The organism is Streptomyces hygroscopicus subsp. hygroscopicus, from assembly GCF_030269125.1.
In the GTDB taxonomy this organism is placed as follows: Bacteria; Actinomycetota; Actinomycetes; order Streptomycetales; family Streptomycetaceae; genus Streptomyces; species Streptomyces hygroscopicus_C.
The window spans coordinates 1-54,403 of the sequence record NZ_BSSM01000002.1; the positions used below are offsets into that span (position 1 = coordinate 1).

Annotated in this window: 57 protein-coding genes, 1 rRNA gene and 1 riboswitch (1 of these 59 cut by a window edge); of the genes, 26 read left to right on the plus strand and 32 right to left on the minus strand. The window is 72.4% G+C overall.

What is annotated here, in order from left to right; translation table 11 throughout:
- Positions 1 to 120: ribosomal RNA gene (locus QSK45_RS04425) — 16S ribosomal RNA — on the minus strand; the annotation flags it as partial.
- 528 nt (positions 121 to 648) lie between these two features.
- Positions 649 to 1,299: a DNA-3-methyladenine glycosylase gene (locus tag QSK45_RS04430; protein ID WP_285553418.1), complete on the minus strand. Its 651-nt coding sequence runs from the start codon at positions 1,297 to 1,299 to the stop codon at positions 649 to 651.
- A 112-nt stretch (positions 1,300 to 1,411) separates the two neighbouring features.
- Between QSK45_RS04430 and QSK45_RS04435 the strand changes: the two genes are divergently transcribed.
- From QSK45_RS04435 to QSK45_RS04445, 3 genes are all read left to right on the plus strand, one after another.
- On the plus strand, positions 1,412 to 2,194 hold the full coding sequence (locus tag QSK45_RS04435; RefSeq protein WP_285553421.1) for a sporulation protein: 783 nt from the start codon (positions 1,412 to 1,414) through the stop codon (positions 2,192 to 2,194).
- A 44-nt stretch (positions 2,195 to 2,238) separates the two neighbouring features.
- Complete coding sequence (locus tag QSK45_RS04440) at positions 2,239 to 2,778, plus strand: YbhB/YbcL family Raf kinase inhibitor-like protein (RefSeq protein WP_285553423.1); 540 nt, start codon at positions 2,239 to 2,241, stop codon at positions 2,776 to 2,778.
- A gap of 168 nt (positions 2,779 to 2,946) precedes the next feature.
- Positions 2,947 to 3,453 (plus strand): HNH endonuclease, encoded by a 507-nt coding sequence (locus QSK45_RS04445; protein WP_285553425.1) that lies wholly within the window; start codon positions 2,947 to 2,949, stop codon positions 3,451 to 3,453.
- Positions 3,454 to 3,587: 134 nt separating this feature from the next.
- Here the strand turns inward: QSK45_RS04445 and QSK45_RS04450 are convergent, their stop codons facing one another.
- The 3 genes from QSK45_RS04450 to QSK45_RS04460 all read right to left on the minus strand — a co-directional run bounded on the left by QSK45_RS04450 (position 3,588) and on the right by QSK45_RS04460 (position 6,029).
- Positions 3,588 to 4,559, minus strand: coding sequence for an SPFH domain-containing protein (locus tag QSK45_RS04450; RefSeq protein ID WP_285553426.1), 972 nt, complete (start codon positions 4,557 to 4,559; stop codon positions 3,588 to 3,590).
- A 126-nt stretch (positions 4,560 to 4,685) separates the two neighbouring features.
- Positions 4,686 to 5,117 (minus strand): NfeD family protein, encoded by a 432-nt coding sequence (locus QSK45_RS04455; protein WP_285553427.1) that lies wholly within the window; start codon positions 5,115 to 5,117, stop codon positions 4,686 to 4,688.
- A 114-nt stretch (positions 5,118 to 5,231) separates the two neighbouring features.
- Positions 5,232 to 6,029, minus strand: coding sequence for an ABC transporter ATP-binding protein (locus tag QSK45_RS04460; RefSeq protein WP_285553428.1), 798 nt, complete (start codon positions 6,027 to 6,029; stop codon positions 5,232 to 5,234).
- A 150-nt stretch (positions 6,030 to 6,179) separates the two neighbouring features.
- Here QSK45_RS04460 and QSK45_RS04465 point away from each other — a divergent pair, with 150 nt between their 5' ends.
- Entirely contained in the window at positions 6,180 to 6,968 is a 789-nt protein-coding gene (locus QSK45_RS04465) for an Rv1486c family protein (RefSeq protein ID WP_285553430.1), read from the plus strand.
- A 79-nt stretch (positions 6,969 to 7,047) separates the two neighbouring features.
- Here the strand turns inward: QSK45_RS04465 and QSK45_RS04470 are convergent, their stop codons facing one another.
- From QSK45_RS04470 to QSK45_RS04480, 3 genes are all read right to left on the minus strand, one after another.
- Positions 7,048 to 7,287, minus strand: coding sequence for a chaplin (locus tag QSK45_RS04470; RefSeq protein WP_285553432.1), 240 nt, complete (start codon positions 7,285 to 7,287; stop codon positions 7,048 to 7,050).
- Positions 7,288 to 7,456: 169 nt separating this feature from the next.
- On the minus strand, positions 7,457 to 8,098 hold the full coding sequence (locus tag QSK45_RS04475; RefSeq protein WP_285553434.1) for a response regulator: 642 nt from the start codon (positions 8,096 to 8,098) through the stop codon (positions 7,457 to 7,459).
- The gene (locus QSK45_RS04480) at positions 8,091 to 9,236 is read right to left on the minus strand and encodes a GAF domain-containing sensor histidine kinase (protein WP_285553437.1); all 1,146 of its coding nucleotides are present in this window, start codon (positions 9,234 to 9,236) and stop codon (positions 8,091 to 8,093) included. The genes QSK45_RS04475 and QSK45_RS04480 overlap by 8 nt, the downstream gene beginning before the upstream one ends.
- A gap of 256 nt (positions 9,237 to 9,492) precedes the next feature.
- Between QSK45_RS04480 and QSK45_RS04485 the strand changes: the two genes are divergently transcribed.
- The 3 genes from QSK45_RS04485 to QSK45_RS04495 all read left to right on the plus strand — a co-directional run bounded on the left by QSK45_RS04485 (position 9,493) and on the right by QSK45_RS04495 (position 12,335).
- Entirely contained in the window at positions 9,493 to 10,188 is a 696-nt protein-coding gene (locus QSK45_RS04485; RefSeq protein ID WP_285553439.1) for an SDR family NAD(P)-dependent oxidoreductase, read from the plus strand.
- Entirely contained in the window at positions 10,185 to 11,243 is a 1,059-nt protein-coding gene (locus tag QSK45_RS04490; RefSeq protein WP_285553441.1) for an S-adenosylmethionine:tRNA ribosyltransferase-isomerase, read from the plus strand. Before QSK45_RS04485 ends, QSK45_RS04490 begins: the two co-directional genes overlap by 4 nt.
- Positions 11,244 to 11,576: 333 nt before the next feature.
- The gene (locus QSK45_RS04495) at positions 11,577 to 12,335 is read left to right on the plus strand and encodes a transglycosylase SLT domain-containing protein (RefSeq protein ID WP_285553444.1); all 759 of its coding nucleotides are present in this window, start codon (positions 11,577 to 11,579) and stop codon (positions 12,333 to 12,335) included.
- 79 nt (positions 12,336 to 12,414) lie between these two features.
- On the opposite strand, the gene QSK45_RS04500 is transcribed toward QSK45_RS04495, so the two are convergent.
- Positions 12,415 to 14,979, minus strand: coding sequence for an ABC transporter ATP-binding protein/permease (locus tag QSK45_RS04500; protein ID WP_285553446.1), 2,565 nt, complete (start codon positions 14,977 to 14,979; stop codon positions 12,415 to 12,417).
- Between the two features lie 1,133 nt (positions 14,980 to 16,112).
- Here QSK45_RS04500 and serB point away from each other — a divergent pair.
- Positions 16,113 to 17,321 carry a phosphoserine phosphatase SerB gene (gene serB / locus QSK45_RS04505; protein ID WP_285553448.1) on the plus strand — a complete coding sequence of 403 codons (1,209 nt, stop codon included), beginning with the start codon at positions 16,113 to 16,115 and terminating at the stop codon, positions 17,319 to 17,321.
- 102 nt (positions 17,322 to 17,423) lie between these two features.
- Here serB and QSK45_RS04510 read toward each other — a convergent pair whose 3' ends face one another.
- From QSK45_RS04510 to QSK45_RS04525, 4 genes are all read right to left on the minus strand, one after another.
- A complete protein-coding gene (locus QSK45_RS04510) occupies positions 17,424 to 17,942 on the minus strand; it encodes a SixA phosphatase family protein (RefSeq protein ID WP_285553450.1) in 519 nt (172 codons plus the stop codon).
- Positions 17,943 to 18,020: 78 nt separating this feature from the next.
- Positions 18,021 to 18,227: a hypothetical protein gene (locus tag QSK45_RS04515; RefSeq protein WP_285553451.1), complete on the minus strand. Its 207-nt coding sequence runs from the start codon at positions 18,225 to 18,227 to the stop codon at positions 18,021 to 18,023.
- 192 nt (positions 18,228 to 18,419) lie between these two features.
- Positions 18,420 to 18,539 (minus strand): SGM_5486 family transporter-associated protein, encoded by a 120-nt coding sequence (locus QSK45_RS04520; protein ID WP_285553453.1) that lies wholly within the window; start codon positions 18,537 to 18,539, stop codon positions 18,420 to 18,422.
- A 44-nt stretch (positions 18,540 to 18,583) separates the two neighbouring features.
- Entirely contained in the window at positions 18,584 to 20,038 is a 1,455-nt protein-coding gene (locus QSK45_RS04525; protein WP_490993507.1) for a CynX/NimT family MFS transporter, read from the minus strand.
- A 91-nt stretch (positions 20,039 to 20,129) separates the two neighbouring features.
- Here QSK45_RS04525 and QSK45_RS04530 point away from each other — a divergent pair, with 91 nt between their 5' ends.
- Complete coding sequence (locus QSK45_RS04530) at positions 20,130 to 20,813, plus strand: FadR/GntR family transcriptional regulator (protein WP_285553457.1); 684 nt, start codon at positions 20,130 to 20,132, stop codon at positions 20,811 to 20,813.
- Positions 20,814 to 20,822: 9 nt separating this feature from the next.
- Here QSK45_RS04530 and QSK45_RS04535 read toward each other — a convergent pair whose 3' ends face one another.
- From QSK45_RS04535 to fabG, 3 genes are all read right to left on the minus strand, one after another.
- Positions 20,823 to 21,170 carry a hypothetical protein gene (locus tag QSK45_RS04535; RefSeq protein WP_285553459.1) on the minus strand — a complete coding sequence of 116 codons (348 nt, stop codon included), beginning with the start codon at positions 21,168 to 21,170 and terminating at the stop codon, positions 20,823 to 20,825.
- Positions 21,171 to 21,411: 241 nt separating this feature from the next.
- Complete coding sequence (gene fabI, locus QSK45_RS04540; RefSeq protein ID WP_285553461.1) at positions 21,412 to 22,179, minus strand: enoyl-ACP reductase FabI; 768 nt, start codon at positions 22,177 to 22,179, stop codon at positions 21,412 to 21,414.
- 5 nt (positions 22,180 to 22,184) lie between these two features.
- Positions 22,185 to 22,889: a 3-oxoacyl-[acyl-carrier-protein] reductase gene (fabG, locus tag QSK45_RS04545; protein WP_285553462.1), complete on the minus strand. Its 705-nt coding sequence runs from the start codon at positions 22,887 to 22,889 to the stop codon at positions 22,185 to 22,187.
- A 251-nt stretch (positions 22,890 to 23,140) separates the two neighbouring features.
- On the opposite strand from fabG, the gene QSK45_RS04550 reads away from it, so the two are divergent.
- The 3 genes from QSK45_RS04550 to tyrS are packed head-to-tail and all read left to right on the plus strand — an operon-like array spanning position 23,141 to position 27,410.
- Positions 23,141 to 24,697 carry a TldD/PmbA family protein gene (locus tag QSK45_RS04550; RefSeq protein ID WP_285553464.1) on the plus strand — a complete coding sequence of 519 codons (1,557 nt, stop codon included), beginning with the start codon at positions 23,141 to 23,143 and terminating at the stop codon, positions 24,695 to 24,697.
- On the plus strand, positions 24,694 to 26,085 hold the full coding sequence (locus tag QSK45_RS04555; RefSeq protein ID WP_285553466.1) for a TldD/PmbA family protein: 1,392 nt from the start codon (positions 24,694 to 24,696) through the stop codon (positions 26,083 to 26,085). The genes QSK45_RS04550 and QSK45_RS04555 overlap by 4 nt, the downstream gene beginning before the upstream one ends.
- A 56-nt stretch (positions 26,086 to 26,141) precedes the next feature.
- Entirely contained in the window at positions 26,142 to 27,410 is a 1,269-nt protein-coding gene (gene tyrS / locus QSK45_RS04560; RefSeq protein WP_285553467.1) for a tyrosine--tRNA ligase, read from the plus strand.
- A 66-nt stretch (positions 27,411 to 27,476) separates the two neighbouring features.
- On the opposite strand, the gene QSK45_RS04565 is transcribed toward tyrS, so the two are convergent.
- Entirely contained in the window at positions 27,477 to 27,758 is a 282-nt protein-coding gene (locus tag QSK45_RS04565; protein ID WP_285553469.1) for a GlsB/YeaQ/YmgE family stress response membrane protein, read from the minus strand.
- 234 nt (positions 27,759 to 27,992) lie between these two features.
- Between QSK45_RS04565 and QSK45_RS04570 the strand changes: the two genes are divergently transcribed.
- Together QSK45_RS04570 and QSK45_RS04575 are read left to right on the plus strand one after the other, a co-directional pair.
- Positions 27,993 to 28,334 (plus strand): DUF3099 domain-containing protein, encoded by a 342-nt coding sequence (locus tag QSK45_RS04570; protein WP_285553470.1) that lies wholly within the window; start codon positions 27,993 to 27,995, stop codon positions 28,332 to 28,334.
- 208 nt (positions 28,335 to 28,542) lie between these two features.
- On the plus strand, positions 28,543 to 28,758 hold the full coding sequence (locus tag QSK45_RS04575; RefSeq protein ID WP_285553471.1) for a hypothetical protein: 216 nt from the start codon (positions 28,543 to 28,545) through the stop codon (positions 28,756 to 28,758).
- 33 nt (positions 28,759 to 28,791) lie between these two features.
- Here QSK45_RS04575 and moaA read toward each other — a convergent pair whose 3' ends face one another.
- From moaA to QSK45_RS04590, 3 genes are all read right to left on the minus strand, one after another.
- Positions 28,792 to 29,781, minus strand: a complete 990-nt coding sequence (moaA, locus tag QSK45_RS04580; protein ID WP_285553473.1) for a GTP 3',8-cyclase MoaA — start codon at positions 29,779 to 29,781, stop codon at positions 28,792 to 28,794.
- A gap of 176 nt (positions 29,782 to 29,957) precedes the next feature.
- Complete coding sequence (locus tag QSK45_RS04585) at positions 29,958 to 31,586, minus strand: monocarboxylic acid transporter (protein WP_285553474.1); 1,629 nt, start codon at positions 31,584 to 31,586, stop codon at positions 29,958 to 29,960.
- Positions 31,583 to 31,939 (minus strand): DUF485 domain-containing protein, encoded by a 357-nt coding sequence (locus tag QSK45_RS04590; protein ID WP_285553475.1) that lies wholly within the window; start codon positions 31,937 to 31,939, stop codon positions 31,583 to 31,585. The genes QSK45_RS04585 and QSK45_RS04590 overlap by 4 nt, the downstream gene beginning before the upstream one ends.
- A 261-nt stretch (positions 31,940 to 32,200) precedes the next feature.
- Here QSK45_RS04590 and QSK45_RS04595 point away from each other — a divergent pair, with 261 nt between their 5' ends.
- Both QSK45_RS04595 and QSK45_RS04600 read left to right on the plus strand, forming a co-directional pair.
- Positions 32,201 to 33,769 carry a S8 family peptidase gene (locus tag QSK45_RS04595; RefSeq protein ID WP_285553479.1) on the plus strand — a complete coding sequence of 523 codons (1,569 nt, stop codon included), beginning with the start codon at positions 32,201 to 32,203 and terminating at the stop codon, positions 33,767 to 33,769.
- Positions 33,770 to 33,993: 224 nt separating this feature from the next.
- Positions 33,994 to 35,385, plus strand: coding sequence for a CoA transferase (locus QSK45_RS04600; protein ID WP_285553481.1), 1,392 nt, complete (start codon positions 33,994 to 33,996; stop codon positions 35,383 to 35,385).
- Positions 35,386 to 35,392: 7 nt separating this feature from the next.
- On the opposite strand, the gene QSK45_RS04605 is transcribed toward QSK45_RS04600, so the two are convergent.
- A complete protein-coding gene (locus tag QSK45_RS04605) occupies positions 35,393 to 36,103 on the minus strand; it encodes a VIT1/CCC1 transporter family protein (RefSeq protein WP_285553482.1) in 711 nt (236 codons plus the stop codon).
- 191 nt (positions 36,104 to 36,294) lie between these two features.
- Between QSK45_RS04605 and QSK45_RS04610 the strand changes: the two genes are divergently transcribed.
- From QSK45_RS04610 to QSK45_RS04630, 5 genes are all read left to right on the plus strand, one after another.
- Positions 36,295 to 37,287: a DEDDh family exonuclease gene (locus tag QSK45_RS04610; protein WP_285553483.1), complete on the plus strand. Its 993-nt coding sequence runs from the start codon at positions 36,295 to 36,297 to the stop codon at positions 37,285 to 37,287.
- A gap of 146 nt (positions 37,288 to 37,433) precedes the next feature.
- On the plus strand, positions 37,434 to 37,667 hold the full coding sequence (locus QSK45_RS04615) for a hypothetical protein (RefSeq protein WP_020939201.1): 234 nt from the start codon (positions 37,434 to 37,436) through the stop codon (positions 37,665 to 37,667).
- Positions 37,668 to 37,727: 60 nt separating this feature from the next.
- Complete coding sequence (locus QSK45_RS04620; RefSeq protein WP_490993508.1) at positions 37,728 to 38,540, plus strand: SURF1 family cytochrome oxidase biogenesis protein; 813 nt, start codon at positions 37,728 to 37,730, stop codon at positions 38,538 to 38,540.
- Between the two features lie 115 nt (positions 38,541 to 38,655).
- Entirely contained in the window at positions 38,656 to 40,461 is a 1,806-nt protein-coding gene (locus QSK45_RS04625; protein WP_285553488.1) for a glycoside hydrolase family 15 protein, read from the plus strand.
- Between the two features lie 4 nt (positions 40,462 to 40,465).
- Entirely contained in the window at positions 40,466 to 41,221 is a 756-nt protein-coding gene (locus tag QSK45_RS04630; RefSeq protein ID WP_285553489.1) for an SDR family oxidoreductase, read from the plus strand.
- A gap of 41 nt (positions 41,222 to 41,262) precedes the next feature.
- Here the strand turns inward: QSK45_RS04630 and amaP are convergent, their stop codons facing one another.
- The 5 genes from amaP to QSK45_RS04655 are packed head-to-tail and all read right to left on the minus strand — an operon-like array spanning position 41,263 to position 43,545.
- Positions 41,263 to 41,844 carry an alkaline shock response membrane anchor protein AmaP gene (gene amaP / locus QSK45_RS04635; RefSeq protein WP_285553491.1) on the minus strand — a complete coding sequence of 194 codons (582 nt, stop codon included), beginning with the start codon at positions 41,842 to 41,844 and terminating at the stop codon, positions 41,263 to 41,265.
- Between the two features lie 9 nt (positions 41,845 to 41,853).
- Positions 41,854 to 42,456 (minus strand): DUF6286 domain-containing protein, encoded by a 603-nt coding sequence (locus QSK45_RS04640; protein WP_285553493.1) that lies wholly within the window; start codon positions 42,454 to 42,456, stop codon positions 41,854 to 41,856.
- Positions 42,453 to 42,827: an Asp23/Gls24 family envelope stress response protein gene (locus tag QSK45_RS04645; protein ID WP_285553494.1), complete on the minus strand. Its 375-nt coding sequence runs from the start codon at positions 42,825 to 42,827 to the stop codon at positions 42,453 to 42,455. Before QSK45_RS04645 ends, QSK45_RS04640 begins: the two co-directional genes overlap by 4 nt.
- Positions 42,824 to 43,018 (minus strand): hypothetical protein, encoded by a 195-nt coding sequence (locus tag QSK45_RS04650; RefSeq protein WP_285553495.1) that lies wholly within the window; start codon positions 43,016 to 43,018, stop codon positions 42,824 to 42,826. Before QSK45_RS04650 ends, QSK45_RS04645 begins: the two co-directional genes overlap by 4 nt.
- Positions 43,019 to 43,074: 56 nt before the next feature.
- Positions 43,075 to 43,545, minus strand: a complete 471-nt coding sequence (locus QSK45_RS04655) for an Asp23/Gls24 family envelope stress response protein (protein WP_285553496.1) — start codon at positions 43,543 to 43,545, stop codon at positions 43,075 to 43,077.
- Between the two features lie 87 nt (positions 43,546 to 43,632).
- Between QSK45_RS04655 and QSK45_RS04660 the strand changes: the two genes are divergently transcribed.
- Positions 43,633 to 44,355, plus strand: a complete 723-nt coding sequence (locus tag QSK45_RS04660; protein WP_285553497.1) for a nucleopolyhedrovirus P10 family protein — start codon at positions 43,633 to 43,635, stop codon at positions 44,353 to 44,355.
- Here QSK45_RS04660 and QSK45_RS04665 read toward each other — a convergent pair whose 3' ends face one another.
- The 3 genes from QSK45_RS04665 to QSK45_RS04675 form a co-directional block, all read right to left on the minus strand.
- Positions 44,356 to 45,159: an enoyl-CoA hydratase/isomerase family protein gene (locus tag QSK45_RS04665; RefSeq protein WP_285553498.1), complete on the minus strand. Its 804-nt coding sequence runs from the start codon at positions 45,157 to 45,159 to the stop codon at positions 44,356 to 44,358. It abuts the gene before it with no gap.
- A 116-nt stretch (positions 45,160 to 45,275) separates the two neighbouring features.
- Positions 45,276 to 45,497 carry a helix-turn-helix domain-containing protein gene (locus tag QSK45_RS04670; protein WP_004002281.1) on the minus strand — a complete coding sequence of 74 codons (222 nt, stop codon included), beginning with the start codon at positions 45,495 to 45,497 and terminating at the stop codon, positions 45,276 to 45,278.
- Positions 45,498 to 45,832: 335 nt separating this feature from the next.
- A complete protein-coding gene (locus QSK45_RS04675; RefSeq protein ID WP_285553520.1) occupies positions 45,833 to 47,431 on the minus strand; it encodes an ABC-F family ATP-binding cassette domain-containing protein in 1,599 nt (532 codons plus the stop codon).
- A 189-nt stretch (positions 47,432 to 47,620) separates the two neighbouring features.
- On the opposite strand from QSK45_RS04675, the gene QSK45_RS04680 reads away from it, so the two are divergent.
- Positions 47,621 to 48,034 carry a VOC family protein gene (locus tag QSK45_RS04680; RefSeq protein WP_285553521.1) on the plus strand — a complete coding sequence of 138 codons (414 nt, stop codon included), beginning with the start codon at positions 47,621 to 47,623 and terminating at the stop codon, positions 48,032 to 48,034.
- A 24-nt stretch (positions 48,035 to 48,058) separates the two neighbouring features.
- Here QSK45_RS04680 and QSK45_RS04685 read toward each other — a convergent pair whose 3' ends face one another.
- The 3 genes from QSK45_RS04685 to QSK45_RS04695 form a co-directional block, all read right to left on the minus strand.
- Positions 48,059 to 49,327, minus strand: a complete 1,269-nt coding sequence (locus QSK45_RS04685) for a hypothetical protein (RefSeq protein WP_285553522.1) — start codon at positions 49,325 to 49,327, stop codon at positions 48,059 to 48,061.
- Between the two features lie 330 nt (positions 49,328 to 49,657).
- On the minus strand, positions 49,658 to 50,785 hold the full coding sequence (locus tag QSK45_RS04690; protein ID WP_285553523.1) for an alpha/beta hydrolase: 1,128 nt from the start codon (positions 50,783 to 50,785) through the stop codon (positions 49,658 to 49,660).
- A 129-nt stretch (positions 50,786 to 50,914) separates the two neighbouring features.
- Complete coding sequence (locus QSK45_RS04695; RefSeq protein ID WP_285553524.1) at positions 50,915 to 51,595, minus strand: class II aldolase/adducin family protein; 681 nt, start codon at positions 51,593 to 51,595, stop codon at positions 50,915 to 50,917.
- A gap of 196 nt (positions 51,596 to 51,791) precedes the next feature.
- Here QSK45_RS04695 and QSK45_RS04700 point away from each other — a divergent pair, with 196 nt between their 5' ends.
- From QSK45_RS04700 to QSK45_RS04710, 3 genes are all read left to right on the plus strand, one after another.
- Positions 51,792 to 52,547 (plus strand): lysozyme, encoded by a 756-nt coding sequence (locus tag QSK45_RS04700; protein WP_285553525.1) that lies wholly within the window; start codon positions 51,792 to 51,794, stop codon positions 52,545 to 52,547.
- A 154-nt stretch (positions 52,548 to 52,701) separates the two neighbouring features.
- Complete coding sequence (locus QSK45_RS04705; protein ID WP_285553526.1) at positions 52,702 to 53,967, plus strand: inorganic phosphate transporter; 1,266 nt, start codon at positions 52,702 to 52,704, stop codon at positions 53,965 to 53,967.
- Between the two features lie 32 nt (positions 53,968 to 53,999).
- The gene (locus tag QSK45_RS04710; RefSeq protein ID WP_145489193.1) at positions 54,000 to 54,227 is read left to right on the plus strand and encodes a hypothetical protein; all 228 of its coding nucleotides are present in this window, start codon (positions 54,000 to 54,002) and stop codon (positions 54,225 to 54,227) included.
- Between the two features lie 142 nt (positions 54,228 to 54,369).
- Positions 54,370 to 54,403, plus strand: a riboswitch (cobalamin riboswitch) (it continues 109 nt past the right edge of the window).

Sequence of the window (54,403 nt, forward strand, 5' to 3'; positions counted from 1 at the left end):
TGCCCACGTGTTACTCACCCGTTCGCCACTAATCCACCCCGAAGGGCTTCATCGTTCGACTTGCATGTGTTAAGCACGCCGCCAGCGTTCGTCCTGAGCCAGGATCAAACTCTCCGTGAATGTTTACTCGGCCGAAAAACAATTCAGCCGGTGACACACTCTGAAGAGCGGAACGACCGGAGGAATAGTCCGATCGTTCACAGCGTCCTCGCTGTGTTTTTTCAAAGGAACCTCGACCATCGGTGATCCGATGGACGGGGTATCAACATATCTGGCGTTGACTTTTGGCACGCTGTTGAGTTCTCAAGGAACGGTCGCTTCCTTTGTACTCACCCTCTCGGGCTTTCCTCCGGGCTTCCCTTCGGTGTTTCCGACTCTATCAGATCCTTTCGGCTCCGATTCCCGGTCGGCGGGTTTGTCTCGGGGTTTTCGGCTTTCGCCGTGGCCCTTTCGACATTCACTACGTTAGCTCATTCCCTCTGGGGCTCATAATCGAGTCCCTCGGGTTCGAATTTGGGCGCGTGAAAGCGTCGAAAACGACCCCGGTGAAGGGGTGAGTCTGGGTAGTGGGTTGGCCGCTCCGGCTGCAGGCGATCGCCGTACCCGGTTCAGCGGCTCGGGATACATTACGCACCTTCGGGGGCCGAGTCAACTTCGCCTGCGCCTCGGCACGTGGGCCCGGTAGGGGCTCACCGTCGGGTCGTCGGCCACCCAGTAGCGCCAGGGGTGGACGTCGCCGTTCCCTCCCTCGCCCGCGACCCCGGTGCGCGGACCGCTCCGCACCTGCTCGGCGGGGACGGGGGTGCCGGTCAGTATCCGCAGCGGGGTCTCGCCCGCGGTGCAGGCGTCCGTGCCGTCCAGGGAGCGGTCGACCTCCAGCGCGGTGGCCAGGCGGGCCGGGCCTTTGGCCAGTTCCTTGTCGTCGCGGGCCGTGGGCCGGCGCTCGCGGGCCAGCTCCGCGCCTTCGACGACCTCGCCCGCCCGCAGGAGTACGGCGCTCGCCCTGCCCTCGGGTCCGCAGACGAGGTTCATGCAGTGCCACATGCCGTAGGTGAAGTAGACGTACACATGTCCGGGCTCGCCGAACATCACCGCGTTGCGGGCGGTGCGGCCGCGGTAGGCGTGGGAACCGGGGTCGTTCGGGCCGTCGTACGCCTCGACCTCCGTGAGGCGCAGCGCGATCGGGCCGTCGGACGTCGTGCGCACCAGGACGCGGCCGAGGAGGTCGGGTGCGACGTCGAGGACCGGGCGGTCGAAGAAGCTCCGAGGCAGTGGCATACGGTCCGGGGGCGCGATCATGCCGTCCGAGGGTAGTCCACGGGGATGGTCCGGACGGGTCGCGGCCGGGGCGGAACCGGCCACGGACGGATCGCGTTTGTAGGGGCGAGGTCCGTTCGTAAAGGGAGAGTCAATGGCGTTCAAGAAGCTGCTCGCGAGCCTCGGGGCCGGCGGTGCCTCGGTCGAGACGGTGCTGACCGAGGTGAATGTCGTACCGGGCGGCGTGGTCCAGGGCGAGGTGCGGATCCAGGGAGGTTCCGTGGCCCAGGCCATCGAGGGGCTGTCCGTCGGCCTTCAGGCGCGGGTCGAGGTCGAGAGCGGCGACCAGGAGTACAAGCAGGACGTCGAGTTCACCAAGGTGCGGCTCGGCGGTGCCTTCGAGCTCCAGGCCGGTGCGGTGCACGCGGTGCCGTTCGGGCTGGAGATCCCCTGGGAGACGCCGGTGACCATGATCGACGGCCAGGCGCTGCGCGGGATGCACATCGGGGTGACGACCGAACTGGCGATCGCCCGTGCCGTGGACTCCGGCGACCTGGACCCGATCAACGTGCACCCGCTGCCGGCGCAGCAGGCGATCCTGGACGCGTTCATCCAGCTCGGCTTCCGCTTCAAGAACGCCGACCTGGAGCGCGGCCACATCCGGGGTACCCGGCAGCGGCTGCCGTTCTACCAGGAGATCGAGTTCTACCCGCCGTCCCAGTACCGGGGCCTGAACCAGGTCGAGCTGAGCTTCGTGGCGGACGAGCACGCCATGGACGTCGTACTGGAGATGGACAAGAAGGCGGGGCTGTTCAGCGAGGGCTCGGACACCTACCGGTCCTTCCAGGTGGGTCACCACGACTGGCAGGGGACCGATTGGGCGGCGTACCTCAACCAGTGGCTGTCCGAGGTCGGCAGCAAGCGCAACTGGCTCTAGGCTTCGCTCTGTTCTTTCCAGATCATCGATCAGGAGGTACCAAGGTGACCGAGCTCAAGCGGCGGCCGCTCCCCCATGACTTCCATCCGCCGGTGCCGTCGTTCACGGTGACGAGCGCGGACGTCCAGGAGGGCGCGACGCTGAAGGGCGCTCAGGTCTATGCGGACGGGAACACCTCGCCGCACCTGCGGTGGGAGGGTTTCCCGCCGGAGACCAAGAGCTTCGCCGTGACCTGCTACGACCCCGACGCGCCCACCGGCAGCGGGTTCTGGCACTGGGTTCTGTTCGACATCCCGGCCTCGGTGACGGAGCTGCCCGCGGGTGCGGCGAGCGGCAAGTTCGAGGGCCTGCCCGAGGGCGCCGTGCACGCGCGCAACGACTACGGGACGCGGGACTTCGGCGGCGCCGCTCCGCCGCCCGGTGACGGCCCGCACCGTTATGTGTTCACGGTGTACGCGGTGGACCAGGAGAAGCTGGGTCCTGACGCGGACGCCTCGCCGGCCTTCGTCGGGTTCAACCTGCGGTTCCACGCGATCGCGCGGGCGCAGCTCATCGGCGAGTACGAGAACACCGAGCAGGGCTGAGCGCCCCGCTCGGATTGAGCCAAGCGTTCATTGAACGTTTGCCCGCCTCCGGTCCTGGAAGAGATCGGAGGCGGGCATTTTTTATTGCGTTGTCCATCTCGGCGCGCCCGTCCAGAGTTGAGCCAAGCCCGCCGGGGGGTGGGCAGGTGCGCACGGGAGGTGGGCTGGATGCGGGACACGCTGGTGCTGAACGCGAGCTTCGAGCCGCTGTCTACGGTGACTCTGAACCGAGCCGTCGTTCTGGTGCTCCAGGACAAGGCGGTGGTCGAGCAGGCCCATCCCGAGCTGCGGATGCGCGGGGCCGACGTGGACATACCCGCGCCCCGGGTGATCAGGCTGTGCAGGTACGTACGGGTGCCGTTCCGAAGACAAGCCCCCTGGTCGCGGCGGGGGGTGCTGGTGCGGGACCGGCACCGGTGCGTGTACTGCGGGCGGCGCGCGACGACGGTGGACCACGTGGTGCCGCGGGCGCAGGGCGGCCAGGACACGTGGCTGAACACGGTGGCGGCGTGCGCGGAGGACAATCACCGCAAGGCGGACCGGACTCCGGAGGAGGCCGGGATGACGTTGCTGCGGACGCCCTTCGAGCCGACGCCCGCGGACGCGATGCTCTTGGCTCTGGGGCAGGACGACCTGGCCGGGCTTCCCGAGTGGCTCGGGAAGGACGCGGCCTGAGTCAGCCGGGTTCTGTCCGCCGGCGGCCGCGGGATCGTGTCCGCTTGACCGGGCGCCCGCGCCGCGCAGCCGCACGGGTACGGCCCCGCGCCCCTTTCGGGGCGCGGGCGGGAACCGGTGTCCAGTGGTGACCCCTAGTCGATGCTCGGCTTTTCGCGGCGTTCCGTCGCCGGGCCGTTGTTCTGGGCCGGGAGGGTGGCGCCGCCGTTGCCGTTGCCGCCGTTGCCGCCCAGGGGGCCGAAGTTGCCCATGGCGCCGGACAGGCCCTTGAGGGCGTCGCCGATCTCGCTGGGGACGATCCAGAGCTTGTTGGCGTCGCCCTCGGCGATCTTCGGGAGCATCTGGAGGTACTGGTAGGACAGCAGCTTCTGGTCGGGGTCGCCGGCGTGGATGGCCTCGAAGACCGTGCGGACGGCCTGGGCCTCGCCCTCGGCGCGCAGGGCGGCCGCCTTGGCCTCGCCCTCGGCGCGCAGGATCTGGGACTGCTTCTCGCCCTCGGCCGTGAGGATCGCCGCCTGCCGGGTGCCTTCCGCGGTGAGGATGGCGGCGCGCTTGTCACGGTCGGCGCGCATCTGCTTCTCCATCGAGTCCTGGATGGAGGTCGGCGGCTCGATGGCCTTCAGTTCCACGCGGTTGACGCGGATGCCCCACTTGCCCGTGGCCTCGTCCAGGACGCCGCGCAGGGCGGCGTTGATCTCCTCGCGGGAGGTCAGGGTGCGCTCCAGGTCCATGCCGCCGATGATGTTGCGCAGCGTGGTGACGGTGAGCTGCTCGATCGCCTGGATGTAGCTGGCGACCTCGTAGGTGGCCGCGCGGGCGTCCGTCACCTGGTAGTAGATGACCGTGTCGATGTTGACGACCAGGTTGTCCTGGGTGATCACCGGCTGGGGCGGGAACGGTACGACCTGTTCCCGCAGGTCGATCCGGTTGCGGATGGTGTCGATGAACGGGACCACGATGTTCAGGCCCGCGTTCAGGGTCCGCGTGTAGCGGCCGAAGCGCTCGACGATGGCGGCGCTGGCCTGTGGGATGACCTGGATGGTCTTGATCAGGGCGATGAAGACCAACACCACCAGAATGATCAGGACGATGATGACCGGTTCCATCGTTTTCCCCGTACCCCTCTCCGCCTGGACGCCTTCGGACGATCTCGTGTCCGTCGCGCGTGCCTGTTCAAAGGATCTTGCCCGTCGAGTCTGACAGACTACGGCCCAACTCGCAGGCAGGATGGCTCAGATGACGACCGCGGTGGCTCCTTCGATGTCCACGACGTCCACCTCCTGGCCCGCCTCGTAGGCCCGGTCGGCGTCCAGGGAGCGGGCCGACCAGATCTCTCCGGCGAGCTTGATGCGTCCACCGGAGCCGTCGACCCGTTCCAGTACGACGGCCTGCCTGCCCTTCAACGCCTCGATGCCGGTGGCCAGTCGGGGGCTCTGCCGGCTGTGCCGGTTCGCGATCGGTCGCACGACGGCGATGAGGGCGACGGAGACGACGAGGAACGCGATCACCTGGACGACGACGCCGAGGCCGAGCGCGGCGACGACCGCGGCCGCGACGGCGCCCACCGCGAGCATGCCGAACTCGGGCATGGCGGTGACGACGAGCGGGATACCGAGCGCCGCCGCGCCGACGAGCCACCACACCCATGCGTCGATGTCGTTCACGTGGTCATCGTAGGGCCACGACCGGGCGGCGGACAGGGCGCGTTGAGGGCCCCGGCCGGTTTGCGCGGGGGTCCGGTCGGGGTGGGGCAGGAGGGTGGCGCGGGGGGCGCGGGGTCAGGACAGGGGCAGGCCGTGGGCGGTCCAGCGGTCGCCGACCTGCTCGACCACCAGCGGGAGGCCGAAGCAGCGGGAGAGGTTGCGGGAGGTCAGCTCCAGCTCGATCGGGCCTGCGGTGAGGACCTTGCCCTGACGGATCATCAGGACGTGGGTGAAGCCGGGGGCGATCTCCTCGACGTGGTGGGTGACCATGATCATCGAGGGCGCGATGGGGTCGCGGGCGAGCCGGCCGAGGCGGCGGACGAGGTCCTCGCGGCCGCCGAGGTCGAGGCCGGCGGCGGGCTCGTCCAGGAGGAGCAGCTCGGGGTCGCTCATCAGGGCGCGGGCGATGAGGGTGCGCTTGCGCTCGCCCTCGGAGAGGGTGCCGAAGCGGCGGTCGAGGTAGTCGCTCATGCCCAGGCGGTCGAGGAAGGCGCGGGCGCGCTCCTCGTCCACGTCCTCGTACTCCTCGTGCCAGGCGGCGGTCATGCCGTAGGCGGCGGTGAGGACCGTCTGGAGGACGGTCTGGCGCTTGGGGAGCTTCTCGGCGAGGGCGATGCCGGCCACGCCGACGCGCGGGCGCAGCTCGAAGACGTCGGTGCCGGCCTTGCCCAGGGTCTCGCCGAGGATGGTGACGGAGCCCTTGGTGGGGTAGAGGTAGCTGGAGGCGACGTTCAGGAGGGTGGTCTTGCCGGCGCCGTTCGGGCCGAGGATGACCCAGCGCTCGCCCTCCTTCACCGACCAGGAGACCTGGTCCACCAGAGCCCGGCCCTCGCGGACCACGGATACGTCCTGAAGCTCCAGAACATCGCTCATGAGCGCGTTGTCTCCCCTTGCAGTGTGGCCGGTCTCGGCTGTCGCGTACGCCTGTGGCGCGGTCCGCCGCGCCGGTGGGCACGGCCCATATGAAATCTACGCCACCAGCGCGCCGGTCCATTCCATCGGTCCGGTCCTTAGGGTGGGGGCATGCTCACGGAACCGCGTTCAGGACGCCTCGCCGCTTGGGGAAACGCCCTCTTGGCCGGACTTGTCTCTCCGGATGACGCCGCGCTCGCCATTGTGGGTGAGGACACGGTCCACCGGGTGGCGGGGCTGCCCGGGGAGACCGCGCCGGTGGGGCTCACGCTCGCGCTGGGGCGGCTGCGGGCGCTGGGCGCGACGGGGCTGCGGGTGGCGCTGCCGGCGCCCGGTCATCCGCTGGGGCTCAGCGGGCCGCCGGAGTTCAACGCGCGGGCGCTGGAGGCGGAGGAGGCGGTGATCTGCTTCGGCGCCGCGTTCGGGCTGGTCCCGGAGGTGTACGAGGCCGGACCCGCGGGTGATGTGCACGCCGAGGTCGTCTGGCACGCCCTGCCGGTCCGGGAGGCCCCGCCCGCGGACGTGCCCTCCCTGGGCGAGGCGGAGCGCGAACTGGCGGAGGCCCTGCGCGAGGCGACGGCGGTGCTGGCCCGGCTGGACGTCGCCGCCTCCGGGCCGGCGGCCGAGGCCGCGATCGACGCGTACCGGGCGAGGGCGGAGGCCGGCCGGGAGGTCCTGGCCCCGGGCTACCCGCCCCGCGCGGCCCGCGTCCTGGAGCTGGCCCAGCGCATCGCCCTGCTGATCTCGCTGGCCCACGACCACGGCCACGGTGCCGCGGTGACGGCCTCCGAGATGGCCGCACGCGCGCAGGCGCTGCGCCCGGTGGAGCGGACGGCGCGGCGGGCGCAGGTGGCGGCGTACAACTCGATGGTGGAGGAGAGGGAGCGGAGGGTCCGGTGATCTCGCTCGCGGCGGCCGGCTGACAAAGGGACGGGCCCCCCGGGTGGATCCGGGGGGCCCGAGCCTCGGTCGAGGTGCCTCAGTGGTTGAGGCTGGTGTTGCCGAAGGCCGGGTTCAGGACACCGATGACGCTGACGCTGTCGCCGTTCGCGTTCACCGGGACGTGGACCGGCGCCTGGATAGTGTTGCCCGAGACCACGCCCGGGGACTGCACGGCCGCGCCGCCCGCCTCGCTCTGGGCGGAGGCCAGGCCGGCACCGGCGGCCAGCAGGCCACCCGCCACCATCGTCACAGCCGCTGCCTTCTTCAGGTTCTTCACTTTCAACCCCTCTGGAACGTTCACCACGGCGGTTCTCCGTGGCACGCACTGGAGAACGCCGGGGATCGCCAGGAGATGCGCCAACCGAGTGACATTCCCACGACGGTATGAATCTCAGCCCGGATCGGAACCTCGGCGAGCGGCGGGGTGTAGTGCGGGCGAGGGCGGTTCAGCCGCTCACCCCGTGCCGAACGGCCCACAGCGCGGCCTGTGTGCGGTCGGCGAGGTCGAGCTTCATCAGGATGTTCGAGACATGCGTCTTGACGGTCTTCTCCGACAGCACCAGCGCACGGGCGATCTCCCGGTTCGAGCGGCCGTCCGCGATCAGGCCGAGCACCTCACGCTCCCGCTCGGTGAGCGAACCGCCCCTGCCCTGACCGGAGTTCGCCTCCTCCTGGGAAAGCAGCGCGCCCGCGACCTCGGGCTGGAGCAGGATGTGCCCGGCATGCACGGAGCGGATGGCGCCGGCGAGGGCGTCGGGGTCCACGTCCTTGTACACGTACCCGGCGGCACCCGCGCGCAGGGCGGGCACGACGGTGCGCTTCTCGGTGAAACTGGTGACGATCAGCACCCGTGCGGGGTTGTCGAGTTCGCGCAGCCTGCGCAGGGCGTCGATGCCGTCCATGCCCGGCATCTTGACGTCCATGAGGACGACGTCGGGCCGCAGCTCCTCGGCGCGGGCCACGCCCTCCGCGCCGTCGGCCGCCTCGCCGACGACGGCTATGTCCTCCTGCACCTCCAGGAAGGTCCGCAGGCCCCGGCGGACGACCTGGTGGTCGTCGACGAGCAGCACCTTGATGGGATCAGCCACCGGGGACCTCCATCTCGATCGTGGTGCCCTTGCCGGGCGCCGCTTCCACGGTCAGCGTGCCGCCGACCCCGCTCGCCCGGTCCCGCATCGAGACCAGGCCGAGGTGCCGCCCGGCGCGGCCGACCGAGGCCGGGTCGAAGCCGTCGCCGTCGTCGCTGACCCGCAGCACCGCTCCGGTGCCCCGCCGCTCCACGCTCACGTCGACGCGCTCGGCGTGCGCGTGGCGCAGCGCGTTGTGCAGGGCCTCCTGGGCGACCCGGAGCACGGCCTCCTCCTGGGCCGCGGGCAGCGCCCGGTACCCGGCGCCGGTGAAGGTGACGCGGGCGGTGTGGGCGCGGTCGAGGACCTGGATCTGGGTGCGCAGGGTGGCGATCAGTCCGTCCTCGTCCAGCGCGGCGGGCCGCAGCTCGACGACGGCGGCGCGCAGTTCCTCGGCGGCCTCGGCGGCGAGCGCGGCGACCTGGTGCAGTTCGCCCTTGGCGCGCGCGGGGTCGCGGTCGACGAGCGCGGCGGCGGCCTGGGCGGTCAGACGGAGCGAGAACAGCTTCTGGCTGACCGCGTCGTGGAGTTCATGGGCGAGGCGGGACCGCTCCTCGGCGATGGTGAGTTCACGGCTGCGCTCGTAGAGCCGGGCGTTGGTGAGCGCGATCGCGGCGTGCTGGGCGAGCAGGGCGAGCAGTTCCTCGTCCTCCTGCGTGAAGCCGCAACTGCCCTCCGGTTTCGGGCAGTTCTTGTTCGCGAGGAAGAGCGCGCCGATGATCTCGTCGCCGTCGCGGATGGGCAGCCCGAGGAAGTCCACGAGGTCGGGGTGGGCGTGGGGCCAGCCCTCGAAGCGGGGGTCCTTGCGCACGTCGGCCAGGCGCTCGGGGCGGGCCTCGTGCAGCATCGCGGCGAGGATGCCGTGCTGGCGGGGCAGGGGGCCGATCGCCTTCCACTGGGCGTCGCTGACGCCGTCCACGACGAACTGGGCGAAGCCGCCGTGGTCGTCGGGGACGCCGAGGGCGGCGTACTGCGCGTCGAGCAGCTCGCGGGCGGAGGCGACGATCGTCTTCAGGACGTCGCGCGTCTCCAGGTGCCTGCTCATGGCCAGCAGCGCGGAACTCACCGCGGCGAGGCCGGACCGGGGACCGTGACTCATGACCTCACGGTACCGGCGGGGTGCGACAGCGCGGATCGGGCCGCCGCCTGCCCGGCGCCGTCCGCTGGTCCTAGGGCGAGGGGCGTACGTCCCGAGGACCGGGCCCGGTGTCGTACGTCGCGGGACCAGGGGCCGTCGTCGTACGTCGAAGGGCTCCTCTTCCCCGGGGCTCGCGGCCGAGGCGGTGGACGCGGGGGCGTTCCTACGGTGATCCGCACCCGTCCGACCGGGCGGGAGCGACGAGGGGACGGTAGTCATGCCGGTAGGGATCATCACGGGTGCCTCCAAGGGGCTGGGGCGGGCGCTCGCCGAGGCGCTGGCCGGGCGCGGCTGGGACCTGGTGCTGGACGCCCGGGGCGAGGGGGCGCTGAAGGAGGCCGCGACGGCGATCGGCCGGTACGGCACCCGGGTCGTGGCGCTCCCCGGGGACGTCACGGACGCCCGGCACCGGACCGCGCTGGTGGCCGCCTCGCGGAGCCTGGGCGGTCTCGATCTGCTGGTGAGCAACGCGAGCGCGCTCGGCGCCGAGCCGCTGGTCCGGCTGGCCGGGCTTCCGCTGGACGGGCTGCGGCGGGCGCTGGAGGTGAACGTCACCGCCGCGCTGGGCCTCGTACAGGAGGCACTGCCGCTGCTGCGGGCGTCGGCCTCGGGCACGGTGATCGCGGTCAGCTCGGACGCGGCGGTGGAGGCGTACGAGACGTGGGGCGGTTACGGCGCCTCGAAGGCGGCCCTGGACCGGCTGGCGGCGGTGCTCGCCGTGGAGGAGCCGGGGCTGCGGGTGTGGGCGGTGGACCCCGGGGACATGGCGACCGACCTGTACGCGGCGGCCGTGCCCGAGGACGACGCCGCGCGGCCGGCGCCCGACACCGTCGTACCGGCCTTCCTGCGGCTGCTGGACGAGCGGCCGGCCAGTGGGCGGTACGCGGCGCCGACGCTCGGGGCGGGCCGATGAGCACGGTCGTACGAGTGCCGGAGGGACTGTCCGCGCGGGTGCCGGCCGAGCAGCGGGGACCGGGGCGCGAGCGGGACGACGTACGGCTCCTCGTGTCGCGCGGGACCCGGGTGGCGCACCACACGTTCCGTGAGCTGCCCCTGCTGCTGCGGGCCGGGGACCTGCTGGTGGTGAACTCCTCCCCGACGCTGGCCGCGGCGGTGGACGGCCGGATCGGGCCCGCACCCGTGGTGGTGCACTTCTCGACCCGGGGGGACGACGGCCGCTGGGCGGTGGAGCCGCGGGAGCCGGACGGCCGGGGCACCACTCGCGCGCGGGCGGGCACCCGCGCGGGGACAGAGGTGGCGCTCGCGGGCGGGGTCCGGCTGGTGCTGGAGGAGCCGGTGGGCGGGGGCGGGGAGCGGCTGTGGTGGGCGCGGGTCGAGGGCGGGCCGGTGCCGGAGCTGCTGCGGGGGCACGGGCGGCCGATCCGCTACTCCTACACCGCGCGCGACCAGCCGCTGTCGGCGTACCAGACGCTGTTCGCCCTGCCCTCCCCCGACGGGGCGGGCAGCGCGGAGATGCCGAGCGCGGGGCGGCCCTTCACCGCGCGGGTGGTGGCGGAGCTGGTGCGCAGGGGGGTGGGGTTCGCGCGGGTCACGTTGCACACGGGGGTGGCGTCGGCGGAGGCGCACGAGCCGCCGTACCCGGAGTGGTTCTCGGTGCCGGAGGCGTCGGCACGGCTGATCAACTCGGTGGCGGCCGGAGAGGGCCGGGTGGTCGCGGTGGGGACGACGGCCGTACGCGCGGTGGAGTCGGCCGCCGGGGCGGACGGAGTGGTCCGGGCGGCCGGGGGATGGACGGATCTGGTGGTCACGCCCGAGCGCGGGGTGCGGGTGGTGGACGGGCTGCTGACCGGACTGCACGAGCCGGAGGCCTCGCATCTGCTGATGCTGCGGGCCGTCGCCGGGCGGGCCGCGGTCGACCGCGCGTACGAGGAGGCGCTGCGCGGGCTCTACCTGTGGCACGAGTTCGGGGACGTCCATCTCCTCCTCCGGGAGGACACCCCGCACTGAGCCTCACGCAATGCGTTGCGAAGGCAACTCGCCGTGAGGTTGATCCGTCTTCCCTGTGAGCCCGCGCATAGGACCCACATCACGTACGAACAGACATAGGAGATACACCCCCTTCCGCGAACGGGACAGATGGTCCAATCTGTCCCGTTTTGCCCTTCCCTGATCCACTATCGAGCTTCGTACGTCACACCTTTGCCAGGGCATTTTGCGGCCGCTAAGAATTGCTCCCGTCGCTCAGCGCCGTGGGTTCACCCCGCGGCTTTTGTGCGGGAGGAACCGATTCCCCCGGCGGACGCAGGAGCGACCTCCGCGCTATCGAAGAGGTCCGACGCCATGCCCAAGAACATCCTCAGTCGTGCTCGCTATCGTGCCGTGACCAAGCAGCGCAAGCTCGCCGTCGCCGGCGTCGCCGCGCTCGGCACCGCCGCCATCGCCCTCTCGGCCGTCCCCGGCAACGCGGACACCGTCACCACCGGCGCCCCGGCCACCGCCGCGCAGGTCGCGAAGGTCGCCACGCAGGACGCCACGCTGTCCGGCGTCAAGGGCACCGTCACCGACCGCGCCGCCGCGCAGAGCGTCAAGCTCGCCGCCATCGCCGCGCAGCAGAAGGCCGCCGACCAGGCCGCCGCCAAGCAGCGCACCGACGCCGCCGCCAAGAAGGCCGCCGCCGACGCCGCCGCCAAGAAGGCCGCGCAGGAGCGCGCCGCCAAGCAGGCCGCCGCCCGTTCCGCGCAGCGCCCGCAGATGCAGACCGTCGCCGCGAAGACCTACGCGAACAACCTCGACGGCTGGATCCGCCAGTCCCTGGACATCATGCACGCCAAGGGCATCCCGGGCAGCTACAGCGGCCTGTACCGCAACATCATGCGTGAGTCCTCGGGCAACCCGATGGCCATCAACAACTGGGACATCAACGCGATCAACGGCATCCCGTCCAAGGGCCTGCTCCAGGTGATCCAGCCCACCTTCAACGCGTACCACGTGCCCGGCACCTCGTGGAACATCTACGACCCGGTCGCCAACATCACCGCCGCCTGCAACTACGCCGCCCACCGCTACGGCTCGATGGACAACGTCAACAGCGCGTACTGAGGTCGGCGCGGACCTCTGACGAACGCGGAAGGGCGGTACCCCGTTGCGGGGTACCGCCCTTCGTGGCGTGCCGGGGAGACTACTTGCGCATGACCTCCGGCTCGTGGCGGCGCAGGAAGCGCGCGACGAAGAAGCCGCAGACCGCGCCGAGCGCGAGCAGCGCGATCATGTCCAGGGTCCAGGCCCCGGCCGTGTGGTTCCACAGCGGGTCGGTGCTGCCCGGGTCGTCGCCGTTCGGGGCGATGTTGTTCAGGTCCAGCGTGGTGCCGGCCGCGGCCACCGCCCAGCGCGAGGGCATCAGGTACGAGAACTCGTTGACGCCGAGCGTGCCGTGCAGGGTGAACAGGCAGCCGGTGAAGACGACCTGGATGATCGCGAACATCACCAGCAGCGGCATGGTCTTCTCGGCGGTCTTCACCAGCGAGGAGATCACCAGGCCGACCATCATCGAGGTGAAGCCGAGGGCCATGATCGGCAGGCACAGCTCGAACAGGGTCGAACCGCCGAGGATGACGCCCTGGTCCGGGATCTTGCGCGGCGAGAAGCCGATCAGGCCGACCATCAGGCCCTGCAGCACGGTGACGGCGCCGAGCACGACCACCTTGGACATCAGGTAGGCCGACCGGGACAGGCCGGTCGCCCGCTCCCGCTCGTAGATCACCCGTTCCTTGATCAGCTCACGCACGGAGTTCGCGGCGCCCGCGAAGCACGCGCCGACCGAGAGGATCAGCAGCACGGTGGTGGCGGTGCCGTTGGGTACGTGCAGGCCGGTGCGCGGGTCGACGGCGGGGTTCACCAGCAGGCCCCGGTCGTGGTTCATCAGCAGGCTGACCGAGCCGAGGACCGCCGGAAGGATCACCGTCAGCGCGAGGAAGCCCTTGTCGGAGACGATGACCGACACGTAGCGCCGGATCAGGGTCAGCAGCTGGGAGCCCCACGCCTGCGGCTTGGGCGGCTTGACGGCCGCCGGCGGCGGCATGTACGCCGCCTGCTGGGGGGCGACGGCGTCGAAGTCCGCCGCGTACATCTGGTAGTGCTGCGAGCCCTTCCAGCGGCCCGCCCAGTCGTAGTCGCGGTAGTTCTCGAAGGCGGAGAAGACGTCGGCCCAGCTGTCGTAGCCGAAGAAGTTCAGCGCCTCCTCCGGCGGCCCGAAGTAGGCCACCGCGCCGCCCGGCGCCATGACCAGGAGCTTGTCGCACAGCGCCAGCTCGGCCACCGAGTGGGTGACGACGAGCACGGTGCGGCCGTCGTCGGCGAGGCCGCGCAGCAGCTGCATGACATCGCGGTCCATGCCCGGGTCGAGGCCGGAGGTCGGCTCGTCCAGGAAGATCAGCGACGGCTTGGTCAGCAGTTCGAGGGCCACCGAGACGCGCTTGCGCTGACCGCCGGACAGGGACGTGACCTTCTTGTCCTTGTGGATGTCCAGCTTCAGCTCGCGCAGCACCTCGTCGATGCGGGCGTCGCGCTCCTGGGCGGTGGTGTCGGCGGGGAAGCGCAGCTTGGCCGCGTACTTCAGGGCCTTCTTGACGCTGAGTTCCTTGTGCAGGATGTCGTCCTGCGGGACCAGGCCGATGCGCTGACGCAGCTCCGCGAACTGCTTGTACAGGTTGCGGTTGTCGTACAGCACCTCGCCCTGGTTGGCGGGCCGGTAGCCGGTGAGCGCCTTCAGCAGCGTCGACTTGCCGGAGCCGGAGGGGCCGATGACCGCGATCAGGGACTTCTCCGGAACGCCGAACGAGACGTCCTTCAGGATCTGCTTGCCGCCGTCGACCGTGACCGTCAGGTGGCGCGCGGAGAAGGAGACCTCACCGGTGTCGACGAACTCCTCGAGCCGGTCGCCGACGATGCGGAAGGTGGAGTGGCCGACGCCGACGATGTCGGCCGGGCCGAGCTGCACCGAGCCGCCCTTGGGCACCGGGCTGCCGTTGACGTACGTGCCGTTGTGCGAGCCGAGGTCACGGATCTCGAAGCGGCCGTCGGGCGTCGAGTGGAACTCGGCGTGGTGACGGGAGACCTGGAGGTCGGAGACGACCAGCTCGTTCTCCAGCGCACGACCGATGCGCATGACCCGGCCGAGCGAGAACTGGTGGAACGTGGTCGGGCTGCGGTCCCCGTGTGCCGCGCCCGGACCGGCCTGCTGCGGGAAGGCGGCCTTCTGCGCGCCGTGTTGGGCGGGGTGCGGCTGCTGCGCCTGCTGCCAGCCGTTCTGCGGGGCGGGTGCCTGCTGGGGCACCGCCTGGTGCGGCGGCTGGGCCGCCTGGGCGGGTGCCTGCTGGGGGGCCGCCTGCTGCGCCCAGCCCGCGGGGGCCGCCGCGTACGGCGCCTGCTGCGCTTGCTGCGCCTGGCCGACGGCGGCACCGGCGAGATCCAGCCGCGGTCCGTCCGTCGCGTTGCCGAGGTGCAGCGCCGTCCCCGGGCCTATCTCCGTCCGCTGGATCCGCTGACCGTGGAGATACGTGCCGTTGGTGCTGCCGTGGTCCTCGATGACCCAACTGCGGCCGTCGAAGCTGACCGTGGCGTGTCGCCAGGAGACCCTGGCGTCGTCGAACACGATGTCACCCTGCGGATCTCTGCCGAGGGTGTAAGGCCTGGACGGGTCGAGCGTCCAGGTACGTCCGTTTGTTTCCAGTACGAGTTCCGGCACTCCATGCCCCACTGAGTTGTCCCCCGAATTACCCCCATCGCAGGGAGTCTAGGGATGTCGAACATCGTGGGGAACTATTTCAGGCCCGCCCCCCTGACCAAAACCCGGGCCTTGCGCACCCCGCCGTACGGCGCTCCGGCCGGAGTACGGCAATTCCGGCGAGCGGGATAAGCAGGGCCGGTCGGGGCGGGGTCGCAGGGGCGGGAAGCGGTACAGGTACAGGCCGGTTGCCTCTGGAGCCTTGTGGGGGAAGGGAGTTGGACATGGGCTGCCGGGGGTGGGGCACGGCCGGTCAGGAGTGCGGGGCGTGGGGGCTGGGGGGGCGACCGGTGGCGGGTGAGGTGGGACGGGTGGGGTACGGCGGCGGGGCCGCCCGGGTGCCGCTGCCGGAGGGCCGCTGCCGGAGGGCCGCCACAACGGGGTGCGCGTACCGGAGGGCCGCCGTACCGGGGTGCCGAAGTATCTGGGGTGGGATACGGCGGTGGAACGCCGGTGGGGGCCGCCGGGGCCGCCGGGGCCGCCGGGGCTGCCGGGGCTGCCGGGGCTGCCGGGGCTGCCGGAGCGCCGCCGCACCGGGTGCCGGGGTACCGCCGTGCGAGGTTGTCGCCGTGCGGGGGCGTCCGGGATGCCGGGCTGCCGGAGCGCCGCCGCACCGGGTGCCGGGGTGCCGCCGTGCGAGGTTGTCGCCGTGCGGGGGCGTCCGGGTGCCGGGGGTTGCCGGTGGCACGGTGCGGCGGGCGGCGGGGCGCTCCTCACGGGCGGGGCGCATCCGCCGCCGGGCACCGGCGCGGATTCCTCCCGGCGGATGCCGGAGGCGACGCGCGAGGAACCGCGGCAGCGGTCGGCGCCGCGCGCGGGGACGGCGGTCGCCCCACCGCCCTTCCGGCCGCCCGCCGGCCGCGGGACGGCCGCGGGACGGCCGCGGGGACGGCTACCTGCGCGGCTCCGCCCGCACACGGCGCCCAGCCCGCGGTCTCCGGGGCGCTTCGCCGCGTCTGCGGTCGCGGCGGCGATGACCTCGGTGGGAAGCTGTTGGCAAGATCCTTGATGCCGGGGCGCCATCCATTGTTCCGTGTCCGTCAGGCGGACCTCGGCGGCGGGCGGCACTGGGTGCCGGATACGGTGGTGAGACCATGACTGCTGCGCAGACCCCCGAGGTCCCCACTCTCCTTGTCAAGATCTTCGGTAAGGACCGGCCGGGTATCACGGCCGGACTCTTCGACACCCTTGCCTCGTACTCCCTCGACGTGGTCGACATCGAGCAGGTCGTCACCCGGGGACGCCTGGTCCTGTGTGCGCTGGTGACCCAGCCGCCGGCCGGCGTCGAAGGTGATCTGCGGGCCACCGTGCACAGCTGGGCCGAGTCGATGAAGATGCAGGCGGAGATCATCTCGGGGCATGGCGACAACCGCCCGCGCGGCCTCGGTCGCTCCCTGGTGACCGTCCTCGGCAATCCGCTCACGGCCGAGTCGACGGCCGCCATCGCCACCCGCATCGCGAAGGCGGGCGGCAACATCGACCGTATCTTCCGGCTCGCCAAGTACCCCGTGACCGCCGTGGAGTTCGCGGTCTCCGGCGTGGCGACCGAGCCCCTGCGCACCGCGCTGGCCTCGGACGCCTCGGCACTCGGTGTCGACATCGCCGTCGTCTCGGCGGGGCTGCACCGGCGCGCGCAGCGTCTCGTGGTCATGGACGTGGACTCCACCCTCATCCAGGACGAGGTCATCGAGCTGTTCGCCGCCCACGCCGGCTGCGAGGACAAGGTCGCCGAGGTCACCGCCGCGGCGATGCGAGGCGAGCTGGACTTCGAGCAGTCGCTGCACGCCCGTGTCGCCCTGCTGGCCGGGCTCGACGCCTCCGTGGTCGAGAAGGTGCGCAACGAGATCAGGCTGACCCCCGGCGCCCGCACCCTGATCCGCACCCTGAAGCGGCTCGGCTACCAGGTCGGCGTGGTCTCCGGTGGCTTCACCCAGGTCACCGACGATCTCAAGGAACGCCTCGGCCTCGACTTCGCCCAGGCCAACACGCTGGAGATCGTCGACGGCAAGCTGACCGGCCGGGTCACCGGCGAGATCGTGGACCGGGCGGGCAAGGCGAGGCTGCTGCGCCGGTTCGCCGCGGAGGCCGGGGTGCCGCTGGCGCAGACGGTGGCGATCGGTGACGGCGCCAACGACCTCGACATGCTGAACGCGGCCGGTCTCGGCGTCGCCTTCAACGCCAAGCCCGTGGTGCGCGAGGCGGCGCACACGGCAGTGAACTTCCCCTTCCTCGACACGGTCCTCTACCTCCTCGGCATCACCCGCGAAGAGGTCGAGGCGGCCAACACCCACGTCGAGAGCTGAGACCGCTCAGCAGGGACCGAGCCCTGTGAGCGGCCCGCGTCCCAGGGCGCGAAGGCCCGGCCCGCCCACGGCACCGGGCCTTCGCCGCCTTGCGGTGTCACCTCATGCGGACGGTGCCCAGTACTCCGTCAGCGTGGCCACGCCCGGCTCCAGGCTCTTCCAGGGGCCCTCGAAGGACAGCAGCGCGAAGGCGGCGGCGGGGAAGCCGCGGCGGTTCATCCGGTCGCGGGCGTCCCCGTCGGCCGAGCCGGCGAGGATCTCGGCGAGCCCGTGGACCCCCGGGTTGTGGCCGATCAGGATCAGGGTGCCGACTTCGTCCGGGACCTCGTTCAGAAGGGCGATGAGCCGGCCCGGGGAGGCCTCGTAGATCCGCTCCTCGTAGACGGTCTTCGGCCGGTGTTCCAGTTCGTGGACGGCGAGCTTCCAGGTCTCGCGGGTCCGGGTCGCGGTGGAACACAGGGCCAGGTCGAAGGTGAGGCCGGTGTCGGTCAGCTTGCGGCCGGCGACGGCCGCGTCCATGCGGCCCCGCTCGGCGAGCGGGCGCTCATGGTCGGACACCTGGGGCCAGTCGGCTTTCGCATGCCGGAAAAGGGCGATCCTGCGGGGTTCTGCGACGCTCATGCGTCCCAGCTTCGCATGAAACAGGCCACCGGGCGCAGGGAGTTGACATGCGGATTCACCATGTGAGGCGGCTTCCGGTCAGCGCGTGAGCAGCTGCCGCGCGCGCTCGACCAGGTGGGCTATCTCCGGGTCCGTGCCCGCCGCGTGCGCGTCCGACGGGTTCAGTATCAGCAGGAACAGGACGCCGAAGGCGAGCACGGGCAGCGCGAGGGCCCACCAGGGCAACCGCATGTCGACGCCGCCCGTGGTCGCCGGGTGGCTCCGGAAGTGGGTGCGGGCGGGCATGATCGCCTCCGTGGTCGTCGAGCGGTTCGGTGACCACCCCTGCGGTCACCACTCGAAGGTACGGAATCCATGGCCGCCAACCCATCGGGTCTTCCACCCAGTTACCCCTGAGCCTTACCCCCTAGGGGACAGGGGGGCCAGCACCACCATCCGCCGGAAGAGCCCGGTGGCGGGGGTGCCGGCCGGGTGGCGTCACGGGGACGCGATGGTCGCGACGATGGCGATGACGACGAAGATCGCGAAGAAGGAGCCGAAGACGAGCAGCATCTTCTTCTGACCGTTGGGCGGGTTCGGGTCGAGCACAGGCTGCATGCGCCCAGTCTCGCACCCCTCCCCCGGCATCCCGTGCTCGGGGGTCAGCGCGTCGCGGCCTCCTCCTCCACCGTGCGGTCGCGGCCCGCCAGGAAGCCCACCAGCATCTGGGGCACCATGAGGCCCGCCATCAGGGCGATCGGCAGGCCCCAGCCGCCGCTGTGCTGGTAGAGCACGCCGACCAGCAGCGGGCCGGGGATGGAGATCAGATAGCCGGTGCTCTGCGCGAACGCGGACAGCTGGGCCACACCGGGACCGCTGCGGGCACGCATGCCGACCATCGTCAGCGCCAGCGGGAAGGCGCAGTTCGCGACGCCGAGCAGCAGCGCCCAGGCCCAGGCACCGGCGGCCGGGGCGAGGTAGAGACCGGCGTACCCGGCGAGGCCGCACACGCCCAGGACCAGCACGATCGGGCCCTGGTGGGGCAGCCGGGCGGCGATCCGCGGGATGACGAAGGCCAGCGGTACGCCCATCACCATCGTCACCGCGAGCAGCAGACCCGCGGTGCCGGCCGGCACCCCGGCGTCCCGGAAGATCTGCGCCATCCAGCCCATGGTGATGTAGGCGGCGGTGGCCTGGAGGCCGAAGAAGGCGGCGAGCGCCCAGGCGGTACGGCTGCGGGCGATCCGCAACGGAGGCCGCTCCTCGGCGGGCCGCCCCGGCCCCGGCGCCGACGCCCGCCGCGCATCCGGCTCCGGGCCCCGCGCCGGGTCGGGCACCCTTGCGGAAGCCGTGCAGCCGGCCGACGCCCCCGGCCCGGCCGCGCCCTCCTCCCGCCCGGAGCACTCCCGGGCCTCCTGGGCCTCGCGGGTCTGCCGGGGCTCCCGGCCCTCGCGGACCAGCGGCACCCAGGGCACCACCGCGACCGCCGCGAGCACCGCCCAGACCGCGAGTCCCGGTTTCCAGCCGCCGCCCATGGCGCGGGTCAGCGGGACCGTCACCGCGGCCGGGAGGGACGTACCGAGCGCGAGGACCATCGAGTACAGGCCGGTCATGGAGCCGACCCGGTCGGGGAACCAGCGCTTGACGATGACCGGCATCAGCACGTTGCTGACGGCGATGCCCATCAGGGCGAGCGCGCTGGCGGCCAGGAACCCCGCGGTGCCGCCGGCGTACGGCCGTATCAGCAGACCCGCGAAGATCGCGGCCATGCCGGCGCACACCACGGCGGCCGGTCCGAACCGGCGCGCCAGGCGGGGAGCCGTCACACCGAAGACGGCGAAGCACAGCGGGGGCACGGAGGTGAGCAGCCCGGCCACGCCGCCGCTCATCCCGAGCCCGTCGCGGACCTCCTGCAGCAGTGCGCCCAGGCTGGTGATGGCCGGGCGGAGGTTGACCGCGGACAGCATGATGCCGACGACCACCAGGCGGGTCGCCCACGCGCGCGCGGGGCCCGTGCCCGGCGTCGCCGACGTCGCGCCGGCCACGGCGGACGTGTCGCGCTCGCTCGGGGACATCGCCGTACGGGTGTCCGTCGTCCGGGTTTCCTCACTCACCATGAGGCTCATCATAGAATCATAGGATGATTGGTTGTCCATCCCCGGAACCGCCGGAGCGTGCGCGCCCCGGTCTGTCGTGCGAAGGTGTGCCATGCCTCTGAGCCACCCGCGCCGTTCGGCCCTCTCCGAGCAGGTGATCGCCGAACTGCGCAACCAGATCGCCACCGGTGAGTGGCCGGTCGGCTCACGCATCCCGACCGAACCCGAGCTGGTCGAACAGCTGGGCGTCGCCCGCAACACGGTCCGCGAGGCCGTGCGCGCGCTCGCCCACAACGGGCTGCTGGACATCCGGCAGGGCTCCGGCACCTACGTGGTGGCGACCAGCGAACTGGCCGGCGTGATGCACCGCCGGTTCGCCGACGCGGACCCCCGGCACATCGCCGAACTGCGCGCCACGCTGGAGTCGGCCGCGGCCAGGATGGCTGCCGAGCGGCGCACCGAGAAGGACCTCAAGCAACTGGACGCGCTCCTGGCACGGCGCGAGGAGGCATGGGAGAGCGGCGAGGCGGAGGCCTTCGTGGCCGCCGACGCCACCTTCCACCTGGCCGTGGTGGCCGCGTCCCACAACGAGGTCATGACGGCGGTGTACGCCGACCTGGGCGAGCTGCTGCGGGACGCGCTGCGCGCGGACGTCGGCGCCGGGTTGACGCCGGACACGCGCATGGACCACAGCCGCCTGATGGACGCGATCCGCACCGGCGACGCCGAGGCGGCGGCCAGGGAGGCGGCGAGCTATCCCTTCCAGTGCCGTCCGGGGCGGCCCGGCATCGGCTGACGACCCGGTTCAGCGCACCCTCTGGTGGCTGATCCACACCGAGCCGACCTCCTTCCAGCAGCGCCCGGTGAGCCGCACCGTCAGGGCCGGCTCGTCGTCCACCGGGGCGCTGTCGGTGTCGATGTCCCACCAGCGGGCGCACTCGATGTGCAGGCGTACCCGGTCGGTGTCGGCATAGGGGTTGTGGCAGTACGCCACCACGTGGGAGCCGGTCACCGCCGTCCGGCACGCGGCCCCGAACAGGGTCGGCGCGGGCGGGCCGGTGCTCGCGCGGGCGTGGGGCGTCGCGTCGTACGGCAGGGAGAGGACGAGGGCGACGGCCGCGATCAGCGGGGCCAGGCAGCGGGACAGGCGCACAAGGAGACCTCCTCGGCCGGGCTGCGGGGGGACGCGCCGCGCGGACGTGTCTTCAGGGTGCGCCGCGCGCGGGACGGCCCGCCCGACCGGTGAGCCGAACGGGTGACGGCGCGCGGACGGGCGACCCCGCAGCGCACGACGCCGGAGACGGCGAGGGCCCGCGCCCCCTGCGGGGTGCGGGCCCGGTCGAGCCGTACGGCCGCGAAAGGCGCGGCAGCGGGTTTCGGCCGCGCGGCAGCGCTCAGGCGCCGATCGCGTGGAGACCGCCGTCCACGTGGATGATCTCGCCGGTGGTCTTCGGGAACCAGTCGCTGAGCAGGGCGACGATGCCCTTGCCGGCCGGCTCCGGGTCCTTCAGGTCCCACTCCAGCGGGGAGCGGCTGTCCCACACGGAGGCCAGTTCGCTGAAGCCCGGGATGGACTTGGCGGCCATGGAGCCGATCGGGCCCGCGGAGATGAGGTTGCAGCGGATGTTCTGCTTGCCCAGGTCACGCGCCATGTAGCGGTTGGTCGCCTCCAGGGCGGCCTTGGCCGGGCCCATCCAGTCGTACTGCGGCCAGGCGAACTGGGCGTCGAAGGTGAGGCCGACGACCGAGCCGCCGTTCTGCATCAGCGGCAGGCAGGCCATGGTGAGCGACTTCAGGGAGAACGCCGAGACGTGCATGGCGGTGGCCACGGACTCGAACGGCGTGTTGAGGAAGTTGCCGCCGAGCGCGTCCTGCGGGGCGAAGCCGATGGAGTGCACGACGCCGTCGAGGCCGCCCAGCTCCTCGCCGACCACGTCGGCGAGCCGCCCGAGGTGCTCCTCGTTGGTCACGTCCAGCTCGATGACCTTGGTGGGCTTCGGCAGCTTCTTGGCGATGCGCTCGGTCAGCGTGGGCCGCGGGAAGGCGGTCAGGATGATCTCGGCGCCCTGTTCCTGGGCCTGCTTGGCGGCGTGGAAGGCGATGGAGGACTCCATCAGCACACCGGTGATCAGGACGCGCTTGCCCTCGAGAATTCCGCTCATGGTGATCAGTGACCCATTCCCAGTCCGCCGTCAACGGGGATGACGGCTCCAGTGATGTACGAGGCGTCGTCCGACGCGAGGAACCGGACCGCCGCGGCGATCTCCTCCGGCTGCGCGTAACGGCCGAGCGGCACCTGCGAGACGATGCCCTGGCGCTGCTCGTCGCTGAGCACCTTGGTCATGTCGGTGTCCACGAAACCGGGCGCGACGACGTTGAAGGTGATGTTGCGCGAACCCAGCTCACGGGCGAGGGAGCGCGCGAAGCCGACCAGGGCGGCCTTGGAGGCGGCGTAGTTCGCCTGCCCCGCCGAGCCGAGCAGGCCGACCACGGAGGAGATCAGGACGACGCGGCCCTTCTTGGCGCGCAGCATGCCGCGGTTGGCGCGCTTGACGACGCGGAAGGTACCGGTGAGGTTGGTGTCGATGACCGAGGTGAAGTCCTCCTCGGACATGCGCATCAGGAGCTGGTCCTTGGTGATGCCGGCGTTGGCGACGAGCACCTCGACGGGACCGTGCTGGTCCTCGATCTCCTTGTAGGCCTGCTCCACCTGCTCGGGGTCGGTGATGTCGCACTTGACGGCCAGGAAGCCGGCCGGCGGCTCACCCGAGCGGTACGTGATCGCGACCTTGTCGCCGGCGTCGGCGAAAACGCGGGCGATGGCGAGGCCGATGCCCCGGTTGCCTCCGGTGACGAGAACCGAGCGGCTCAACGGATCACCCTTTCGATAGCGGTCTGCTAGAGGTCCGACAACCCGCCCGAACACCTGGATGACAGGCGGCTTCACCGAAAACCTATCGGTACGGCCCCGTCGGTGGGCATTCGGGCACCGACAGTGGCGCGGGACCGACGCTGTCGGGTCCCTACAGATCCGCGGGGTGCGGGTCCGAAAGGTGTGTGGTCCGCGAGGCCGCCCGCGGGCCATGATCGGAGCCGACAGGCCACGACAGCAGGGAGACCTCCGTGCCCCATTCCATCGACGAAGCCTTCACGGCGCTTCCGCTCAGGTCCCTCGCCGACGCGGCGCTCGCCCGCGCGCGCTCGCTCGGGGCCGAGCACGCCGACTTCCGGTTCGAGCGGGTGCGCAGCGCGGCCCTGCGGCTGCGGGACGCACGGCCCGCGGGGTCCTCGGACACCACCGACCTCGGGTACGCGGTGCGGGTCGTGCACGGCGGTGCGTGGGGCTTCGCCTCCGGGGTCGACCTGACCCTGGACGCGGCGGCCCGGGTCGCGTCGCAGGCGGTCGCCATGGCCAGACTGTCCGCGCAGGTCGTCAGGGCCGCCGGGGCCGATGCGGGGGCGCCTGCCACGCCTTACGGGCTGGGGGGGAGGGTCGAGCTGGCCGACGAGCCGGTGCACGCCGAGCGGACGTGGGTGTCGTCGTACGAGATCGACCCCTTCTCGGTGCCGGCCGAGGAGAAGTCGGCGCTGCTCGCGGACTGGAGCGCGCGCCTCATGGCGGCGGACGGGGTGAGCCATGTGGACGCCTCGCTGGTCACCGTGCACGAGAACAAGTTCTACGCCGACACGGCCGGGACCGTCACCACGCAGCAGCGGGTGCGGCTGCACCCCGAGCTGACCGCGGTCTCGGTGGACGAGGCCAGCGGGGAGTTCGACTCCATGCGGACGCTGGCGCCGCCGGCCGGGCGCGGCTGGGAGTACCTGACCGGCACCGGCTGGGACTGGGACGACGAGCTGGCGCGGATCCCGGAGCTGCTGGCCGAGAAGATGCGGGCGCCGAGCGTGGAGCCGGGCCTGTACGACCTGGTGGTCGACCCCTCCAACCTGTGGCTGACCATCCACGAGTCGATCGGGCACGCCACCGAGCTGGACCGGGCGCTCGGCTACGAGGCCGCCTACGCCGGCACCTCCTTCGCCACCTTCGACCAGCTGGGCAAACTGAAGTACGGCTCCGAGCTGATGAACGTCACCGGCGACCGCACCGCCGAGCACGGCCTGGCGACCGTCGGGTACGACGACGAGGGCGTCGAGGCGCAGTCCTGGGACCTGGTGAAGGACGGCACGCTGGTCGGCTACCAGCTGGACCGCAGGATCGCCCGGCTGACCGGCTTCGAGCGGTCCAACGGGTGCGCGTACGCCGACTCCCCCGCCCATGTGCCGGTGCAGCGCATGGCCAACGTGTCGCTGCTGCCGGACCCGGCGGGGCTGTCCACCGAGGATCTGATCGGGGGCGTCGAGCGGGGCATCTACGTGGTCGGCGACCGCTCGTGGTCGATCGACATGCAGCGCTACAACTTCCAGTTCACCGGGCAGCGCTTCTTCCGGATCGAGAACGGGCGGCTCGCCGGGCAGCTCAAGGACGTCGCCTACCAGGCCACGACGACCGACTTCTGGGGATCGATGGCGGCGGTCGGCGGCCCGGGGACGTACGTCCTGGGCGGCGCCTTCAACTGCGGCAAGGCCCAGCCGGGCCAGGTGGCCGCCGTGTCCCACGGGTGCCCCTCCGCCCTCTTCCGGGGCGTGAACATTCTGAACACCACGCAGGAGGCCGGTCGATGAGCACTGGTAGCAGCAAGCCGCACGAGATCGTCGAGCGGGCACTCGCGCTGTCCCGGGCGGACGGGTGCGTCGTCATCGCCGACGAGCGCTCCACCGCGAACCTGCGCTGGGCGGGCAACGCGCTCACCACGAACGGCGTGACCCGGGGCCGCGGCCTCACGGTGATCGCGACCGTGGACGGGCGGCAGGGCACCGCCACCGGAGTCGTCTCGCGGTCGGCGGTGACCTCGGACGAGCTGGAGCCGCTGGTGCGGGCCGCGGAGGCCGCCGCGCGCGGGGCCGGGCCCGCCGAGGACGCGCAGCCGCTGGTCACGGACGTGCCGGCGGCGCCCGACTTCACCGACGCGCCCGCCGAGACCTCCTCCGCCGTGTTCGCCGACTTCGCCCCGGCGCTCGGCGAGGCCTTCGCCCGCGCCCGGACCGGCGGCCGGGAACTGTACGGCTTCGCGAACCACGAGATGGTGTCGACCTACCTGGGTACCTCGACCGGGCTGCGGCTGCGGCACGACCAGCCCACCGGCACCCTGGAGCTGAACGCCAAGTCGCCCGACCGCACCCGCTCGGCCTGGGCCGGACGCTCCACCCGGGACTTCAAGGACGTGGACCCGGCCGCCATGGACGCCGAGCTGGCCGTGCGGCTGGGCTGGGCGCAGCGGCGCGTGGAGCTGCCCGCGGGCCGCTACGAGACGCTGCTGCCGCCCACCGCGGTGGCGGACCTGCTGGTCTACCAGCTGTGGTCGGCCTCGGGGCGGGACGCGGCGGAGGGCCGTACGGTCTTCTCCAGGCCCGGCGGCGGCACCCGGATCGGCGAGCGGCTCTCCGAGCTGCCGCTGAACCTGCGCAGCGACCCGAACGAGCCCGGTCTGGAGTGCGCGCCCTTCGTGATCGCCCACTCCTCGGGCGGCGACCGGTCGGTGTTCGACAACGGGCTGCCGGCCCCGGCCACCGACTGGATCCACCAGGGCGTGCTCCGGAACCTGACCACGACCCGGCACAGCGCCGCCCTGACCGGGCTGCCGGTCACCCCCGCCGCGGACAACCTGATCCTGGACGGCGGCAACCGCTCCCTGGACGAGATGGTCGCGGACACCGAGCACGGGCTGCTGCTGACCTGCCTGTGGTACATCCGCGAGGTCGACCCGGCGACGCTGCTGCTCACCGGCCTGACCCGGGACGGCGTCTACCTCGTGGAGAACGGCGAGGTCACCGGGCAGGTGAACAACTTCCGGTTCAACGAGTCGCCGGTGGACCTGCTGCGCCGGGCGATCGAGGCGGGCCGCACGGAGAAGACGCTGCCGCGCGAGTGGGGCGACTGGTTCACCAGGGCCGCGATGCCGCCGCTGCGGGTCCCCGATTTCAACATGAGTTCTGTCAGCCAGGGCGTATAACCTCGTAGTCGGCTGTCACCCGACCGCCCGAGGACCACCAAGGAGACACGAGAACCGTGACGGACATCGTCGACGAACTGAAGTGGCGCGGGCTCATCGCCCTCTCCACGGACGAGGACGCATTGCGCAAGGCGTTCGCGGACGGTCCCGTCACGTTCTATTGCGGCTTCGACCCGACCGCGCCCAGCCTGCACCTCGGCAACCTCGTGCAGATCCTGACGATGCGCCGCATCCAGCAGGCGGGCCACCGGCCGCTGGGCCTGGTCGGGGGCGCGACCGGTCTGATCGGCGACCCGAAGCCCACCGCCGAGCGCACGCTGAACGCGCCGGAGACCGTCGCCGAGTGGGTCGAGCGGCTGCGCGGCCAGATCGCGCCGCTGCTGGACTTCGAGGGCCCGAACGCCGCGGTGATGGTCAACAACCTGGACTGGACCCAGGGCCTGTCGGCCATCGAGTTCCTGCGGGACATCGGCAAGCACTTCCGGGTCAACAAGATGATCGCCAAGGAGGCCGTCTCCCGGCGGCTCAACTCCGACGCGGGCATCAGCTACACCGAGTTCAGCTACCAGATCCTTCAGGGCATGGACTTCCTGGAGCTGTACCGGCGGTACGGCTGCACGCTGCAGACCGGTGGCAGCGACCAGTGGGGCAACCTCACCTCCGGCACCGACCTGATCCACCGGGTCGAGCCGGACGCCGTGGTGCACGCGCTGGGCACCCCGCTGATCACCAAGGCGGACGGCACGAAGTTCGGCAAGACCGAGTCCGGCACGGTGTGGCTCGACCCCGAGATGACCACGCCGTACGCGTTCTACCAGTTCTGGATCAACGCGGACGACCGGGACGTGGCCAAGTTCCTGCGCATCTTCAGCTTCAAGTCCCGTGAGGAGATCGAGGAGCTGGAGCGGCTGACCGAGGAGCGGCCGCAGGCGCGGGCGGCTCAGCGGGCGCTGGCCGAGGAGCTGACGACGCTGGTGCACGGGGCCGGGCAGACGGCCGCGGTGGTCGCCGCGTCGAAGGCGCTGTTCGGGCAGGGCGAGCTCGCGGAGCTGGACGGCCGCACGCTGGCGGCGGCGCTGTCCGAGGTGCCGCACATCCAGGTCGCCGAGCTGGGGTCCGTGGTGGATCTGTTCGCGGAGGTCGGGCTGGTGGCGAGCAAGTCCGCCGCGCGCAGGACCGTGAAGGAGGGGGGCGCCTACGTGAACAACGTCAAGGTGGCCTCCGAGGACGCGGTGGCCTCGGCCGGGGACCTGCTGGACGGGCGGTGGCTGGTGCTGCGGCGCGGCAAGCGGAACCTGGCGGCGGTGGAGGTTGTCGCGGGATGACTCCGCCGGGGCGCGGCGGCTCGACACGGCCCCGCGCCCCCTCGGGGCGCTCCGGTCGGGAGCGGCTCAGACCCTCTGGCGCTTCCTCTTGCCCAGCGTCGCCATGTAGAGGGCGTCCACCACGGCGACGATGATGATCGCGGCCACCAGCTGGAAGATGTGGCGGCTCCAGTCGATTCCCCGGGTCTCTGCGACGTTCAGGGCGCGGGCGATCGCGTTGCCCGCGACGGCGCCGAGGATGCCGCAGATGGTGGTCAGCCAGAGGGGGCTGTGCTGCTTGCCCGGGATGACCGCTTTGGCGATCACGCCCAGTACGAATCCCACGATGATCGCCCACAACCAGCCCATGGCTGCCTCCTCGTCCGGATCGACGTGAGCTCTACGCCAGTGTCGGCCGGTGCGCCACGGGACGCATGTCGTGTTCCGCCGTACGGCCGGGCATCGCCGCAGGCAGCGGGCGACCCGGTCTCGTCGGGCGCGCGGCCGCGGCGTACCGTAAGAGGTGTCCCGGCACCGCTTCCGCGCCGGGGGGTGGACGTGGGTGCGAGCCGGGAAGGTCCGATACGGCGGATGGTGAAGGCGATGCGGAAACAGCACGGCGCCGGCGGCCAGGTGTTCCGGATCACCGGGGCCAGGACCGGTCTCGCCGAGGACGTGCGCGGGCGGCAGCGGCGGTACGTCATCTCGATGGGGATCCGCACGGTGGCGGTGATCCTCGCGGCCACGTTGTGGAACGTCGAACGGCCCTTCGCCATCGTGGCGTTGGTGGCCGGTGCGATCCTGCCCTATATCGCGGTGGTGGTCGCGAACGCGGGCCGTGAGCGACCGCCCTCCCTGCCCTCGACGTTCGTCACCGCTCCCATGCGCCCGATGATCGGAACGACACGCGGCGAGGACGAACAGCCATCGCGCGATCAGGGCTGATGCGGAGAAAGCGGACACCGGTCCGGCCTCATCCTCAAGAAAAGCTCAAAATCAATCGCGCAGTTCCGGTGCCGGGCAACGGGTCGGCCGTGACATACTGCGTAAGCGCTCCGCATCCCCCGTCGGAGCGACGGACCGACGCCGGGCAGCTCCCCCCGTGGCTGCTCGGCGTCGCCTCGTTCTGCACCCGATCTGGTGAGACGAACCTGTGAGTGACGAAACCCCCATCTGCTCCGCCAAGGGCTGCCGCACCGCCGCCGTGTGGGTGCTGGCCTGGAACAACCCGAAGCTTCACACCCCGGAGCGGCGCAAGACCTGGCTCGCCTGCGAGGAGCACCGCGAGCACCTGTCCACGTTCCTGGGTGTACGGGGTTTCCTGAAGGACGTCGTCCCTCTCGACGAGTGGGAGCACGGCGGGAGTTGAGGTCCGCCGGGGCGGCCGCGGGCCGGCCGCCGGTCAGCCGCCGATCGCCGACATCGGGCGGTCCGGCTGGACGAAGGACGGGTCGTCCAGACCCGCGCCCGCCTTCTTGCCCCACATCGCCTGGCGCCAGAGGCGGGCGATCTCCTCGTCGGGCGCGCCGGAGCGCAGGGCACCGCGCAGGTCGGTCTCCTCGGTGGCGAACAGGCACGTGCGGATCTGGCCGTCGGCGGTGAGCCGGGTGCGGTCGCAGGCCGCGCAGAAGGGGCGGGTGACCGAGGCGATCACGCCGACCCGGTGCGGGCCGCCGTCCACCAGCCAGCGCTCCGCCGGTGCCGAACCGCGCTCCTCGGCGCCCTCCGGGGTGAGGTCGAAGCGGGTGCGCAGCGAGGCGAGGATGTCGCCTGCGGTGACCATGCCCTCGCGCTTCCAGCCGTGCTGGGCGTCCAGGGGCATCTGCTCGATGAACCGCAGTTCATAGTCGTGTGCGACGGCCCAGGCCAGCAGATCGGGGGCCTCGTCCTCGTTGAGGCCCGGCATCAGGACGCTGTTGACCTTGACGGGGGTGAGGCCCGCGGCGCGGGCGGCCCGGAGTCCTTCGAGGACGTCCTTGTGGCGGTCGCGGCGGGTGAGGGCCTTGAAGACCTCGGGGCGCAGGGTGTCCAGGGAGACGTTGACCCGGTCCAGGCCCGCGTCCTTGAGGGCGGCGGCGGTGCGGCCGAGGCCGATCCCGTTGGTGGTCAGGGACATCCGCGGGCGCGGGCCGAGGGCCGCGACCCGCTCGACGATGCCGACCAGGCCGGGCCGCAGCAGGGGCTCACCGCCGGTGAAGCGGACCTCCTCGATGCCGAGCAGGCGCACCGCGATGTCGACGAGGCGGACGATCTCGTCGTCGGTGAGCAGCTCCGGTTTGGCCAGCCACTGCAGGCCCTCCTCGGGCATGCAGTAGGTGCAGCGCAGATTGCACCGGTCGGTCAGCGAGACCCTCAGGTCGGTGGCCACGCGGCCGTACGTGTCGATGAGCACGTGGGCCCCCTCCCTCGTCGAGCATCGGCGTCGTTTCCGTTTCATCTGCGAGCCTACGTGACGTCACCGACATCGACACCGGCCCCGATCGGACGAGGTGCCCGGCGGCCGCGTCGGGGGACCGTACGGCCCCGGGGACCCGCACGGTTCCGCCGACGCGGCCGGTCGTACGGGTGTCAGTGCGCGCCCGTCCCGGTCAGGGAGCGCACTTCCAGTTCCGCGTACTTGCCGGCGTCCGGCACCTCCTTCGACAGCAGGGTGCCCACGGCGCCGAGCAGGAATCCGACGGGGATGGAGATGATCCCGGGGTTCTCCAGCGGGAACCAGTGGAAGTCGACGTCCGGGAACATCGAGGTCCGGCCGCCGGAGACGACCGGGGAGAACAGCACCAGGCCGACCGCGGTGACCAGGCCGCCGTAGATCGACCACAGGGCGCCGGCCGTGGTGAACCGCTTCCAGAAGAGGCTGTAGAGGATCGTCGGCAGGTTCGCGGAGGCGGCGACGGCGAAGGCGAGCGCCACCAGGCCGGCCACGTTGAGGTCGCGGGCCAGGGCGCCGAGGAGGATGGAGACCGCGCCGATCCCGACGGTGGCCCAACGGGCCGCGCCCAGCTCCTGCCTCTCGGTGGCCCGCCCCTTCTTGATGACGTTCGCGTAGATGTCGTGCGCGAAGGAGGAGGACGAGGCGAGGGTGAGGCCGGCGACGACGGCGAGGATGGTGGCGAAGGCGACGGCGGAGATGGTGGCGAGCAGGACGGCGCCCCAGCCGGAGTCCACCCCGCCGAGGTGCAGGGCGAGGAGCGGGGCTGCGGTGTTGCCCGCCTTGTTGGAGGCGATGATCTCGTCCGGTTTGATCAGCGCGGCGGCGCCGAAGCCGAGGGCCAGGGTCATCAGGTAGAAGACGCCGATCAGGCCGATGGCCCAGATCACCGACTTACGGGCGGCCTTCGCGGTGGGCACCGTGTAGAAGCGGATCAGGATGTGCGGCAGGCCCGCGGTGCCGAGGACCAGGGCGAGACCGAGGGAGAGGAAGTCCAGCTTGGTGGTGCCGGTGGCGCCGTACTTCAGGCCGGGCTCCAGGAACGACGCTCCCTTGCCGCTGTTGTCGGCGGCCCTGCCGAGCAGGTCCGAGACGTTGAAGTGGAACTTCACGAGGACCAGGAAGGTCAGCAGCAGGGCGCCGATCATCAGCAGCACGGCCTTGACCATCTGCACCCAGGTGGTGCCCTTCATGCCGCCGATGGTGACGTACACGATCATCAGGACGCCGACCAGGGCGACGATGCCGATCTTGCCCATGTCGCTGGTGATGCCGAGGAGCAGGGAGACCAGGACGCCCGCGCCGGCCATCTGGGCGAGCAGGTAGAAGATCGACACCACGATGGTGGAGGCACCCGCGGCCGTGCGGACCGGGCGCTGGCGCATCCGGTAGGCGAGCACGTCGCCCATCGTGTAGCGGCCGGAGTTGCGCAGCGGTTCGGCGACCAGGAGCAGCGCGACGAGCCAGGCGACCAGGAAGCCGATGGAGTAGAGGAAGCCGTCGTAGCCGAAGAGGGCGATGGCGCCGGCGATGCCGAGGAAGGACGCGGCGGACATGTAGTCGCCGGAGACGGCGAGGCCGTTCTGGAAGCCGGTGAACTGGCGCCCGCCCGCGTAGAAGTCGGCGGCGTCCTTGGTCTGGCGGCCAGCCCAGACGGTGATGAGGAGCGTGGCGGCGACGAAGACGGCGAACAGGGTGACGATCAGCGTCCGGTGCTCGCTCGCCTCGCCCGCGGCCAGCAGGGTGTGGTGGGTCACGGTGCTCATTCCGCGCCCTCCATGCGGGACTTGATGGCCTTCGCCCTCGGGTCGAGCTTGGCCGCGGCGTGCCGGGCGTACCACCAGGCGATGAGGAAGGTGGTGAGGAACTGGGCGAGCCCGAGGACCAGGGCGACGTTGACGTTGCCCACGACCCTGGTGCCCATGAATCCGTCGGCGTAGTTGGAGAGCAGGACGTACAGCAGGTACCAGGCGATGAACGCGAGGGTCAGCGGGAAGGCGAACGAGCGGTGTGCGCGGCGCAGTTCACCGAATTCCGCGCTCTGCTGCACCTCGGTGAACTCCTCGGTGGTGGGAAGGGGTACCCCCGGTGTCGCGGGGGGCGGTGTCTCGGTGGCCACGGGTTCTCCTCGCGGGTGCTGTCGGACAGGGCGGCCGGGGGCTCGATGGTGCTAGTGCTCCCTGCCCAGGTCCACGGCGCCACGCGAAGGCCGGTTCAAGTCCTATGAGTTCTTTCGCAAGTGGTCTGATCGAGTCATTGCCAAGTCATTGCCGATCACCGAGGGGACGGGTTACGTTCCGGCTGCACCACTCACCATGCGCCTGCCCGAGCACCGACCCGTGTCTCGGGCGGCTTCGTGTCGGGATGAAGTGGAGAACCCATGCCTCATCTGCGCCCCAGACGCCGGCCGGCGTTCGCCGTGCCGGCCGTGCTGTCGCTCACCGCCTCGCTCGCCTTCCTGCCGGCCGCGGCCTCGGCCGCGCCCGCGACGACGGCAGACGCCGCGGTCGGGACAGCGACGTCCGGGACACCGGCCGCGCACGCCTCGGCGGCGGACGGCCCGAACCTGTCGTACGTGGTCAACACCCGCACGGACCACCGCACGCTCGACTCGGTGCGGCAGGAGATCACGCGCAACGGCGGCACCCTGGTGGCCGGTTACGACCAGATCGGCGTCCTGGTCGCGCACTCGGCGAACCCGGACTTCGCCCGGCTGATGCGCGCGGTGCCCGGGATCGCCTCGGCCGGTGCCACCCGGCACACCCCGCTGGCCTCCGCGTCCACGACGGACATGGGCGCCCCGCAGGTGCTCGGCGGCGCGCAGGCGGCCGCGGCCGGCGCGGCGGCCACCGGGGACCAGGACCCGCTGGAGCCGCTCCAGTGGGACCTGCCCGCCATCAAGGCGGACAAGGCGCACGAGAAGACGCTCGGCAGCCGTGAGGTCACGGTCGGGGTCATCGACAGCGGTGTGGACGACACCCACCCGGACATCGCGCCCAACTTCGACCGCGCCGCCTCCGTCAGCTGCGTGTCGGGCAGGGCGGACACCACCGACGGCGCGTGGCGGCCCAGCGCCTCGGAGAGCCCGCACGGCACCCATGTGGCGGGCGAGATCGCGGCCGCGAAGAACGGCGTGGGCATGACGGGCGTGGCGCCGGGCGTCAGGGTGGCCGGCATCAAGGTGGCCGATCCGAACGGGTACTTCTACACCGAGGCGGTGGTCTGCGGCTTCGTCTGGGCGGCCGAGCACCACGTCGACGTGACGAACAACAGCTACTTCACCGACCCCTGGTACTTCAACTGCACCACCGACCCGGACCAGAAGGCACTCGTGGACGCCGTCGACCGGGCCTCGCGGTACGCGGAACGGCGGGGCACGGTGAACATCGCGTCGGCGGGCAACGAGAGGTACGACCTGGCCGCCGACTCGATCACCGACCCGGACTCGCCGAACGACGGCACCGCGTCGTCCCGGGTGATCGACCCGCGCCGCTGCTTCGACATCCCGGCCCAGTCGCCGGGGGTCGTGACGGTCGCGGCGACCGGCGCGAAGGGGCTGAAGGCGTCGTACTCCAACTACGGCCTGGGCATCATCGACATCGCCGCGCCCGGCGGTGACTCCACGGTCTACCAGACGCCCGCGCCGCCGGCGACCAGCGGCCTCATCCTCGGCCCGCTGCCCGGCGGCAGGTGGGGCTACATGGCCGGCACGTCCATGGCGGCCCCGCATGTGGCCGGTGTGGCCGCATTGATCAAGTCAACCCATCCGCACGCGTCCGCCGCCCTGGTCAAGGCCCTCCTGTACGCGGAGGCCGACGCCACGCCGTGCACGGACCCGTACGACATCAACGGCGACGGCAAGGTCGACGCGGTGTGCGAGGGACCGGCGAACCGCAATGGTTTCTACGGCCGCGGCATGGCCGACGCGCTGGCGGCGGTGACCGGATAAGACCCCTGTAGGGGCGGGTGGTCGCGGGAATCCGGCCACCCGCCCGTACGGCATGAACCACCCCTGCGCGCCTACCGGGGCGCGGGGGCCCGGTACGTCGCCGAGCGGGCGCTCGCCGCCGGCCGACAGCCGGGACCGTCCGACGTACGCAAAGAGGTGAACCTTTACCGGCCGACGTCGGGTCCATACAAAGGTTGATTGAATCAATAATGCATAGTGCAGTCATGACGGATATCGCGTACGCATGGTCTGCGCTGGGCGGCGACCCCGCCCTGATCTCCCGGGTGACGACGGTCGAGCGCCCCGGAACCCTCCCGTCCCGCCTTCCGGTACGACGGCTCGCGCGCGCGTGTGCCGGAGCGTGCGCCCTGGCCGCCGCCGAGCTGGCGGCCCACCGGACCGGTCGCGGCGAGGCGCCGGAGGTCCGGGTCGACGACGGCGCCGTGGCGGCCGCGTTCCACAGCGAACGGCTGCTGCGGATGGACGGGCGGGCGACGGTCTCCTTCGCACCGCTGTCGCGGTTCTGGCGCACGGCCGACGGCTGGGTGCGCACCCACGCCAACTACCCGCACCACCGGGCCCGGTTGCTCGCCGCGCTGGGCCTGCCGGACGGCGCGACACCCGAGGACGTGGCCGCCCTGCTCGCGGACCGCACCGCCGTCGGGACCGAGGAGGCGGTCTACGGCGCCGGCGGCCTCGCGGTGGCCCTGCGCACGCCCGAGGAGTGGCGGGCCACCGAACAGGCCGCCGAGGTGGCCACGCGGCCCCTCGTGGAGCGCGTACGGCTCGACGCCGCTCCCGTGCGCGCGCTCCCGCCGCTCGACCCGGCCGCCGCCCCGCTGCTGCCCGCCGCGGGAGTCCGCGTCCTGGACCTGACCCGGGTCCTGGCGGGCCCGGTCGCCACCCGCACCCTCGGCCTGCTGGGCGCGGACGTGCTGCGCCTGGACGCGCCCTGGCTGCCCGAACTCCCCGACCAGCACGCCGACACGGGCTTCGGCAAGCGCTCCGCGACCCTGGACCTGGCGGCCGACCGGGACACCTTCGAGGAGCTGCTGTCCGGGGCGGACGTCGTGGTCACCGGCTACCGCCCCGGCGCGCTCGACCGCTTCGGCCTCTCTCCCGAGGCGCTCGCGGAACGGCACCCCGGACTGGTGGTGGCACAGGTGTCGGCATGGGGCGCGTACGGGCCCTGGGGCGAACGGCGCGGCTTCGACAGCCTGGTGCAGGTCGCCACCGGCATCGCGGTGGCCGAGGGCTCGTCCGAAGAGCCCGGCGCGCTGCCGGCGCAGGCCCTGGACCACGGCACCGGCTACCTGCTGGCGGCGGCGGTCCTGCGGGCGCTGACCGAGCGGTCGTACGACGGCGGCGGCCGCGCCGTCCGGCTGGCGCTGGCGCGCACGGCGCACTGGCTGACGGACGGGATGCCGTGCGACGCCCCGCAGCCGGACGACACGCCGGGCGCCCCTCACGTCGCCCCGGACGCCTGGCTCGCCGAGGCCGACGGTCCGCTCGGCCGGCTGCGGCACGCCCTCTCCCCGGTGAACCTCGCGGGCGGGCCCACCGATTGGAGCCGGCCCCCGGCGCCCTGGGGTTCGGACCGGCCCGTCTGGCCGTGAGAGGGGGTCACACCCCGACCGCTCCCAGCAGGCTGCCCGCCGCGTACGTCACGGCCATCGCCAGCGCCCCGCCCCCCACGTTGCGCACCACCGCCCGCCCGGGGGCGGCGGCGCCGAGGCGGGCGCTGGTCCAGCCGGTGAGCACCAGCGCGGCCAGCACGGAGACCACGGTCACCGGCAGCCGCCAGGCGCCCGGGGGCAGCACGATGGCCAGCAGTGGCAGCAGGGCGCCCACGGTGAAGGCCAGGAAGCTCGCCCAGGCCGCGTGCCACGGGTTGGTCAGCTCGTCGGGGTTGATGCCCAGTTCCACACTGGCGTGCGCCCGCAGCGCGTCCCGCTCGGTGAGCTGCTCGGCGGCCTCCCGGGCCACCTCCTCGGACAGCCCGCGCGTCTGGAGCATCTGGGTCAGCTCGCGCAGCTCGGCCTCGGGCTGCTCGCGCAGTTCCCGTTTCTCCACGGCCAGCGCGGCCAGCTCGGAGTCGCGCTGGGTGGACACGGAGACGTACTCCCCGGCCGCCATGGACATCGACCCGGCGAGCAGCCCGGCCAGACCCGCGGTCAGCAGGGCGGAGCGGCTCCCGGTCGCCCCGGCCACGCCGACGACGAGGCCCGCGGTGGAGACGATGCCGTCGTTCGCGCCCAGCACGGCGGCGCGCAGCCAGTTCAGCCGCGAGCCGAGCGCGCCGCCGTGGTTCTCGTCATGGTTCGGTTCCGTCACAGCAGGGAGGATCGCACCTCCGGGCGGCCCCGCGCCGCTCCGACGCTCCACCGAGTGACAACAGGCCCAGGGAAAGGGGACGTTCGGCACGGACGGGGGGTCCCCACCGGTACCCGGGCGGGGCAACCCGAGGGCCCCCGGGGAGCCCTGCGGGACGAGGATGTCGGTCACGGCCCGTATCCTCAGTGACCATGCTCGAAGACCGTGCGACCGCAGTGTCCTCCCCCACCCAGTGGCCGGCCGCGTATCCCCAGGGATACGCGGTCGTTGACGTGGAGACCACCGGCCTGGCCCGGCACGACCGGATCATCTCCGCGGCCGTCTACCGGCTGGACGCGCGCGGCGAGGTCGAGGACCACTGGTACACCCTGGTCAATCCGGAGCGCGATCCGGGACCCGTGTGGATACACGGCCTGACGAGCGAGGTGCTTAAGGGCGCGCCGCTGTTCGCGGACATCGCCGAGGAGTTCGCGGCCCGCCTGGAGGGCCGGGTGCTGGTCGCGCACAACGCGGTCTTCGACTGGCAGATGATCGCGCGGGAGTACGCGCGCGCCGAGCGCCGGGCGCCGGTGCGCCAGCGGCTGTGCACGATCGCGCTGTCGAAGGAGCTGGGCCTGCCACTGCCCAACCACAAGCTGGAGTCGCTGGCCGCGCACTTCGGCGTGGTGCAGCAGCGGGCGCACCACGCGCTGGACGACGCGCGCGTACTCGCGGAGGCGTTCCGGCCCAGCCTGCGGGCCGCGGCGGCGGGCGGCGTACGGCTGCCGCTGCTGGAGTGCCGCGCCCTGACGGAGTGGTCGGACGGCCCGGTGCCCCGGCAGTCCTCCGGCGACGGCGGTGGCTACGGCGGCTACCGTCCGGGCAGTTGGCGCCCCTCCCGCAAAAGGCCCGCATGCCCCTATCCCAACCCAGGTCGCTACGAAGACGGCAAACCACTCAAACAGGGCATGCGGGTGGCGTTCTCCGGTGACACCTCCGTCGAGCGGGAGCTGCTGGAGGACCGGGCGACCGAGTGCGGGCTGCACGTGGCGTCCAGCATCTCCCGGCTGACCAGCCTGCTGGTGACCAACGACCCCGACTCGGGCACCTCCAAGACGGTCAAGGCGCGCCAGTTCGGCACGCCGGTCGTGGACGAGGCCGCGTTCGGGCAGCTGCTGCGGGACGTCGCGCCCGCCGACGAGTGAGGCCCGGGACTCCGGACGAGTGAGTCCGGGCCCGCCGGGGCGCGACGCCGGCCTCACGGACGGGTGGTCGTACGAAAGGGTGATTGACGCACGACTCACCCGGCGCCCGCTCGCCCACGCGCCCGGGACGGCCCACCCTGTGGCCCATGGCGAGATGCGAAGTGTGCGGAAACGACTACGGAATGACCTTCGAGGTCCATGCCCAGGGCGCGGTCCATGTCTTCGACTGCTTCTCCTGTGCGATCCATCGCATGGCCCCGATCTGCGAGCACTGCCGGGTGCAGATCATCGGACAGGGCGTGGAGGTGGAGGGTCACTGGTACTGCGGCGCGCACTGCGCCCGCGCGGAGGGCCGTACGGGAGTCGTCGACCGGGTGTGACGGCGGCCGTACGGCACCGGGTGTGACCCGGTACCCGCCTGAATGCACCCCGCGGCCCGGATGTACCGTCGTGGGGTGCATCGCTACCGCTTCCTGTTGTCCCGCCAGTGGGTCATCCTCACCATCGTCGCGATCGCGTTGATCCCCACGATGATCAGGCTGGGTTTCTGGCAGCAGCACCGCTACGAGGAGCGCACCGCGCGGAACGACCTGGTCGCCGCCGCGCTGCACGCCGAACCGGTCCCCGTCGAGCGGCTGTCCTCCCCCGGACACGCCGTCACCCGGACCGAGAGGTACCGCACCGTCACCGCGACCGGCACCTTCGACACCGCGAAGACGGAGGTGGTCCGGCGCCGGACCAACGCCGACGGGAACGTCGGCTACCACGTCCTCACGCCGTTCGTCCTCGAGGACGGCAAGGTCCTGATGGTCAACCGCGGGTGGGTCGCCGCGGACGAGTCCCAGACCGCCTTCCCGAAGATCCCCGCCCCGCCGGCCGGCCGGACCACCATCAGCGGGCGCCTGATGGCCGACGAGACGACCGCGGCGAGCGGCATCAAGAACATCAAGGGCCTGCCCGACCGGCAGATCATGCTGATCGACAGCGCCGAGGAGGCGCACCGGCTCGGCGCGCAGGTGCTCGGCGGCTACGTGGAGCAGACGGCGCCCACGCCCAAGGGCGGTTCCCCGGAGCAGATCTCCGACCCCGGCACCGAGGACGCCCCGCTGAACTACGCCTACATGATCCAGTGGTGGCTGTTCGCGGCGGCCGTCCCGGTCGGCTGGTGGTTCCTGGTGCGACGGGAGATCCGCGACCAGGAGGAGGCCGCGGCGGCGCCGCAGGCGGGGGAGAGCGAACCGGCCGCGGTCTGAGACCGCCGAGCGGGGTCGTCACGGGCCGGGCGTGTCCGGCGCGCTCGCGCGCTGACGTCACTCCCCCGGCGCACCACCTGATTGGCCCCCAGGATCGCAGGGAAACCCGCATCCCGTGAACGCTCGTATCGAGGACTACGCCCTCATCGGCGACGAACAGACCGCCGCACTGGTCGGCAGGGACGGCTCGATCGACTGGCTGTGCCTGCCCCGCTTCGACTCCGGCGCCTGCTTCGCCCGGCTGCTGGGCGAGGACGAGCACGGCCACTGGCGGATCGCCCCGAAGGCGGCCGAAGGGGACGGGAGTGCGTGCACCCGCCGCGCCTACCGGCCCGACACCCTCGTCCTGGACACCGAGTGGGACACGCCGGACGGCACGGTCCGCGTCACCGACCTGATGCCGCAGCGCGAGCACGCCCCCGACGTCGTCCGCGTCGTGGAGGGCGTCAGCGGCCGGGTCACCGTCCGCAGCACGCTGCGGCTGCGCTTCGACTACGGCTCGATCGTGCCGTGGACGCGCCGCTCCGACGGCCACCGGGTGGCGGTCGCGGGCCCCGACTCGGCATGGCTGCGCTCCGAACCGCCCGTGCACACCTGGGGCGAGGACTACGGCACCCATTCCGAGTTCACCGTCGGCGAGGGCGAGCGGGTCGCGTTCGTGCTCACCTGGCACCCCTCCCATGAACGACGGCCCGCACTCGTCGACCCGTACCAGGCGCTGGAGAGCAGCGTCAGGGACTGGCGGCGCTGGGCCCGGCGGTGCCGTTACGACGGCCCCCACCGGGACGCGGTCGTCCGCTCCCTGATCACCCTCAAGGCGCTCACCTACGCGCCGACCGGCGGGATCGTCGCCGCGGCCACCACCTCACTGCCGGAACGACTCGGCGGGGTGCGCAACTGGGACTACCGGTACTGCTGGCTGCGGGACTCCACCCTCACCCTCGGCGCGCTCCTCACCGCGGGCTACCAGGACGAGGCCGAGGCCTGGCGCAACTGGCTCCTGCGCGCGGTCGCCGGGGACCCTGCCGCCCTGCAGATCGTGTACGGCGTCGCGGGTGAGCGGCGGCTGCCGGAGAGGGAGCTGCCCTGGCTGCCCGGCTACGCCGGCTCCTCCCCGGTGCGGACCGGCAACGGCGCCCGGGACCAGCTCCAGCTCGACGTGTACGGCGAGGTGATGGACTCGCTGTCGCTGGCGCGCGGCGCGGGCCTGCCCACCCGTCCGCACATGTGGGCCATCCAGCGTGCGCTGATGGGCTTCCTTGAGTCGGCCTGGCGGGAACCGGACCAGGGCCTGTGGGAGGTGCGCGGCGGCCCGCGCCACTTCGTGCACTCCAAGATGATGGTGTGGGTGGCCGCCGACCGGGCGGTGCGGACCCTCGAAAGCCACCAGGAGCTGGACGGCGACCTGGAGGGCTGGCGGCGGCTGCGCGAGGAGGTGCACCGGGAGGTGTGCGAGAAGGGCTACGACCCGGAGCGCAACACCTTCACCCAGTCCTACGGCTCCCGCGAGCTGGACGCCGCTCTGCTGCTCATCCCCCGCGTCGGTTTCCTGCCGCCGGACGACCCCCGGGTGATCGGCACGGTCGACGCCGTCCGCGCCGACCTCGGCCACCGCGGCTTTCTGCGCCGCTACGACTCCGCGGAGGACGACGAGGCGGTGGTCGACGGGCTGCCGGGCGGCGAGGGCGCCTTCCTCGCCTGCTCGTTCTGGCTGGCCGACGCGCTGCATCTGACCGGGCGCCCGCAGGAGGCGCGGGAGCTGTTCGAGCGGCTGGTGCGGGTGGCCAACGACGTGGGACTGCTGGCCGAGGAGTACGACCCCGTCGCGGGCCGTCAGCTCGGCAACTTCCCGCAGGCCTTCAGCCATCTCGGCCTGGTGAACTCCGCCCTCACACTGTTCGGGGCCGAGGAGGCAGGATAGGGGCATGGATCTTGGACTGAAGGACCGGGTGTACATCGTCACGGGGGCCACCCGCGGTCTGGGCAACGCCGCCGCGCGGCAGCTCGTCGCGGACGGGGCGAAGGTGGTGATCACCGGCCGCGACAAGCAGCGGGCCGAGGACGCCGCCGCCGAACTGGGCCCCGACGCGGTGGGCGTGGCCATGGACAACGCCGACGCCGAGGCGCCCGAGCGGCTGATCGCGGCCGCCCGTGAGCACTTCGGCGGCTTCGACGGGGTGCTGGTGAGCGTGGGTGGCCCGCCGCCCGGGTTCGTCGCCGACAACACCGACGAGCAGTGGCGCGGCGCGTTCGAGTCGGTCTTCCTCGGCGCGGTGCGGCTCGCCCGCGCGGCGGCGGCCGAGCTGGACGAGGGAGGCGTCATCGGCTTCGTGCTGTCCGGCTCGGTGCACGAGCCGATCCCGGCCCTGACCATCTCCAACGGGCTGCGCCCCGGTCTCGCCGGCTTCGCCAAGTCCCTCGCGGACGAGCTGGGGCCGCGTGGAATCCGCGTCCTCGGCCTGCTCCCGGCCCGCATCGACACGGACCGCGTCCGCGAACTGGACGCCCTGTCCGCGGACCCCGAGGCCACCCGCGCCGCCAACGAGTCCCGCATCCCGCTGCGCCGCTACGGCACCCCGGAGGAGTTCGGCAAGGTGGCGGCCTTCCTGCTGTCACCGGCGGCTTCCTATCTGACGGGGATCATGGTGCCGGTGGACGGGGGCATGCGGCACGGATTCTGACGGTCCGCCGGGTACTTCTCCGTGCCGTCGGGCCGGTGCCGTCAGGTGACCCTCTCCGCCCGGTGTCCGACCGCGCGCATGCGGACCTCCGCCGGGAGGGAGGGCAGGCCCGCCGACTCACGGGCGTGGGCCAGCGGTCCGCTGGTGAACTCGGCCAGGGCGGCCGACGGGTCGGCCTCGGGCTCCAGCCGGAGCCAGACCCGTGCCCCGGGTCTCGTACGGCGGCCCCGCAGCAGGGCCGCCGCGTGGGCCACCGCGGAGACGGCGGTCGCCTCCTCGGCCAGGACGCTCTCCAGTGCCCTGGCCCGCAGTACGGCCGAGGCGCCGTCGCCGGTGTCGACCCGGATCTCGGCGAGCCGGTGCCGGCGCAGGATCGCCGTCAGCCACCACAGGGCCAGCAGGACGAGCAGGGTCAGCGCGGCGATGACCGCGGGCCACCACCATGCCGCGGCGCGGTAGTGGGTGCGCTCGGCGCGGCTGAGCAGGACGTCGTGCGGGCCGCCGTGGATCCACCAGGAGGGCGGCCGGACGCCGAGGCCGACGGCCAGCACCGCACCGCCGACGGCGAGCAGCAGCAGGCCGGTCAGGGCCAGCAGCACGCGATTGACTCCACCGGAACGCATCGCCGTCCGTCATCCCTTCCGCTCGGCCCGGGTCACCCGCAGGGCGAGCCGGGGCGGCCTGGTCAGACCGAGGCCGCGGATCGCCTCGGTGAGGGTGGTGTCCAGGTCCGCGCGTACGTCGGCCAGTTCACGGAAGTGCGAGACGGCGCGGACCCCGGCCCTTCCGCGGCGCATCCGCACCCGTACGGACCGTACGCCGGACACGTCCAGGGCCCGGTCGCGCAGCACCTGGGCCGCCGCGTCCCGCCTGAGCGCAGCGCGGACGTCCGGGTGCGGGCGGCGCATCGGCAGCAGGGCGCGCAGTCCCGGTGTGAGCGCGAGGGCGAGCAGCCACAGCCCCAGGGCCGCCACGAGGGCCGCGCCGGCCAGCACCCAGGTGTCGTCCAGGTGCCGTTCGGCCAGTTGCCGGGCCAGGACGCGGCGCCAGCGCATCCCGGGCTGGTGGGCGCGCACGGCGGCCACGTCGTAGAGCAGCAGGCCCGCCCCGGCCGCCAGCAGCACGGCGACGACGCCCGCGGGGATGCGGCGCGGCGACCAGAAGCGGCCGCTGCCCCCGGCGTCCACCGGGGCGTCGGCGGTCCTGTCGAGGGTGGTGGCGTCCGTCTCGCTCATCGGGTCCTCCCGCCTGCGGCCGTCGGCGGGTGCAGCCGCTCGACCCGGACGGCGACCTCGGACACCTTCAGGTTCACCAACGCGCCCACCCGCTCGGTCACTCGACGACGCACGGCGGCACAACGGGCGCCGATGTCGCAGGGGTAGCCGAGTTCGAGGTGGACGCGGACCCGGGCGGTGCCCTGGTGCACGACCACCGTGGCGTGCGGCGGCCCGGCGTCGGCGGGCGGTGGGCCGAGCGCCTCCCGGGCGGCCTGCGCGGCGACCTTGGCCACGACCCGGTCGGCGATCCGGATGGCGCCCCGCTCCCCCGGCGGCACCCGGGCGGGCGGGTGCCGCACCGCCCCGGTCTCGGTGGTCACGGCGGTCACCGCCGCCGTTCACGGCGCTCTTCGCGGGAGCGGAAGAAGTCACCGACGTCCAGGTCGCCCTCGGCGAACCGGCCGACCACGAACCCGACGGCCCCCAAAGCCGCCACCAGCAGGAACGCGCCGAACCCGCCGAAGTACCCGGCGAAACCCAGCGCCATTCCGGCGATCATGCCGACCAGGGCCATGCTCATGCAGCGCTCCTCAGCTCGTCAGGCGTACGGGGTGTGGGGTCGCGGAGCGCGCCGGGTCACTGGATCCGGGGCTCCGGCTGCTCTTCCTCCTCCTCGGGCAGATGGACGTCGCCGACCGCGATGTTGACCTCGACGACCTCCAGGCCGGTCATGCGTTCCACGGCGGCGATCACGTTCTCCCGGACCGCGCCGGCGACGTCGTTGATGGAGACGCCGTAGTCCACCACGATCTCCAGGTCCAGCGCGGTCTGCACCTCGCCGACCTCCGCCTTCACCCCGCGGGTCACCGATTTGGAGCCACCGGGCACCCGCTCGCGCATCGCGCCGAGGGTGCGGGAGAAACCACCGCCCATCGCGTGCACGCCGGGCACGTCCCGGGCCGCCATCCCGGCGATCTTCTCGACCACGCCGTCCGCGATCGTGGTCCGGCCGCGGGTCGACGGATCGCCGCCGCCGCGCCGGACGGCCTTACGGGTCGACAGTTGCGGCTCGCCGCCGCCTTCGGGGGTCGTCGTCATGTCGGTCATCGCCGTACGTCCCTTTCGGTCGTCGTCCTGCGACCACCGTAAGCAAGGTTGCGCGACCGCGCGCCGGGAATGCGGCAGGCTGGAGGAATGACGGCGGACGGATGGACCCAGGTCGTACGGCATCACGTGGGGCTCGGCAGGCTGCTGCCGCTGGGCGGGCCGGGTGACGGCGCGTGGATCACGGAGGCGGCGGCCGGGGCGGTGCTGCGCCGCGCGGCGGGCGGGGTGCCCGGAGTGCGGCTCGGCGCGCTGCGGATCGCCCTCGCCGATCCGGCGGAAGCGGCCGAGCCCGCCGTACCGGCCCCGCCGAGCGCGCTGCCGCCGGGGGCCCTGCGGCTGACGGCGGACTTCGCGGCGACTCCCGCCGAGCCCCTGCCGGCGGCCGCGGCGCGGCTCCGGCTCGCGCTCGCCACGGCGGCGGACGAGCGCCTCGGCCTCGCGGTGACGGCGGTGGACCTGCGCGTGACCGATCTGCTGGAGGCGACCGGGACGGTGGCGGAGGTACGGCCCCCGCAGCCGCCGCCCGCCCGTGAGGTGACGGCCCCGGCCGGGGCCCGTGCCGCCGAGGCCGCCCTGTCCGTGCCGGGCGTCGCCCACCTGACCGGCCTGCACATCGAGACCCGCGCGGGCGGCACGGCCACGCTGACCCACCGCCATGTGCGCGTGGAACTGGCCGCCACCGCGGCCCACCGGACCGCCGACGTGGCCCGGCGGGTCCGCGCGGCGGTCCGGGACGCGATGGCGGACGGGCCGACGGTGGCGGTGCTGGTGACGGCGGTCGACGAGCAGGCCGCCGCCGGCCCGCCCTGACTACTCGCCGAGCCCGGCGAGGTCCCGCAGACGCCGGGCCTGAGCGGCACGCTCGGCCGCGCGCTGCTCGTCGTACGTGCGGTCCACCGCACCCCTGAGCAGCGCCTTGGTCTCGACGACCGCGTCCCGCGGCGCCGCCACCAGCGCCGCGGCGAGGTCCCGCACCGCGCCGTCGAGTTCCTCGCCCGGCACCGCCAGGCTCGCGAGCCCCGACGCCACCGACTCCTGCGCGCCGACGAACCGCCCGGTCACGCAGATCTCCAGCGCGCGGGCGTACCCGACCAGACCGACCAGCGGGTGCGTGCCGGTCAGGTCGGGGACGAGGCCGAGGCTGGTCTCGCGCATGGCGAACTGCACGTCGTCCGCGACGACCCGCAGGTCGCAGGCGAGCGCCAGCTGGAACCCGGCACCGATGGCATGTCCTTGAACGGCGGCGACGGACACGAGGTCATTGCGCCGCCACCAGGTGAATGCCTCCTGGTACTCGGCGATGGTCGCGTCGATCCCGGCGTCGTCACGGCGTGCGAGATCGATGAAGGTCGGCTCGCCCGGGATCCCCTCCGGGGTGAACATCTGCCGGTCCAGCCCCGCGGAGAAGGACTTGCCCTCGCCGCGCAGCACCACGACGCGGACGGAGCCCGGCAGCAGCCGGCCGGCCTCGGCGAGCGCCCGCCACAGAGCGGGGCTCTGTACGTTGCGCTTGGCCGGGTTCGTCAGCGTCACCGTGGCGAGCGCGTCGTCGACGGTGAGCCGTACGCCGTCCTTGTCGAGTACAGGAGCGAGGTCCTGGTCGGGCGTGGCCATGGGTGCCTCCGATGGGTGCGGTCAGCGAAGCTGAGCTAAGTGACTGCACAGTAACCACCCGGCCGGTCGGTTCGCCGACCGGGTGGCCACCATCGAAGCCGAGGGGCCGCCCGGAGTCAGGACGAAGCGGCCTTCTTGCCCCGGGTCGCCCCGCCGCGCCCACGCAGCGTGACGCCCGACTCGCTGAGCATCCGGTGTACGAAGCCATACGAGCGGCCGGTCTCTTCGGCCAGTGCTCGGATGCTCGCACCGGAGTCGTACTTCTTCTTCAGGTCTGCCGCGAGCTTGTCGCGCGCGGCGCCGGTCACCCGGCTGCCCTTCTTCAGAGTCTCGGCCACCCGTGCCTCCTCATGGGAAGTGCGCTCTGGTCCCCTCATGATCACCCCTCCGGGGCGTGATGGCCACCCATTCGGCAAGGTCGATGGGACATCGTTGTGACGACAGGAGCGGATACTCACAAGCGGAATGCCGAATTTCACGGTCGGCTGTCGACGGGGCCGAACGGGTGGACCCGAGAAGTACCAGGTCAGGGACGCGCCACGGCCGATCCCTTACTGGACAAGGGATCGGCCGGGAAATCGGTGTACGACACACCCTGATATGAGGAGATCTCACACAGATGATGGATCACGGCTCGGCCGAATGATCCATACGCAGTGGATCAGACTTTCGATCACGCCAGGGCGACGAGATCCGCGTAGTCGGAGCCCCACAGGTCCTCGACGCCGTCGGGCAGCAGGATGATCCGCTCGGGCTGGAGCGCCTCCACGGCGCCCTCGTCGTGGGTGACGAGGACGACCGCGCCCTTGTAGGTGCGCAGGGCCCCGAGGATCTCCTCGCGGCTGGCCGGGTCGAGGTTGTTGGTCGGCTCGTCCAGCAGCAGCACGTTCGCGGAGGAGACCACGAGGGTGGCGAGCGCGAGGCGGGTCTTCTCGCCGCCGGACAGGACGCCCGCGGGCTTGTCGACGTCGTCGCCGGAGAACAGGAACGAGCCGAGCACCTTGCGGACCTCGACGAGGTCCATGTCGGGGGCGGCCGAGCGCATGTTCTCCAGCACCGTGCGCCCGGGGTCGAGGGTCTCGTGCTCCTGGGCGTAGTAGCCGAGCTTGAGTCCGTGACCGGGGACGACCTGGCCGGTGTCGGGCTGCTCGACGCCGCCGAGCAGGCGCAGCAGGGTCGTCTTGCCCGCGCCGTTGAGTCCGAGGATGACGACCCGGGAGCCCTTGTCGATGGCGAGATCGACGTCGGTGAAGATCTCCAGCGACCCGTACGACTTCGACAGGCCCTCGGCCATCAGCGGGGTCCTGCCGCAGGGTGCGGGCTCGGGGAAGCGCAGCTTCGCGACCTTGTCGGACTGGCGGACCGCCTCGAGGCCGGAGAGCAGCTTGTCGGCGCGGCGGGCCATGTTCTGCGCGGCGACGGTCTTGGTGGCCTTGGCGCGCATCTTGTCGGCCTGCGCGTTCAGGGCGGCGGCCTTCTTCTCGGCGTTGGCCCGCTCGCGCTTGCGGCGCTTCTCGTCGGCCTCGCGCTGCTGCTGGTAGAGCTTCCAGCCCATGTTGTAGACGTCGATCACGGAGCGGTTGGCGTCCAGGTAGAACACCTTGTTGACGACCGTCTCGACCAGGTCGACGTCGTGGGAGATCACGATGAAGCCGCCGCGGTAGGTCTTCAGGTAGTCCCGCAGCCAGATGATCGAGTCGGCGTCGAGGTGGTTGGTCGGCTCGTCGAGCAGCAGGGTGTCCGCGTCCGAGAACAGGATCCGGGCCAGCTCGATACGGCGGCGCTGACCGCCGGAGAGGGTGTGCAGGGGCTGGCCGAGCACCCGGTCGGGCAGGTTCAGCGCGGCGGCGATGGTGGCGGCCTCGGCCTCGGCGGCGTACCCGCCCTTGGTGAGGAACTCCGTCTCCTGGCGCTCGTACTGCTTCATCGCCTTGTCACGCGTGGCGCCCTTGCCGCCCGCGATCCGCTCCTCGTTCTCGCGCATCTTGCGCAGCAGCACGTCCAGGCCGCGCGCGGACAGGATGCGGTCGCGGGCGAGGACGTCCAGGTCGCCGGTCCGGGGGTCCTGCGGGAGGTAGCCGACCTCGCCGGAGCGGGTGATGGTGCCGGCCGCGGGGATGCCCTCGCCGGCCAGGCACTTGGTGAGGGTGGTCTTGCCGGCGCCGTTGCGGCCGACGAGGCCGATGCGGTCACCCTTGGCCACGCGGAAGGTGGCGCTTTCGATGAGGATGCGGGCGCCGGCGCGCAGCTCGATTCCGGTGGCGGAGATCACGGACAGACTCCTGGGGCGTACAGAGGTTGGCGGGTGGGCGGCTGAGGACGTTCCCGCCGTCTAATGCGCGAGGAGAATGGCCATGGGAGAAGTCTAACGGGGCCGTGCAAGCGGTTTTCCCGCGTCCGTGTCCCGTCCGCATCCCCCGCCGGCGGGGCGGGGAGAACCTCCTCGGGAGGAGTGATCTGTATGGCGGGAATGGGTGGGGGACGGCCGGGCATCTGCCCCACGCTGCTGTACGCGGACGCGCAGGCGGCGATCCGGCAGCTCACGGAGGGCCTCGGGTTCACCGAGCTGACGGTGTACGAGGCGGCCGACGGCAAGGTGCTGCACGCCGAGCTGGTCCAGGGCAACGGCGCGGTGATGATCGGCTCCAAGGGCCGCGGCGGGCCGTTCGACACGGCGATGGAGCACGCGGGGCCCGCCGGGGTCTACGTCGTGGTGGACGACGTGGACGCCCACCACCGGCGGGCCGTGGCGCACGGCGTGGAGATCCTCGTGCCCCCGACGGACCAGGACTACGGCGCACGGGACTATCTGGCCCGGGATGTCGAGGGCAACATCTGGAGCTTCGGGACGTACGCGCCGGAGATCGGCGTCTGAGGCGTCCCGAGGCTCCCCGGGGGCTCACCCGCCGGTGTGCACCTGGAACGCGGCCCGGCGCACGGCCTTGGCGAGAGCCGGGTCGGGGTGGGCGGCCGCGAGGGCGACCAGGACCTGCACGGTGCGCGGATGGCCGACCGCGCGGACCTCGTCGAGCAGCCGGGGCACGGTGGGCTGCACGGCGGACTCCAGGTGCCGGACCAGCATCGGCGCCTCACCGTGGTCGGCGACGGCCGCCGCGGTGTCCACCCACAGCCAGGTGGCCTCCTCGCGGGTGAGGACCTCGTGGGCGTCCTCCGGGTCGAGGCCGTCGTGCTCGGCGAGCCACAGCAGGGCGTACGGCCGCAGCGTCGGCTCGTCCACCACGGCGCGCACATCGGGCTCGGCGGGCGCGCCGACCACGCGCAGCGCCTCGAAGGCCAGCCCGCGCAGCAGGGCGTCCTCGCCGCGGGCGGCGTCGATCAGCTCGCTCACCGCGCTGCCGACGGTGCGGGCGGCGAGCCAGGCGCGGTACTCGGCGCGGGCCGCGTTGGGGCGCAGCTGGGCGCAGCCGCGCAGCATGTCCTCGGCGGACTGCTCGATGTTGCCGGCGGGGCTCTGCGCGGCCACGCAGATCTGCTCCAGCTTGACCCAGACCGCCCAGCTGCCCAGCGGGGTGAGGGTGGCCTGGCCGGCGTCGCAGGTCAGGGCGCCGACGCTGGCGAGGGCCTCCAGGGCCCAGTCGAGGAGCGGCGCGAGGGAGGCGGCCGGGGCGTCCGGGCTCCCGGCGGGCTCGGCGGCCTCGACGGGGGGCTCGGCGCCGGGCTCGTAGGTGACCTCGCAGCGTTCGGTGCGCAGCTCGATGACCCGCTGCTGGAGCAGGTCGAGCAGCTGTTCGACCGGGACGGGTCCGGCGGACAGCTGGAGGAAGGAGAGCACCTGCGGCATGGCGGAGACGGCCTCCGCGACGGCGGCCGGCTCGTGTCCCTCGGGTTCGGGGAGGGCGAGCGACCAGGCGTCGAAGAGGGCGACCCAGCCGCGCAGCACGGCGCTGTCGTCGCGGTCCCAGGCGCGCAGCCGCCAGCCGGGGCGCGCGCTGTCACCGTGCACCTCGACCAGTCCGGCGAGGCGCGCGGTGTCCCAGTCGGCGCGGACCTGGTCGGGGGCGAGTCCGAGGTCGGCGGCGGCGCGCTCGGCGGAGGCGGCGGAGAGGGTGGCCTTGCCGTCGGCGGTGGCGGCGTCACGGCCGGGGCCCAGGGCGTTGTCCGCCCAGCGGGCCACACGGACCGCGCCGGCCAGCCCGGTGCGGGCCATTTTGGCCAGCTCGGCGGCGGCGGGGGTGCCCTCTGGCGGCCGGGGTGCGGGGCGGCGCGGGCGCCGCTGGTTCACAGCTCTGGGGGCGGCGGCCAGGGGCCGAGGTCGGACGAGTCGGAGCCTGGAGTCGCGCGGGATACGGGACGTCACAGGGGCAGTCTTCCGGTTGACGGTCCGAAAACCCAAACGGAATGTCACGGCGGGCGACGGGGCTGGCCAACGCACCGGGTTCCACGGGTGGTCGACAGGCGTGTTTCGGCCAACGGCACGGCCACAAGCGGAACGCTCGCGCCCACCCGGGACGAGCCCTCGGCGCGCCGGCGTGCGCCGTCACATGAGCGGGGTCAGGAAACGCCGCAGCCGTTCCTCGTACGCCGTGGGGTCGGGATTCCACATCGCCGCGTGCGGGGCGTTCTGCACGGTGTGCAGGGCGACGCGGTCGGGGCGGCGCGCGGCGAGCAGCCGGGAGAACTCCCAGGGTGCGACCCGGTCGCCGGGGCCGTGGATGATCAGGGCCGGCGCGGCGAGCCGCTCGGGGTCGGTGATCTCGGCGACCCGCTCGGCGTGCAGGCCGGCGCGGCCCTGGGCGGCCCGGACCGCGAGCGGCAGCAGCGGGGCGGGGGTGTGCCGGGCGCGGGCGAGGGCGCGCAGCGTGGCCTCCCAGCTGAGCACCGGCGAGTCGAGGACCAGCCCGGCGACGCGGTCGCGCACGGGCGAGCGCTCGGCGGCGCGCAGGGCCATGGTGGCGCCGGTGGACCAGCCGAGCAGGACGACGCGGCGGGCGCCGTGGCGCACGGCGTAGCGGATCGCCGCGTCCACGTCGCGCCACTCGCACTCACCGAGGTGGTTCAGGCCGTCCGCGGGGCGCGGGGCACCGAGGTCGCCCCGGTAGGCGAGGGCCAGAACCGGAAGGCGGCGCCCGTGCAGGAAGCCCATGACGTTCATGGCGTGCTCACGGGTGGTGCCCAGGCCGTGCACGGCGATCACCCAGGTGTCCCGGTCGCCGGGCACGAACCAGGCGGGCAGCGGGCCGAGTTCGCCGGGCACGTCCACGTCGGCGTGGTCGAGGCCGAGGGCGGCACGCGGGTCGCCGACGTGCAGGTTGGGCGTGAGCCACACGGAGTCGCCGGGCGCGAGCGTGCCGTGCGTCACGCGGTCCAGGCGCCGTACGACCGTGTCGGCGGTGTGCCGGGCCGTCTCCAGCACGGGTCCCACGACCGCGTGCGTGCCGTCGCCCGCGAGGCCGTAGGTTCCGGGGCGCAGGGAGGCCAGGTCCCGGGTGAGGGCGATCTGTCCGGCCGCCGTGCCGTGCACGGTGAGGCGGGGCTCGGTGGGCAGCGGCCGGCCGCCGTTCGCCTTCAGCGCGACATCGCTGGCGAGCCGCCCGGCGGCCACGGATGCCATCCCGGCGGCCACGACGGCGGTGACCGCGGCGGCGGTCGCTGTGAGGGGGCGCACGGGACCAGTGTCACGGGGCGCCGGGCGCCGGGCCAGTGGAGAGGCTGAGGGGGGTGACGGGGACGGAAGCCTGGACGAAGGACGCGGGGAAGGAGCCAGATCGCGGATCCGGGAGCGGTGTGGCACGGGTCACCTCCGTTGGCCGTATCCCTTCAGGCGTTCCCCGACCTCGGCGAGTTGTGCCTCCGTCAGCAGAGAAGGGGTCAGGTTCGGGACGGAGGAGGCGGTCAGCCACAGGCGGCACATCCACTCCAGCTGGGCGGTGCGGTCGTAGGCCTGGTCGAGGGTGGCGCCGTAGGTGAGGGTGCCGTGGTTCTGCAGGAGGCATCCGGAGCGGCCGGCCAGGGCACGGAGCATGTGCTCGGCCAGTTCGTCGGTGCCGTAGGCGGCGTACGGCGCGACGCGGACGGGTCCGCCGAGGGCGGCGGCCATGTAGTGGACCAGCGGCAGCTCGGGCACCAGCGTGGAGACCGCGGTGGCGTGCACGGCGTGCGTGTGGACGATCGCGCGGGCGTCGGTGGTGCGGTAGACGGCGAGGTGCATGGGCAGCTCGCTGGTCGGCACCAGGGTGCCGAGCACCTGGCGGCCGGTGAGGTCGACGCCGGTGATGTCGTCCGGGGTCAGCCGGTCGTAGGGCACGCCCGACGGGGTGACCAGCACCACGTCGCCGACGCGCGCGGAGACGTTCCCGGAGGTGCCGACGACCAGCCCGTCGGCGACGCTCCGCCGCGCCGTCGCGACCAACGCCGTCCACTGTTCCGCCGCTTCCTCGCGCACTTCTCCACCCGTCTCCCGCAGCTCCGAGGTCATGCCCGCGATCCTGCCAGCGCCCGGTACACCACGCGGCTCCCCGCCGCACTTCCGTCCGACTTCCCGCGCCCCCAAAAGGGTGCATATCGCGACAAACAGCATAAATCTGCGCCGATTCGGTGATCGCCGGCCCTTGAATGAGCCCTCCTTGCCCGCGAGGCGACCTGGTCGTCCGTCATCCCCGGGGAGTTGGCACATGGCCCGTGACCGCACCCACCTCCGCCGCCGCGCCGGTGCCCTCGCGGCGACCACCGCGACGCTCCTCCTCACCTGCGCCGCCACCGCCTGGGCCGGCCCCCCGGACCGGGCCGGGAGCCGGCCCCGGGGGCACGACGTGTCGTCCCATCAGAAGAGCGTGGACTGGCCGACCGCCCAGGCCGGCGGGGCGCGCTTCGTCTACGTCAAGGCGAGCGAGTCCACGAGCTACCGCAACCCCTACTTCCACCAGCAGTACGACGGGGCGCGCGACGCCGGACTGATCCGCGGCGCCTACCACTTCGCGCTGCCGGACGAGTCCTCCGGCGCGCAGCAGGCCAGGTACTTCGTCGCGCACGGCGGGGACTGGCGGGCCGACGGCTGGACCCTGCCGCCCGCGCTGGACATCGAGTACAACCCGTACAGCGCGAAGCACAAGTGCTACGGGCTGAGCAAGAAGCGCATGACGGACTGGATCTGGTCCTTCAGCGACGAGATGCTGCGCGAGACCGGCCGCCGTCCCGTGATCTACACCACGGCCCAGTGGTGGCGGCTGTGCACCGGCGACAGCCACGCCTTCGCCTCCCGCCACCCCCTGTGGGTCGCCCGCCACGGCACGTCGGGACCGGGGACGCTGCCGGGCGGCTGGCAGTACTGGACCTTCTGGCAGTACGCCACGTCCGGCCGGCTGCCGGGTGACCAGAATCTCTTCAACGGCAGCTCCAGCGGGCTGCGGGCCCTCGCGGCGGGCTGGTAGCCCAAGGGGCGCCTGGGCGCGTCCGGCCCCAAGGGGGGAAGCGGAGGCCCGCACGCCCGTTGCGGACACCCCCACGCCCGTCTCAGTTCATCTTCCGTTCACCCAGGTTGCCTACGTTCATCCGGACAACGACCTCGAACGATTGCCTGGGTAAATGGAAAGCTTCTCGCTGATCCTCGCGATTGTGGTGGTTACCGCACTCGCGTTTGATTTCACGAACGGTTTCCACGACACCGCGAACGCGATGGCCACCACCATCTCCACAGGCGCGATGAAGCCGAAGCTCGCGGTAGCCATGTCCGCCACCCTCAACCTGGTGGGCGCCTTCCTCTCCGTGGAGGTCGCCAACACGATCTCCAAGGGTCTCGTCGACGAGAGCGGCATCCGTCCCGAGGTCATCTTCGCCGCCCTGGTCGGCGCGATCCTCTGGAACCTGCTGACCTGGCTGGTGGGCCTGCCGTCCAGTTCCTCGCACGCCCTGATGGGCGGTCTGATCGGCGCCGCCGTCGCCTCCGCCGGATTCGGCGCCGTGCACGGCGGGGTGCTCGTCACCAAGGTGCTGCTCCCCGCGGTCGCCGCGCCGGTCGTGGCGGGCATCGCCTCGCTGGTGGCCACCCGGTTCTCCTACGGCATCGGCGGCAAGGCCGAGGGCGAGGCCACCCGCAAGGGTTACCGCGCCGGACAGGTCGCCTCCGCCGGCCTCGTCTCGCTCGCGCACGGCACCAACGACGCGCAGAAGACGATGGGCGTCATCACCCTCGCGCTGATCGCGGGCGGCGCCATCGCCCCCGGCTCCAACCCTCCCGTCTGGGTGATCCTCTCCGCCGGCCTGGCCATCGCGCTCGGCACCTACATCGGCGGCTGGCGCATCATCCGCACCATGGGCACGGGCCTGACCGACCTGGAGCCCCGTCAGGGCTTCGCCGCGCAGACCAGCGCCGCGACCGCCATCCTGGCCTCCTCGCACCTCGGTTTCTCCCTCTCCACCACCCACGTCGTCTCCGGCGCGGTGATGGGCTCGGGTCTCGGCCGCAAGGGCGGGGTGGTCCGCTGGTCCACCGCGACCCGGATGACCGTCGCCTGGGTGCTCACCCTGCCGGCCGCCGCGCTGGTCGGCGCGGGCGCCGAGGCCGTCACCGAACTCGGTGACTGGGGCACCGCCGTGGTCGCCGTCTTCCTGATCGCCGCGAGCGCCTGGATCTACAAGCTGTCCCGCCGCGAGGTCATCGACCACACGAACGTCGTCGCCGACCCGACCGAGGAGCCGTCCGGCGTGGTGACCACCGCCATCGCCGCGGTGACCCCGCCCCCGGCGGGCGCCATCACCGAGGACCTGACGGCCACCATCCCGGCCCCGGCCCAGACCGCCGACCCGGCGACCCCGGCCGCCTCGACGGCCCCGCCGGCCGCCGCCGTCTGATCCCGAGCCCCGTTCACCAAGGAAGCATCCCCATGAAGATCGACTGGGCGGCCATCGGCTCCGTCTTCGGCGTCAGCCTCGCCTTCACGGTGGGCCTGGTGGTCCTGTTCACCCTCGGCGTCAACGGCCTGGCCCGACGCGAGAAGGCCGCGGCCGAGGGCGGCTCCGCCACGCTCGCCGTCACCGGCGCCTACGTCTGCTTCGCGGCCTGCGCGGCGGCGGTGGCGTACGGCATCCTCCTGATCGTCTCCAAGTCCTGACCCCGGGGCCCCTCGGGCCCCGCCACCCACGCGGTTCCCCAAGGCTCCCCTCCGCCCGTGCGGCAGGGGGGCCTTCGGCGCGTCCGGCGGCCCCGCGGTGTGGCGATCTGCACACTCCCGCAGGTCAACGGCAAGTTGACGGCCGTTCCGGGCGCATGGTGGACTGCCCAGGCCAT

Bases quoted from the DNA above. Each gene is read 5' to 3' on its own strand.
- QSK45_RS04640 (WP_285553493.1), bottom strand. From the start codon at position 42,456: ATGAGCGAGACGGACGCCACCACCCTCGACAGGACCGCCGACGCCCCG.
- QSK45_RS04615 (WP_020939201.1), top strand. From the start codon at position 37,434: ATGGCGAGATGCGAAGTGTGCGGAAACGACTACGGAATGACCTTCGAG.
- QSK45_RS04665 (WP_285553498.1), bottom strand. From the start codon at position 45,159: ATGGCCACGCCCGACCAGGACCTCGCTCCTGTACTCGACAAGGACGGC.
- QSK45_RS04610 (WP_285553483.1), top strand. From the start codon at position 36,295: ATGCTCGAAGACCGTGCGACCGCAGTGTCCTCCCCCACCCAGTGGCCG.
- QSK45_RS04515 (WP_285553451.1), bottom strand. From the start codon at position 18,227: ATGCCCGCCCGCACCCACTTCCGGAGCCACCCGGCGACCACGGGCGGC.
- QSK45_RS04565 (WP_285553469.1), bottom strand. From the start codon at position 27,758: ATGGGCTGGTTGTGGGCGATCATCGTGGGATTCGTACTGGGCGTGATC.
- QSK45_RS04430 (WP_285553418.1), bottom strand. From the start codon at position 1,299: ATGATCGCGCCCCCGGACCGTATGCCACTGCCTCGGAGCTTCTTCGAC.
- QSK45_RS04480 (WP_285553437.1), bottom strand. From the start codon at position 9,236: ATGAGTCACGGTCCCCGGTCCGGCCTCGCCGCGGTGAGTTCCGCGCTG.
- QSK45_RS04655 (WP_285553496.1), bottom strand. From the start codon at position 43,545: ATGACCGACATGACGACGACCCCCGAAGGCGGCGGCGAGCCGCAACTG.
- QSK45_RS04710 (WP_145489193.1), top strand. From the start codon at position 54,000: ATGAAGATCGACTGGGCGGCCATCGGCTCCGTCTTCGGCGTCAGCCTC.
- QSK45_RS04460 (WP_285553428.1), bottom strand. From the start codon at position 6,029: ATGAGCGATGTTCTGGAGCTTCAGGACGTATCCGTGGTCCGCGAGGGC.
- QSK45_RS04700 (WP_285553525.1), top strand. From the start codon at position 51,792: ATGGCCCGTGACCGCACCCACCTCCGCCGCCGCGCCGGTGCCCTCGCG.
- QSK45_RS04630 (WP_285553489.1), top strand. From the start codon at position 40,466: ATGGATCTTGGACTGAAGGACCGGGTGTACATCGTCACGGGGGCCACC.
- QSK45_RS04555 (WP_285553466.1), top strand. From the start codon at position 24,694: ATGAGCACTGGTAGCAGCAAGCCGCACGAGATCGTCGAGCGGGCACTC.
- QSK45_RS04705 (WP_285553526.1), top strand. From the start codon at position 52,702: ATGGAAAGCTTCTCGCTGATCCTCGCGATTGTGGTGGTTACCGCACTC.
- QSK45_RS04485 (WP_285553439.1), top strand. From the start codon at position 9,493: ATGCCGGTAGGGATCATCACGGGTGCCTCCAAGGGGCTGGGGCGGGCG.
- serB (WP_285553448.1), top strand. From the start codon at position 16,113: ATGACTGCTGCGCAGACCCCCGAGGTCCCCACTCTCCTTGTCAAGATC.
- QSK45_RS04465 (WP_285553430.1), top strand. From the start codon at position 6,180: ATGCTCACGGAACCGCGTTCAGGACGCCTCGCCGCTTGGGGAAACGCC.
- QSK45_RS04680 (WP_285553521.1), top strand. From the start codon at position 47,621: ATGGCGGGAATGGGTGGGGGACGGCCGGGCATCTGCCCCACGCTGCTG.
- amaP (WP_285553491.1), bottom strand. From the start codon at position 41,844: ATGCGTTCCGGTGGAGTCAATCGCGTGCTGCTGGCCCTGACCGGCCTG.
- QSK45_RS04525 (WP_490993507.1), bottom strand. From the start codon at position 20,038: ATGGTGAGTGAGGAAACCCGGACGACGGACACCCGTACGGCGATGTCC.
- QSK45_RS04600 (WP_285553481.1), top strand. From the start codon at position 33,994: ATGACGGATATCGCGTACGCATGGTCTGCGCTGGGCGGCGACCCCGCC.
- QSK45_RS04695 (WP_285553524.1), bottom strand. From the start codon at position 51,595: ATGACCTCGGAGCTGCGGGAGACGGGTGGAGAAGTGCGCGAGGAAGCG.
- QSK45_RS04530 (WP_285553457.1), top strand. From the start codon at position 20,130: ATGCCTCTGAGCCACCCGCGCCGTTCGGCCCTCTCCGAGCAGGTGATC.
- QSK45_RS04450 (WP_285553426.1), bottom strand. From the start codon at position 4,559: ATGGAACCGGTCATCATCGTCCTGATCATTCTGGTGGTGTTGGTCTTC.
- QSK45_RS04510 (WP_285553450.1), bottom strand. From the start codon at position 17,942: ATGAGCGTCGCAGAACCCCGCAGGATCGCCCTTTTCCGGCATGCGAAA.
- fabI (WP_285553461.1), bottom strand. From the start codon at position 22,179: ATGAGCGGAATTCTCGAGGGCAAGCGCGTCCTGATCACCGGTGTGCTG.
- QSK45_RS04495 (WP_285553444.1), top strand. From the start codon at position 11,577: ATGCCCAAGAACATCCTCAGTCGTGCTCGCTATCGTGCCGTGACCAAG.
- QSK45_RS04520 (WP_285553453.1), bottom strand. From the start codon at position 18,539: ATGCAGCCTGTGCTCGACCCGAACCCGCCCAACGGTCAGAAGAAGATG.
- QSK45_RS04570 (WP_285553470.1), top strand. From the start codon at position 27,993: ATGCGGAAACAGCACGGCGCCGGCGGCCAGGTGTTCCGGATCACCGGG.
- QSK45_RS04585 (WP_285553474.1), bottom strand. From the start codon at position 31,586: ATGAGCACCGTGACCCACCACACCCTGCTGGCCGCGGGCGAGGCGAGC.
- QSK45_RS04660 (WP_285553497.1), top strand. From the start codon at position 43,633: ATGACGGCGGACGGATGGACCCAGGTCGTACGGCATCACGTGGGGCTC.
- QSK45_RS04595 (WP_285553479.1), top strand. From the start codon at position 32,201: ATGCCTCATCTGCGCCCCAGACGCCGGCCGGCGTTCGCCGTGCCGGCC.
- QSK45_RS04435 (WP_285553421.1), top strand. From the start codon at position 1,412: ATGGCGTTCAAGAAGCTGCTCGCGAGCCTCGGGGCCGGCGGTGCCTCG.
- QSK45_RS04490 (WP_285553441.1), top strand. From the start codon at position 10,185: ATGAGCACGGTCGTACGAGTGCCGGAGGGACTGTCCGCGCGGGTGCCG.
- QSK45_RS04650 (WP_285553495.1), bottom strand. From the start codon at position 43,018: ATGAGCATGGCCCTGGTCGGCATGATCGCCGGAATGGCGCTGGGTTTC.
- QSK45_RS04620 (WP_490993508.1), top strand. From the start codon at position 37,728: ATGTACCGTCGTGGGGTGCATCGCTACCGCTTCCTGTTGTCCCGCCAG.
- QSK45_RS04445 (WP_285553425.1), top strand. From the start codon at position 2,947: ATGCGGGACACGCTGGTGCTGAACGCGAGCTTCGAGCCGCTGTCTACG.
- QSK45_RS04685 (WP_285553522.1), bottom strand. From the start codon at position 49,327: ATGGCCCGCACCGGGCTGGCCGGCGCGGTCCGTGTGGCCCGCTGGGCG.